Here is a 57,671-nt window from a genome sequence, read left to right as displayed (position 1 = left end):
GCGAGGATCACGGCGCGGGCGCGGTAGGTGCCCTCGGCCGTGACGACCTCCTTGATCTCACCGTCGAGCTGCGCGGACTCCACATCCTCCATGCGCAGATCGGCGCCGAACCGGATGGCCTGCTCGCGCATCTCGTCCATGAGCTGCGGACCCATGATGCCGCCCTGGAAACCGGGGTAGTTCTCGACCTCGGTGGTGGTCATCAGCGCACCGCCGAAGCTGGTGCCCTCGAAGAGGATGGTGCGCAGCTCGGCGCGGCCGGCGTAGATCCCCGCCGTGTATCCGGCCGGACCCGATCCGATGATGATCACGTCCGCGATATCGGTGCCAGCTGCAGTCATCTACCTACCCAACCTCGAAAGAAGTGCCCGGGCTCTCCCGGGCCGACATGTGTGGCAACGGCGCCGGGCCTGAAGATGTTCCCGTGCCGCCGACCTCCAGGTTACGGCAGGTCTAGCCGCGGCCCCGGCTCCCGGGCAGGGTGCGGTTCACCAGGACCGACGATGCCGTCCCCTCGGCGCAGGCCGGGGTGACGGCCAGCACGCGCAGGTCGCCCAGCGCGGCCCCGGGGAGCAGGAGGACGGTGGCGGGGTCGCCCCGTACATCGACGGGGCCCGCGCCCAGGAGCGTGCGCCGGTCCGCCGGCACGGCCGCCGCGTCGAGACAGCGGGTGAGCGCGGCACCGTCGGCGAAGGGCCCTCGTTGGCCGCCCGGCGTGGCGGCCGCGAGGAGGACATCGGTCTCGGGTTCGGCGGCCGGCTCCTCGACCGTGCTCAGCGCGACGGTGACCGCGACGACGGTGACCGCGGCCGCACCGGCGGTGAGCCCGTAGCGCAGGAGCCTGCGGGGCCGAGCGGGCGACGGGGCACCCCGGAGTGCGGCGGCGATGCGGCGGTCGGCCAGCGGCGAGACGTCGGTCTCCCCGCCCGGCGCGGACCACTCCGCGTACGTGCGGTCCCGGTACTCGGCCAGCGCGGCATCGAGCCTGGCCTTCTGGGCCCGGCTGAGCTCCGGCTCGCCGTCGCCACCCGCGCGGCCCGTCCGTCGTCCCATCGTCGCAACCTCCTCTCATCAATTGGACGCACCAGCGGCCCGATCGGTTCCCGATCCGTTCACTACCCGTTGTGCGGAACGCGAACACCCGGGCCGGAGCCGGGCGCGCTCAGGCCAGTAGGCGCTCGAGACGTGCGCGTGCGCGGGCGCGACGACTCTTGACGGTGCCCTCCGCGACACCGAGGGCTGCCGCGGCCTGCGAAATGGAGAGGCCGTGCATGTCGACGGCGATCACGGCCGCCCTCTGGTCCTCCGGCAGTAGTCGCAGCGCCGCGTCGACCGACAGCTTGCGGTCCAGGTCCTCGGCGGACTTGCCCTCGTCGGACCCGAGGCCGCTGAGGTCGTCCGGCATGGGAAGGCACGCGCGGATCTGATTGCGACGTGCCCGGTCCAGGCACGAGTTGATGACGATGCGATGCAGCCAACTGCCGACCCTGCAGTCGCCGCGGAATCCCGGCGACAGTTGGTACGCACGTAACATCGCGTCCTGCAGGCAGTCCTCCGCGTCCGCGTGGACGCGGATCGTGCGCAGCGCCGTCGCCAGGAGCTGCTTGCGGTGCCGCCGGAACAGCTGGGCGAAGGCCTCGTGATCGCCTCGCGCCGCGCGTTCGAGTAGCCGTTCGTCGGACGGTTCGCCGGGATCGCAGCGCGCTGCATCGACTGCGTGGGGGTGATCGGCGCTCTGGGTGTCGGTCGCCGGGCCCCCGACCCGGTCGACCGCGAGATGGTGTTCCCCGCTCGGTCATGCAGGGATGCTAGGGCGCAGGGACACATTCCGAGACCTGTTCTTTCCTATTCAGTGACCCGAATCCCGGAGAGCATCGGATTCGGGATTGCACATGTCCCTCGCGGTGTCGCAGTGTCTCGGATTACACTCGGGACCAGGCCAGGTGGCGCACCCGTCGCTGTGGATTCTCCATTTCACTGCGCGAGCTACTCAGGAGGCCTCTCATGGTCGAACGTTCCCCTTCTCCCCCGACCGTGCCCCGGTCGACGGTGCTCGTCCAGGCGGCGCATTCCCCGACGATGCGCGGGACGTGGTGGGCGGCACCGTCGCCCGCGCCCGGCGCTGGCTGACCGCGGCACGTGGCCGACGCCCCGCGGAGGTGGGGCGACGGGAGGCGGCTGCCACCACGAGTCTGGCGGCGCTGCTGCACGATCCGAGCGGAGTCGAGTTCACGATGGGTTTCGTGGACCGGGTCGCCCGGCCCGAGGACGACGTGGTGGCCGCGACCGCGCTGCGACGACTGGTCTCCGCCCCGCCGGGGGCGCCCCGCGATCGGGCTTCATGAGCCCCTCGATGCGGCGATGCTGCGGGCCGGGACCGTCGCCGCGGGCATCGCGCCATCCGTCGCCATGCCGGTCGCCCGACTGCGGCTGCGACAGCTGGTGGGGCACTTGGTGTTCGACGCCGACGGCGACAAGCTGCAGCGGCGGCTTCGGCGCGCCCGGGAGACAGGGGTCAGGCTGAACCTCAACCTGCTCGGCGAGGCCGTGCTGGGCCGTGGCGAGGCGGACGCCCGGCTCGCCCGGACACACGAGCTGCTCGCGAACCCCGCGGTCGACTACGTCTCGATCAAGGTCAGCTCGGTCGTGGCGCAACTCGTTCCGTGGGACCTCGAGGGGAACCGGGACCGCATCGTCGAGCGGCTGCGCCCGCTGTACCGCACCGCCCGCGACGGCGGCAAGTTCGTCAACCTCGATATGGAGGAGTACAAGGACCTCCACCTCACGATCGAGGTCTTCACCGCCCTGCTGGACGAGCCCGAGTTCCGCGGCCTCACAGCCGGGATCGTGCTCCAGGCCTACCTTCCGGACTCGATGGGCGCGCTGGCGAGGCTGACGGACTTCGCGCGCCGCCGGGTGGCGGACGGCGGTGCGCCCATCAAAGTGCGCCTGGTCAAGGGTGCCAATCTGGCCATGGAGCGGGTCGACGCGGAGGTGCACGACTGGCCGCTGGCGACGTACAGCAGCAAGGCCGATGTGGATGCCAACTACCTGCGGATGGTCGACACCGCGCTGCGACCCGAGAACGCCGACGCTCTCCGCATCGGCGTCGCATCGCAGAACCTGTTCTCCGTGGCGTTCGCGGTCGAGGTGGCGGACCGGCGGGATGTTCGGCGCCAGTTGGACATCGAGATGCTGCAGGGTATGGCGCCGATGGAGGCCGCCGCCGTCCGCGCCGACGTCGGCGCGCTGATCCTGTACACGCCGGTGGTGCACTCCGGCGACTTCGACGTGGCCGTCTCGTACCTCGTGCGGCGGCTGGAGGAGAACGCATCGAGCGACAACTTCCTGTACTCCATGTTCAGCCCGGACCCAGCGGCGATCAGGGTGGAGGAGAACAGGTTCCGCGACGCCTTCGACCGTCGTGACGCGGTTCACGACGGACCGAACCGGGTACAGGACCGGCGCACCACCGGGACGCCGTCCGCCCCCACTCGCGACGGCGCATTCCACGGAGAGCCGGACACGGACCCGTCGACGCCGGGCAACCGGGCATGGGCCCGCGCCGCGCTGGCGGCGGAGGTCACCGTCGAACCGCCTGCGACCGTGTCGGATCCGGAGGTGATCGACGTCGCGGTCGGGCGGGCGCTCGCGGCCCAGCGCGCGTGGGCGGCACGTTCGCCCGCCGAGCGCGCGGACCTGCTGCATCGCGTGGCCGACGAACTGGCCCGCCGCCGCGGCGAGCTTCTCACCGTCATGGCCCACGAGGCGGGTAAGACCGTCTCCGAGGCGGATCCGGAGATCTCGGAGGCCGTGGACTTCGCCCGGTACTACGCGCAAAGCGCCCTCGACCTGCAGGACGAGGAGGCCGCCTTCACCCCGCATCGCCTGGTCGTGGTGACGCCGCCGTGGAACTTCCCGGTCGCGATCCCGCTCGGTGGCGTGCTCGCCGCGCTCGCCGCCGGCGCGGCCGTGATCATCAAGCCCGCGCCGCAGGTGATCCGGTGCGGCACAGCGGCGGTGGCGGCCCTGCACGCCGCCGGCGTCCCGGCGGATCTGGTCCAGCTGGTGAACGCCGACGAGGCCGCCGCGGGGCGGCGCCTGGTGACGCACCCGGACGCCGACGCCGTGGTCCTCACCGGGGCCAGTGACACCGCCGCACTGTTCCGCGGGTGGCGCCCCGACTTGCAGGTGCTCGCCGAGACCTCGGGCAAGAACGCCATGGTCATCACTCCGGCCGCCGACCCGGACCTCGCGGTGAACGACCTGGTGCGCAGCGCCTTCGGCCACGCCGGCCAGAAATGCTCCGCCGCATCGCTGGCGATCCTGGTGGGTTCCGTCGGCACTTCCCGGCGGTTCCTCGGCCAGTTGCAGGACGCGGTCCGCACCCTGGTGGTGGGTGAGGGACCGGACGTGAGCACCACCGTGGGCCCCCTCATCGAGCCCGCAGCGGGCAAGCTGCTGCGCGGGCTCACCGCGCCCGGGCCGGGGAGCGCTGGCTGGTCGAGCCGCGCAGGCTCGACGATGCCGGGCGGCTCTGGTCCCCCGGCGTGCTCGACGGTGTGGCTGCGGGCAGCTGGTTCCACACGACGGAACTGTTCGGTCCGGTGCTCGGCCTCATGCGCGCCGAGACGCTCGACGACGCACTGCGCCTGCAGAACTCGACCGGGTACGGTCTGACCGCCGGGCTGCACAGCCTGGATCCGGTGGAGATCGCGCACTGGTGCGAGAAGGTCGAGGCCGGGAACCTGTACGTCAACCGGCACATGACCGGGGCCATCGTGCAGCGCCAGTCCTTCGGCGGCTGGAAGCGGTCCTCGATCGGGCCGGGCGCGAAGGCGGGTGGCCCGAACTACGTGGCGCAGTTCGGATTCTGGCGCGACCGGAACGAGCCCGACGCACCGGTGCAGGCGCCCACCCTCTTCAGTGAGCGCATCATCGGCCGAGCGTCGGATCTCACGGAGGCCGATGTGCATTGGCTGCGCGCCGCCGCCGCGTCGGACCAGCGGGCGTGGGACGCCGAGTTCGGCGTCGAACACGACCGCACCGGGCTCGCGAGCGAGTCCAACGTGTTCCGGTACCGGCCGCTCCCCCACCTCGAGGTGCGGGTGGGCCCCGGCGCCGCGCCCCGCGACCTGGTGCGTTTGCGCCTCGCGGCGGCGGTCACCGGCACCCGCCTGGACGTGACCCGCAGTTCGGAGCGCGACGCGGCGGACGGCGCCCCCGTGCGCTCCGCGGGCGACTACGCGGACGGCCTCGCCCACCGGGCAGAGCCCGCCCGGATCCGGGTGCTCGGTGCCCCGGAGCCGGAGCTGCTCGCCGCCGCGGCAGCGCACGGGCACAGCGTGCTCCGCGGGCCGGTGCTGCTGTCCGGGCGGAGGAGCTGCTCAGCGTGCTCCGCGAGCAGGCGGTGAGCACGACACGCCACCGGTACGGCCACGTCGCACCCCCGACGACTGCGCCCGGTAGGCGGGCGCACCGTCGCTGCCGGGCGCCGCTGCCCGCGGGTCCCGGCCGGTGGGGCCGGCGCACCGTCAGGCCCCCGCGGGCCACACCCCCGAGCTCCCGCGCCGGTGGCTGCCCACCAAGTGGTCGTCGACGATGCCGACGGCCTGCATCAGCGCGTACATCGTGGTGGGCCCCACGAACCGGAACCCGCGCCGGCGCAGCTCCTTCGACAGCGCCACGGACTCGGGCGAGGTGGTGGCCACCTCCGCCATCGTGCGGGGAGCGGGCGTGGCCGCCGGGCGGAACGACCACACGAGGTCGACCAGGCCGCCGTCGTCCCGCAGGGCGATCACGGCGCGAGCGTTGCCGATCGTGGCCGCGATCTTCTGCCGGTTCCGGATGATCCCGGCGTCGGCAATCAGGCGTTCGACGTCGGCCTCGCCGAACGCGGCGACCGCGTCCGGGGCGAAATCTGCGAACGCGGCCCGGAACGCGGGGCGTTTGCGCAGCACCGTCGCCCAGGACAGGCCCGCCTGGAAGCCCTCGAGGGCGATCCGCTCGAACAGGCCCTGCTCGTCCCGGATCGGCATGCCCCATTCGGTGTCGTAGTAGTCGCGCAGCAATCCATCGGTCGCCCACGCCGGCCGGGCCAGCCCGTCGTCCCCGATGACTACGCCGTCGTCGTCGATCCCGCTCATCTCGTCCCCCGAAGTCGAATCCGTCCGGGCCCGGTGCGGGCCCACCTCGCACGGTAGAACAGGTCACCGACGGGTTTCGCCAAGTGCGGGGCAAGCGGGGCTTCAGCGGCGCGGGCGACGATCGCGACATGTCCGACCGTGCCGAATCCCTCCGCGTGATCCGCGCCCGATGGAGCCTGCTGGCGGCGGCGGGGCCGGTGCTCGCCGCGGCGGGTGCGCCGCTCCCGTTTCGCGCCTCCGTCGACGGTGTCGCCCGCGGCGTCGCGCGATACGACTCATCGTCCAGCGCCGGCGCCACGTTGGCCTGGCTCGACGCCGACCGCGCCGTCCTTTCGTGCGGCGACGCGGGCTGGCGGGTCGCGGCCGCGCCGGGGCCCGCCGGGCTGTTGGAGGGCGGACCGTCGTGGGCGGATCACGTGACCCTGCTGGATCATCGGGTGAGCGCCGGGCACTACGGCTGGGCGGAGTTCTGGGACGAGGGGGTCCGCCTTTCGGCGGCCGAGCCCGTCGACGGGGCGCCGCTGCCACCCGTGTTCAGCACCGGGCGCACGGCGGCCGCGCTCGGTGCGCGCCTGGAGCACAACGGAACCCTCTTCCACCTGGTCCGCATGAGCGAGTACGAGTGGCTCGACGCGGCCTCGTGGCGGTCCGCGTTCGGCGGCCTCGTGCCGGACCGGCTCATCGACGAATCATGGGAGACCGTCGTGGGATTCGGGCTCACCCAGTGGACGGGCGGCGGACCGATCGAGGAGGGTGGCCGGTCGGACCCCGGCGGAGGCGAAGAGGCGGGCGGCGGAGCACGCCGGCGAACGGGGGCTGCAGATACCCGACGAAGTGCGGGTGGAATCGGCGCTGCGAACGCCGGACGGTTGGCAGGTGCGCTTCATGGACTATCGCGATGCGACGGTCGCGCGACCGTTGGTGATCTCGGTTCCCGACGCGGGACCGGTGTGGATCGACGGTGCGGAGGCGCTCGGGATCAGGAGCCCTGGAACGCGACCTGATTGATCGTGGTGTACCACTCGGTGCCGGACTCCTTGGTGAGCCCGGTGATCCAGACCAGCACGTACTTGGCGCGGGGCGCCACGGAGCTGACGGCGAAGTCGGTGGCGCCCTGCGGAGCGTGCCCGACCAGACGAGCGAGGTGTCCTCGAGCTCCTTCACGGAGTCCTTGGTGGAGGTGCGGACTTCGACGGTGCTGCCCTGGCTCGGCGAGGTGATCGTGCCCCGCGTCAGCGAGACCGGCTTGTCGAGGGTGACGAGGAAGCCGACACCCTTCTTGAGGTTGCCGAACATCGGTCCGGCACGGTAGGTGTCGGTCTTCCACGACGGCGTCTTCCCGGTGAGCACGTTGCGCAGGTTGGCCGACGGGTCCTGGCTGGTCGCGAAGTCCACCAGCGCGACGTCGACGCCCTTCACCGGGACGCCGACCCCGGCGCCGCGGGCGCCGCGGCGGGAGTCGAGGTCGAGGTGCTGGAGGTGTACAGCGAACCCACGCTCGACTGCGTGTCGCCGCCGCCGGTCAGTTTGCTGATCAGCAGGGTCAGCCCGATGATCAGCAACAGCGCGACCGCGCAGGCCGCGATCACCAGGAGCGGCACGTTCTTCTTGCCGCCCGCACCGCGGCTGAGCAACGACTGTTTCGACGGGATCCGTTTCGCCGCCGTCGGGCGCTCCGCGGCGGCCGCCGCCTCGGCCGCCCTCTTCGCAGCCGGCGCGGAGCCCGCGGCACCCGCCGCACTCGCGCCCGCAGCGGCGGCACCGTCGGAGCGCGGGGCCTCCCGCGGGACCTCGGCGCGCACCGGCGCGAGCAGATCGGTCTTCACGTCGACCACGGACGCCTGGTCGAGCAGTTGCTGCACGGTCGCGGCGGTGCGGATGCCCTGACCGCCCTCGAGTGTGCGCGTGGCCACGGCCGAGATCTCGAACGGGATGTCGCGCTTGGCGTCGCGCGGCTCCACCGGATTGCCGTTGGCGTCGGCATCGGCCTGGCGGATGCCGGCGACGGTGCCCGTCCCGGTGGTCACGACGCGACCCGTCGCGTCGTCGAGTGGCCACCGCTCGAGCAGCAGCGCGTAGAGCACCGCGCCGAGGCCGCGGACGTCCGAATCCTTCGAGGCGTCGGCGAGGGTGCCGGGGAAGGCGAGGAAGGCGTGCCCGTCTTGGGAGATGCGGACCCGGTCCGGGTGGTCGATCGAGAGCGCGGCCCCGGCCCGGTGCGCGCCCTCGGCCGCCCCGGCCAGCGCACGCACGGCCTTGGCCGCCCCGATGGCGGACGGGTGCGTGCCGGCCACGTCGGCCAGGGAACTGCTGGGGACCCACTCGGCGACCACGATGCCGCCCGAGCTGCCGCGCACGACGTCGAGCACGCGGGCGAGGCCGTTGGAGTGCACGCGACCCAGGCGCAGCGTGCGCGAGAGGATGGACTGCGGGCCCTCGCCGCGCATGCTGATCTGGGCGCCGCGCTCCGGCACCGGCGCGGTCTGCTCGGAATCGACGAACGTGAGTGCCACGTCGCGGTCCAGGTTGATGTCGCGCGCCTGCCAGAACTGCAGCCCGCGGATGCCCCCGTAGTGCTCGATGAGCCGGTATCGGCCGCCCGCGACCACCGCGCCGGGGATCAGCTCGGGCCCGCGCGGGGCATCGTCGATCGGTTCGATGGGTGCGGGGACGCCGCCCTGCGCCGGCTGCTGGGACGGCAGTCGCATCTGGCCCGTCCCCGGAGTCCGGTGCTCGGGGTTGGGTGCGGAGTCGTCCTCGGTCACTGCGAATGCTCCTCTTCTGCGGTACCTGAGGCCCGCGGTCGGGTGGGCGGGGTGCGGCTGCGACCGCCGGGGAACATGGCTTTGACCAGCATACGGGAGGCCGATGTCGTCGGCGATCCGCGGCAGCTGGGCCGTGATCTCCTCGCGGCGGAGGTTCGCGTACGCCTGGAGCTCGTCGAGTCGCATCTCGCGGGTGTCGGGGGCGCGACTCGTGCCGCCCGCCGTCTCCGACGGTGCCTCCGGCCGCAGGGCCGGAACGAACCGCGCCGCGATGCGCCGCAGCGGTGTCAGGATCGCCAGCACGTCCGGCACCCGCCAGAGGGCCAGCAGCGCGTAGATCAACGTCAGACACAGTGCGCCTGCGATGGCGAGGTAGAAGAGCGCCCCGGCGGGACCGCTGCGGTCAATCTCCTTCAGGACGTCGAGCTGCATGATGACGTACACCGTGACCGTGACCAGCACGGAGACCGTGGTGGTCTGCGCGAGTGTGCGGGTCACGTTGGTCAGGTGCAGCGGACCGAGGGTGCGACGCAGCAGGTACCAGCCCATGGCCGCGCCCGCCGTGTACGCGAGGCCGCGCGCGGTACCCACGAACTCGACGATCCGGTTGCCCTCGTCGACGAACACGGGGACCAGGTACGACAGCGCGATCTGCACGGCGACGATGACGATGACGATGCCGGTCGGGATCCAGGCGCGCTCCTGGGCGTAGAACACCCGCAGGTGGATGAGGACCATCGCGTACGGGATCAGCACGAACGCGGAGAACGACAGCGCGGTCCCGAGGAAGTTGGCGTCGGCCTGGGAGAACTGGCCGAAGTTGAACAGCGCGCGCCCGATCGAGGGGCCGAAGACCGTCGTGAACGCGACGATCGGGATGAGCGCGACCATGGTGATGCGGGTCGCGACGGAGAGGTCGTCGAGCACCGCGTTCCGGTTGCCCTCCGCGGCGTTGCGCGAGAGCCGTGGCATGACCGCGGTCAGGAGCGCCACGCCGATCACGCCGTACGGCAGTTGCAACACCATCCAGGCGTACTGGTAGATCGCGGGCCCGCCGTCGGACGCGTGCGAGAGGATCGGTGTGACCGCGTACCAGCCGGCCAGCGAGATGAACACGTAGGCGACGATCGCGATGCCCATCGACCCGAAGTGTTTGAGCCGGTCGTCCACCCCCAGCGCAGCCGCAGCTTGATCCCCGCGCGGCGCATGGCCGGCACCTGGATCATCGCCTGCAGGATGACGCCCAGGGTGCTGCCGATGCCCAGGACCAGCAGTTTCGGCTGTCCCATCTGCGTGGGATTCAGCGTGAGCTCGCCCGGCATCAGGTAGAAGGTCACGAGTGTCGCGATCTGCACGGTGTTGCACGCGACCGGGGCCCACGCGCCCGGCTTGAAGGCGTCGCGCGTGTTGAGCATGGCGGTGAACAGGGCCGACAGGCCGAAGAAGACCAGCTGCGGCAGGAACATGATCACCAGCGCCTGGGTGAGGCCCTCATCGACCTTGGAGTCCCCCACCAGGATCCCGACCAACACCGGTGACAGCGCGAGCGAGACGACGAGCGCGATGCCGAGGATGGTCAGCGACAGCGTGAACAGGCGCTCGAAGAAGGCCTGGCCCCGGTCCTTGTCCTCCATCTCCGCGCGGACCAGTACGGGGATCACCAGCGCGGTGAGCACCGGCCCAGAACCAGTTCCGACACCTGTTGGGGCATCTGGTTGGCGATGCTGAACGCCGAGGCGATGGCCGGGCCGAGGATCGCGGCCAACAGGATGGTGCGGAGGAACCCGGTGACGCGGGAGGTCAGGGTGGCGACCGCGACCGAGCCCGTGGACCGGAGGAGACTCGACGTACCGCCGCGGTCGCCGCCCGCGGGGGCGGGACTGCTCGGCGGGATGTGCCGGGGCTCGGCGCGGCTCATGTGTCCTTCGGTTCCGGGTTCTCGTTCGGTTGCTGGCCCGGCGAAGCGGGTCGATGTGCAGCGTAACTGTTCGCGATGCGCTTCTCGTGCTCGTCCGCGGGCGGACGGTCCGCGTCGGCGGGGTCGGGACGGCCCCGGAACCGGCGCCACAGGCGCCGGCCGGCCAGCAGGACCAGCAGGATCCCCACGCCGCAGGTGATCCAGAACAGCGACTTGCCGTAGGCGTTGGAATGGACCGAGATCGAGATCGGGTCGCCCAGCGGCATGTCGCTGCTCGTGCGCAACGACATCTGCACCGAGATCTGCCGCGAGTAGTCGACGGTGGTCGGGAGCTCGATCTGGCGCGTGCCGCGGGCCGGCAGCTCCTGCACCTCGGACGCGTCGATCGTCACGCCCTCGGGAGCCGACCAGTGGATCACCGTGCGGATCGGCAGCGGCAGGTCGTTGCGCGCCACGATCAGTAGCGGCGACTTGTCGGACGCCAGCGTGTACGCGCCGCCCGGGCTGACGAACCGCACCGAGCTCAACTGTGCGGTCAGCGACGACTGCGCCGCGGTCATGCGGATGGTGGCGTCACCGTCGACCGCGGTGCGCGAGGGTGCCCACCGGAGCGCGCGCACCGCGTCCTCGCGGAGCGGCGATGTGTAGACGGACGGGGTCAACGGCGTCTTGGGCAGGGGCAGCAGTGCGGCGCCCAGCCGGTCGACCTGCCGCACGTGCGCGGCGGCGGTCGCGACGATTCCGTCGGGGACCCGCGAGGCCACGGTGCCCGACGGTTGCTGCAGCTTCCACGGGTCCGCCGCGCGGGCGGGGTCGCGGCCCACGGATTGCGCCGACGCGACGACGTCGCGGAACGTGCGCGGAGCGGCCAACCCGGCCTCGAAGAGCGAGGTCGCGGCGTCGAGCACGGCGCGTGCGTCGTCGGGACCGGCTGCCCAGACCTGCGGCGGGACGATGAGCGACGTGCGGCCGGTGATCGCCGCGATCGGATCCGCTGCGGTCGTCGCCGCCCACCCGTCGGGCGGCGCGTACCGCTGCGTCGGATCCAGCGCGGACGCGGTCACCGACCCCACGGCGGCCTGCCGGCGCATCACCGCGGACTCCTCGGCGGGGTCGAAGGTGACCGCGGAGCGGACGGTCCCCGTCGGCCCCGGGGCAACGCCGTCCTCCACGCCGTCGGGGACGCCTCCCATCGAGGCGAGCGCCGCCGTCACGTTCGGATCGAAGACCGCCGCGCCGATCCCCTGCCCCACGGGAACGATGCCCGACGCCGTGGCCCGGCCGCGGACCGGAGCCCCGACGGCGGTCGCGGCGACCACGGCGGCCGAGGAGTCGGACGCGCAGCTGCCGCGCACCGTCGGACAACAGGACCCCGGACGTGGGGATGGTGACGCCTCGCACCGACTTCACCCCGAGGATCGAGTCGATGACATCGGCCGACGAGTCGAGGGCGGCGCGCTGGAGCGAGGGCGCTGCGGAGCGGCCGAGTGCCTCGAGATCGACCTGGCCGAACGGCAGCGCGACCACGCAGGTGTCGGCGGCGGCGCGGCGCAGCTTGTCGAGCCAGGCAGCGGCCGCGTCGGAGCCCTTCCCGGCGGTCGACGGGCCGCGCGGATCCGCCGGATCACGGGAGACGCGGTACGGGCCCGTCATCGCCTGGACGGTGACCAGCAGGTCGGGGTCGATGGCCAGGCAGACCGCGGCGCGGAGCGCGGAGCGGCGCGGGTCCGGACCGCTGGTGGCGGACTCGTAGGCCGACAGCAGCCCGTCCAGCCGGCCGCCGTCGGCAACCGACCGGGCGAGCGAGTCGTCCACGAGCCGCACGGCCGTGTCGCCGCCGCCCGGCACGCCGCCCGCGAGCTTGGGGTTGTCGGCCAGCGGCCACAGCACGGTGAGCTGGCTGGGCGACGTCGTGACCGGCCGGTCGACGGTGCCCGCTTCCTCCGTGCCGCCGCCTGGCAGCGCGAGCACGGGCAGCAGCGTGCGGGAGTCGTCGAGGCGCGCCACTCCCCGTACGCGGGCTTGCCGTTGAGGTTCAGCAGGATGGGGTAAACGCCGGGCCGATCGATGCCCAGGGTGGGGCCCGTCGAGGTGGGGGTGGGGCGCACCGGGATCGACACCGTGAAGGTGGTCCGCTCGCCCGGCCTCAGCACCTTCGCGACCGGTTCGAACCGCCCGAGTGTGTCGTAGACGTTGTTGTCGGCGACCATGTCGGAGCGCAACTGCGCCGAGGTCGCGACGGCCGGCGCCCGCTGGATCCGCAGGTCGAGGTCGCTCACGTCCCGGTCGCCGAAGTTGGTGACGCTGCCACGGACGACGACCTCGTTCGGCGAGGACTCGGTGACCTGCGAGGTGATCCGGTCGACGGTGATGCGCACGAACTGCGCGTCGGGCAGGCCGGCGCGGGAGGGCACGGCCCACCCGGTCAGCGCGACCAGAAGCGTCAGCACGCACAGCAGGCGGGCCGCACGGATCACGTCTGACCGCTCCCGCCGCCCCGGCGTCCTCGCGAGCGGCGCCCGCCGCGCCGCCGACGCGGTCTGGGCGGGTCGTTGCGGACGGCGTTGCGCTCGGCAGCCGCCCGCTCGTAGGCGGTGGGTTCGCTGCGCGGCGCGGCCGCGACCCGGGCGGCCAGCTCCTCGGGATCGGACGCCAGGTCGTCGATCACCGTGCGGGCGGCCGCGACGAGTTTGCGCTCGTCGGAGTACGTGAGCCGACTGGCGAGCTCGCCGATCGGCACCCATGCCACCTCGGACACCTCGTAATCCTCGGCCGAGAGGTCGCCGCTCTCCCACGACAGCAGGAAGTGGTGCACGGTCTTGTGCACGCGCCGGCCCTCGACCGCGAACCAGTAGTCGATCTTCCCGATCGGTGCGAGGACGTTGCCCGTCAGGCCCGTCTCCTCCGCGATTTCACGGATGGCCGTGAGCTCAGCCGTCTCGCCCTCTTCGATGTGGCCCTTGGGCAGCGACCACAGGGTGCGGCCGCGGCGGTCGACGCGCCCGATCAGCGCGGCCCGCAGCTCGGCGGCACCGTCGAGCCCCGCCACCACGAGGCCGCCCGCGGAGGTTTCGCGCACCGTCCGGATCCGGGGTCCTGCCGGCGGCCCGGCCCGGGCCGCTTCTGCTTCGGAGCGGACTCGCTCTGGGTGCGGCCGGACTTCACGGATCCCGCCGCGCCGTCCGACGGTGCGGTGCCCGACTCCGGCTTCTGGTCGGTGACCGCCGAGAGCTGCGCGCGCCCGCGCCCGCGACCACCGCGCCGCCGTCGCCGACGCGGCCGGGACGCACCGCCTCCCCGGCGCCGTCGCCGACGGGACCCGGGCGCTGGGGGCTGCCCGAGGAGTCGGCGGATTCGGCTGAGGTCACCCCCCGATGCTACTGGCCGGTCGGTGTCCGATACGCCACCGTCGCGTTTTCCGCCCCGCAGTAGACTCGCGTGTCGTGACCGAGACCGGATCAGTCGACCGCGCCGAGCGACGCACCCGCCTGCTGGCGGGCGCGCACATCTCGTTGCGCGGGCTGGCCGACGTGCTGGCGCCGTTGGGCGCGCGGTTCGCCGACGCCGGCCACGAGCTGTACCTCGTGGGCGGGTCCGTGCGCGATGCGCTGCTCGGCCGGCTCACCAGCGACCTGGACTTCACCACGGACGCCCGCCCCGAGCAGGTGCAGGAGCTGCTGCGCGGCTGGGCCGACGCGATGTGGGACACCGGGATCGAGTTCGGCACCGTCAGCGCCGCGTTCGCGGACCAGCGGATCGAGATCACCACCTACCGGGCCGAGGCTTACGACCGCGTCACCCGGAACCCCGTCGTTCGGTTCGGGACAAGCCTGCAGGACGACCTGGTGCGCCGCGATTTCACCATCAACGCGATGGCCGTGCGGATCGGCCGCGACGGCGCCGAGGACTTCCACGACCCGCTGAACGGGCTCGACGCCCTGCTCGCCGGGGTGATCGACACGCCCGCGACGCCCGAGGAATCGTTCTCGGACGATCCGCTGCGCATGCTGCGGGCGGCGCGGTTCGTCGCGCAACTGGGCTTCGGCGTCGCGCCGCGGGTGTCCGCGGCGATGACCGACATGGCGCCCGAGATCGACCGGATCACCGCCGAGCGGGTGCGGGCCGAGCTGGACAAGCTGATCCTGGGCCAGCACCCCGTGGACGGGATCGTGCTGCTCGTGGACACCGGGCTGGCGCAGCGCGTGATCCCCGAGATCCCCGGCATGAAGTTGGCCATCGACGAGCACCATCAGCACAAGGACGTGTTCTGGCATTCGATGACGGTGCTGCAGCAGGCGATCGACCTCGAGGAGTCGGACCCCGACCTGATCCTGCGCTGGGCCGCGCTGCTGCACGACATCGGCAAGCCCGACACCCGCCGGCACGAGCCGAACGGTGGAGTCTCCTTCCACCATCACGAGGTGGTGGGCGCGAAGATGGTGCGTAGGCGCATGCGGGCGCTGGCCTACCCGAAGGCGGTCACCGAGGACGTGGCGCAGCTGGTGTTCCTGCACCTGCGCTTCCACGGCTACGGCGACGGGCAGTGGACCGATTCGGCGGTCCGGCGCTACGTCACCGACGCCGGGCCGCTGCTCCCCGGTTGCACAAGCTGGTCCGCGCCGACTGCACCACCCGCAACAAGCGCCGCGCCGCGCGGCTGCAAGCCACCTACGACGGGCTCGAGAAACGCATCGCGGACCTCGCGGCCAAGGAGGATCTCGCGCGCGTGCGGCCGGATCTCGACGGCAACGCGATCATGGAGCTGCTGGGGTTGCCGCCCGGGCCGGAGGTCGGCGCGGCCTGGAAGTTCCTCAAGGAACTACGGCTCGACCGCGGCCCCCTCGACCGCGACGAAGCCGAGGCCGAGCTTCGGCGCTGGTGGGCCGAGCGTCAGGGCTGAGCGCGCGACGCCGGGGGCTTCACCGCGCCGTCGGCGGTGCCGTCACCGTCGGTGTCGAACAGCAGGACGTCGGGCGCACCGTCGGCATCGGTATCGATGACCGCCTGCCGGGGCGGTTGGCCGGGCTCCGCCGGCACCGCCGTGACCCGGGAATCCTGGCTCGGCGCGGCCGGTCTGGTCCCGGGCGCCGACGGTGCGCTGGTCGCGGGTGGCGCGTCCCGTGGCAGCGGGCAGGCCGACGGTGCGCCCGCCTCGGTGGGTGCGGGATCCGGATCGGGCAGTGACCACAGCCCGCTGCCGTCGTCGCGGCGCCGGGTCTCGGCGGTGCCGTCGTCATCCAGGTCGAGCGCCGCGATGTCGGCCCGTCCGTCGTGGTCCAGGTCGATCATCGCGTCGTCGGCGCGGCCGTCCCCGTCGAAGTCGAGCAGGACCGAGCCCTGCACCGAGGGTGACGTCCAGCGGGTGACGTGGCCGTCCCCGTCACCGAACCAGTACTCGACCGCCTGCATGTCCTCCCCCATATCAATTGGACGCACCAGCGCGCGCCACGGTTCCCGACGCGCCCGTCACGGGGACGCGTGGGCGGGGCGCGGGGATCCCGTGCGCCGGTACAGCGCGAGCACCGCGACGACGGACATCGCGTAGAGGACCGCGCCGGAGGCGGCGAGAGGGCGGGAAGCACCGTCGAACGGGACGACGGCGGCGGCGAACGCGACCGCGCCCACGAAGCTCACGTTGAACAGCGCGTCCTGGAAGGCGAACACCTGACCGCGACGCTCGTCGGGAACGTCCATCTGCATCGCGGCGTCGCCGGAGAGTTTGACCACCTGCCCGGCCAGGCCCAGGACCGCGGCCGCCGCGACGAGGACCGGGAAGTTCATGACGAGCACGGCGAGCTGTGTGCACGCGGCGACCACGAGCGCGCCGACCACGGTGTTGCGCCGGCCGGTCCGCGCCACCGCGAACGGGGTCACCACTGCGGCCACGAACATGCCCACGGCCGTCGCGCCCGCCACGGAGCCGAAGCCGGCGAGCCCCAGCGTGCCGTCGGTGAAGTGGTGCCGAGTGAGCAGGAGCAGCATCAAGGTGTTGAAGCCGAACACGATGCGATGCGCGCCCATGCCGGTGAGCGCGGCGGCCACCGACGGGGCGCGCCAGGCCGCGAGTGCGCCGTGGGCGAGCCCGGCGGCGACGTCGCTGATCGCCGGCGACGGCCTCTCGTGCCTACCGGACACGTCGTGGTCCGGCCCGAGGACGCCGGGCGGGAACCGGGTGGCGAGGGCCGCGCCGGCCAGCGCGGCCAGCGCCGCAGTCGCGAGGACCGCCCCGCTGCCGGCGTCGTCGGAGCCGAACAACATCCGCAGGCCGACCGCGGTGCTCGCGCCGACGGCCGTGGCCCCGGCGCCGAGCGTGGTGGTGACGGAGTTCATCGCGACGAGCTGCGGCCGGTCGACGACGTGCGGCAGCGCCGCCGACAGCCCGGACGCCACGAACCGGCCTGCGCCGCCCACCGCCAGTGCGACCACGAAGATCGCGGTCTCCCGCTCCGGCGGCCAGCACGGCCGCGCATCCGAGGATGAGCAGCGTCCGGACCAGGTTGGCGACGATGAACACCCGCCGCCGGTCCCACCGGTCGAGCAACGCGCCCGCGAACGGGCCGATCGCCGAGTACGGGAGCAGGAGCACCGCAAGCCCGGCGGCGATGTCGACGGGTGAGGCCTCGCGCTGCGGGTTGAACACGATCGCGGTGCCCAGCGCGGCCTGGAACAGACCCTCCGCGTATTGGCTGAGCAGCCGGACGCCGAGCAGGCGCAGCAGGTCCGGCAGGTCGCGGAAGGTCCGCCACGCGGGTTTCGGCGCGGCCGCAGGCGCTTCCGTGCCGCTGGATGTCACGCCTGACAGCCTAACGATGCGGCGCCCGCCACGTTGGCGGACGCCGGCGGCCGAATGCGTGTCATGATGGAGGCGTGGGTCCCGATCGCTCCAACGAATCCTCGTCCCGGGACGCGTCCTCGGGTGCGAGTTCGGGCGCGTCCGACGACGCGGGTCCCGAGGTGTCTTCCGGCACGTTGCTCGTGGCGTCCCCCGAGCTGATCGAGCCCACGTTCTCCCGCACCGTGATCTTCATGATCGAGCACAACGAGTCGGGAAGCCTCGGCGTGGTGCTCAACCGCCCCAGCGAGTCGGCGGTGCACGGGGTACTCCCCGCTGGCACGACCTGGCGGCCAAACCGAAGGCGGTTTTCGTCGGGGGTCCGGTGAACCAGACCGCGGCGCTCTGCCTGGGCGTGGTCAAGGCGGGCGTGGACGTGAACGGCATTCGCGGCCTCCAGCAGGTGTCCGGCCGGGTCGTCCTCGTCGACCTCGACTCCGACGTCGAGATGATGGACGAGTTGCTCGACGGTGTGCGGGTGTTCGCCGGGTACAGCGGCTGGGGCATGGGCCAACTCGACGAGGAGCTCGAGCGCGACGACTGGATCCCGTGCGGCTCGCTGCACACCGACGTGCTGGTGCCGCCTCGGGTGGACCTGTGGGGCAAGGTACTGCGCCGCCAGGGCTTCCCCACCTCGCTGTTGGCCACCCATCCGGTGGACGTTTCGGTCAACTGACGTCTTAGGTTAGTCTAGCCTTCTTGGTGTCTGAGGAGGCTTGATGAAGCGGTTCAAGGTCGGCGTGATCGCCGCCGTCTCTGTCGTCGGGTTCGTGGTGTCGGCGTGCGGGGACGCGAGTTCCGACGGCGCCGCTGCCGCCTCCAAGACGGTCACGATCACGCAGGTGAAGGGGGTGACCGAGTTCCCCGTCGGCCCCACCCGGATCGTCGCCAACGGCTACGGGATCGACAACCTGTTGGCGCTCGGGATCAAGCCGGTCGCGGTGGTCGAGGGCCAGGTCTCACTCCCGGCGCCCTGGCACGGCAACAAGCTCGACGGTGTCCCGATCATCAAGATGCCCGACAAGAGGACGATCCCCGTCGAGGAGGTCGCGAAGTACCGGCCGGAGCTGTTCGTGGGAGACAGCTTCGTCGTGGGCGCGAACTACGACAGTCTGACCCCGGTGTCCAAGGTGCTGGGCGGCATCGAGAAGGACGGCACCTCGTCGGCGTGGGATACCCAGCTCGAGGCGCTCGGCAGGATCCTGGGCAAGGAGGCCGAGGCCGCGAAGGTGCTCGCCGACGACAAGGCGAACGTCCAGGCGGTCCGCAAGCGCAACCCCGGCCTGGAGGGCAAGTCGGCCGTCGTGGCGCAGTACATCGCCGCGTCGAGCACGTTCAACCTGGTGGCGCAGCCCGCCGACGCCACCAACACGTTCTTCGCCGAGCTCGGCATGGCCCTGCCGAGGTCGGTCCGCGAGAACCCGGTGTTCTCCAAGAACCCGGACCTGCAGGGCGGCCGCACGCCGGTGTCGCTGGAGCAGTTGCCCACGATCGGGGCCAACTTCATGGCGATCTACCCGAACGGCGCGACCGAGGCGGACCTGGCGCGCCTACCCGGGTACTCCGGCCTGCCGCAGGTGGCGAACGGCACCACGCTGGTCTCGGACCTGCACACGATCGTGTCGATGAACCAGCCCACCTCGCTGAGCCGGGCCTGGATCCTGACCAAGATCGAGCCGCTGCTGGCGAAGGTCGCGCAGCAGGCCCCCGTCGCCTGACGATCGCTCACGATGTCGGGTTTCCGGGCCTCGGACGTGCGCAGGAGAACCTCCGAGGCACCGGCACCCACATCGTGAAGCGAACTAGGCAGCGACCGTGTCCGGCTCGAGCTCGCGGCCGTAGCGGGCGGCGAGCCACGCGCACATCATCAGCTGGATTTGATGGAAGATCATCAACGGCAGCACCAGCAGTCCCACGGGCTGGCCGGCGAAGAGCACCGCGGCCATCGGCAGGCCTGTGGCCATGGACTTCTTGGTCCCGCAGAACTGGACGGCCAGCATGTCGCCGCGGTCGAACCCGAACTGCTCCGCGGTGAACCGGGTGAGCCAGAGCATGAAGATCACCAGCACCACCGAGAGCACGATCAGCTGGACCACGCCCTCCCAGGAGACCTGGCTCCAGATGTGCTCGCGCATGCCGGCGGAGAAGGCCGCGTAGACCACCAGCACGATCGACCCGCGGTCCACGTACTTCAGCGCCGCGGCGTGCTTCGTGACGAACTCGGCGACCAGGGTCGGGCGAGCTGCCCGAGGAGGAACGGCAGCAGCAGCTGCAGGCACAGGTCCACGATCGAGCTGCTGTGGAACTGCACCTCCCCCGTGGTGGCCATGAGCGCCAGTACCAGCAGGGGTGTGATGAACACACCGAGCAGGTTGGACACCGACGCGCTGACGATCGCCCCCGGCACGTTGCCGCCCGCGATCGAGGTGAACGCGATCGACGACTGGACGGTGGACGGCAGCAGTGTCAGGAACAACAGGCCCGCGTACAGCTCGGGCCGCAGTAGCACCTCCGGCAGGAACCGCAACAACACCCCGATCACGGGGAACACCACGAACGTGAAGGTCAGGATCACCACGTGCAGGCGCCAGTGCTTGAGGCCGGCCAGTGCCTCGCGGGGGTGGATGCGCGCGCCGTACAGGAAGAACAGGACCGCGATCGCGACGGTGACGGCACCGTCGACCACGGGGACCGCGCGGCCCTGCGCCGGAAGCAGCGCCGCCACGCCGACGGCGGCGAAGATCGCGAGGATGAAGCCGTCGATGGAGAGCTTGTCGAGGAGTTTCCGCATCGGCGCTAGGCGGGGCGCGCCTCGTGGTCGCACATACCCTTGAGCGCACAGGCGCCGCAGCCCCCGGCGACGCCGCAATCCTCGGCCGGGTCGCCCGACGGTGCCCCGCCCGCCTCCGCCGAGTCATCGGCGCTGCAACACGTGGCGTCGGGCATCTGCAGCCGGGCCTGGATCGACGCGGCCCGAGCGCCCTGCAGTGCGCCGAAGCCGGCGAGGAACAGGCCCGCCACCACCGCGACCGTGACGGCGACGTAGGACCACGGCGCATCCATGGCGAGGGCGACGAGCGCTCCGCCGCCGAAGATCACGCCCGAGGCGACGATGCCCGGCCCGGCGACCCGGTTCGCGGTGCGCCAGAGCAGCGGATCCGACAGGGTCTGCTCGGTGCGGACCCCCACGAAACCGGTGTCGGGCAGGCGCCCGGCGAGGCCGGCGGCGCCCACGAGGACGGCCGCCACGGCGGCCACGGCGAGGATCAGAACCAGGACGAGCACTCGTTCAGTCTAGGTACCGGGGCAAATCGGCGCCCGCTCGGTCGATGGCATGCGACACGAGGGGGATCGGCGTTCTCGTCTTCGCGGGCCTCGCCGAGCGCGACTCGGTGGTGCGGCGGCCCGCGGAACCGGCCGGGGTGGCCGGGCCGGGCGACCTGCCGGGATTTAGGCTGGTGGGGTGACCCAGAACGTTGACCAGGCCGCCTCGACGACCCCGCCCACCGCTACACGGCGGCGCTCGCGGGCGCCATCGAGCAGCGGTGGCGTGAGCAGTGGCGCGCGGGCGGCGTGTTCCACGCGCCGAACCCCGTCGGGCCGCTGGCCGCGGCCGAGGGCACCCTGCCCGCCGAGAAGCTGTTCATCCTCGACATGTTCCCGTACCCGTCGGGCGCGGGCCTGCACGTGGGGCACCCCGGGCTTCATCGCGACGGACGTGTTCGGTCGCTACCACCGGATGAACGGCGCCAACGTGCTGCACACGATGGGCTTCGACGCGTTCGGCCTGCCGGCCGAGCAGTACGCGGTGCAGACGGGCACGCATCCGCGCGTGACCACGGAGAAGAACATCGCGCGGTACCTGGAGCAGATCGGCTCGCTGGGACTGGCCCACGACGAGCGCCGGCGCGTCTCCACGACCGACCCGGAGTTCTACCACTGGACGCAGTGGATCTTCCTGCAGATCTACAACTCCTGGTACGACGCAGCCCAGGACCGGGCCCGGCCCATCACGGAGCTGGAGGCCGAGTTCGCCTCCGGTGCGCGCGTTCTCGACGACGGCCGCGAGTGGTCGGGCCTGACGGTGCGCGAGCGCGGCGCCGTGCTCGACGGGTACCGGCTGGTGTACGAGAGCAACTCGCTGGTCAACTGGTGCCCCGGGCTGGGCACCGTGCTGGCGAACGAGGAGGTCACCGCCGACGGCCGCAGCGAGCGCGGCAACTTCCCCGTGTACCGCAAGCAGCTGCGGCAGTGGATGATGCGGATCACCGCGTACTCCGATCGTCTCATCGACGACCTGGACGTGCTGGACTGGCCGGAGAAGGTCAAGTCCATGCAGCGCAACTGGATCGGCCGCAGCCGCGGCGCGCGTGTCAGTTTCGCTCCGGCGGGCGTCGAGGTGGATCCGATCGAGGTGTTCACCACCCGGCCCGACACCCTGTTCGGCGCGACGTACATGGTCCTCTCGCCGGAGCACCCGCTGGTGGACGAGCTCACCGCCGACGCCTGGCGCGCGGGGGTGGACGAACGCTGGACGGACGGCGCCGACTCCCCCGCCGCGGCCGTCGCCGCGTACCGCCGCTCGATCGCCGCCAAGTCCGATCTGGAGCGCCAGGAGGGCAAGGAGAAGACGGGCGTCTTCACCGGCACGTTCGCGGTGAATCCGCTGAGCGGTGCCGAGATCCCCGTATTCATCGGCGATTACGTGCTCATGGGGTACGGCACCGGCGCCATCATGGCCGTCCCGGGCCACGACGTGCGCGACCACGAGTTCGCCACGAAGTTCGGTCTGCCGATCGTCGAGGTGATCGGCAGCGAGGCCGGCGTCGCCGAGGCGGCGTACACCGGTGACGGTCCCGTGGTGAACTCCGCCAATGCCGATCTCGACATCAACGGCCTGGGCGTCGCCGAGGCCAAGGCCGCGGTGATCGCGTACCTGGAGAAGACGGGCGCCGGACGCGGCACGGTGCAGTACAAGCTGCGCGACTGGCTGTTCGCGCGCCAGCGGTACTGGGGCGAGCCCTTCCCCATCGTCTTCGATGCCGACGGTGCGCCCCACGCCCTGCCCGAATCCGATCTGGCGGTGCTGCTTCCGGAGGTCGAGGACTACGCGCCCGTGGCGTTCGACCCCGAGGACGCGGATTCGGAGCCTTCTCCCCGCTGGCGAAGGCGGCCGACTGGCTGCACGTCGAACTGGACCTGGGCGACGGTCTCAAGGATTACACGCGCGACGCGAACGTGATGCCGCAGTGGGCCGGCAGCTCCTGGTACCAGCTGCGGTACGTGGACCCGACGAACGCGGAGGCGTTCTGCGCCAAGGAGAACGAGGCCTACTGGATGGGGCCGCGGCCCGAGGTGAACGGGCCGAAGGATCCAGGCGGCGTGGACCTGTACGTGGGCGGCGTGGAGCACGCGGTGCTGCACCTGCTGTACGCGCGGTTCTGGCACAAGGTGCTGTTCGACCTGGGGTACGTGACCTCCCGCGAGCCGTACCGGAAGCTGTTCAACCAGGGCATGATCCAGGCCTACGCCTACACCGACTCGCGCGGTGTGTACGTGCCCGCCGACGAGGTCGTGGAGCGGGACGGCAAGTACTTCCTGGGCGATCAGGAGGTCAACCGCGAGTACGGCAAGATGGGCAAGTCGCTGAAGAACTCGGTCGCGCCCGACGACATCGCGCGCGACTACGGCGCCGACACCCTGCGCGTCTACGAGATGTCCATGGGCCCACTGGATCAGGACCGGGCGTGGGCCACGAAGGACGTGGTCGGTGCGCAGCGATTCCTGCAGCGCGCCTGGCGCGCGGTGGTCGACGAGGAGACCGGCGCCGTGCGCGTCACCGACGAGACGCCGTCCGACGACTCGCTGCGCCTGCTGCACAAGACGATCGCGGGTGTCCGCGAGGATTACGCGGAGATGCGCGACAATACCGCGATCGCCAAGCTGATCGAGCTCACGAACCACCTCACGAAGGAGTACCCCGGTGGCGCGCCCCGCGCGCTGGCCGAGCCGCTCGCGCTGATGCTGGCGCCCGTCGCCCCGCACATCGCGGAGGAGCTGTGGAATCGTCTGGGGCACACCGAGTCCCTGGCGCACGGGCCGTTCCCGGTAGCCGAGGGGCAGTGGTTGGTGCAGGACACCGTCGAGATCCCGGTGCAGGTGAAGGGCAAGGTGCGCTCGCGCATCACCGTCGGCGCCGACGCGTCCGACGAGGCCCTCGAGTCCGCCGCCCTCGCCGACCCGAAGATCGCCGAACTACTCGACGGTGCTCCCCGCAAGGTGATCGTCGTGTCCGGCAAGCTCGTCAACATCGTTCCCTAGTAGGGAGGAGGCCCGAGCGTGATCGGATCGGTGGCGGGTCTGGCGACCGAGGAGCGGCGGAGCCTGCTCGAGCTGGTGGAGGGATTCACCGGCGAGCAGTGGAGCGCGGAGAGCCTGTGCGACGGGTGGAGCGTCCGGGACGTGGTGCTGCACCACATCGGCTACGACCTCCTGTCCGGGCGGGAGACGCTGCAGCGCATGGTGTCCGGCCGGGCGAACCCGGGCAGTTCCTCGAACGACGTGCGGCTCGCGGAGTTGTGGGCGATGACCACGGGGGACGTGGTCGCCGCCCTGCGCGAGCACGTCCGTCCCACGGGGCTCACCTCCGGTTTCGGCTGCCGGATCTCGCTGTTGGACGGCATGATCCACCAGCAGGACATCCGCCGGCCGCTGGGTCTGCCGCGCGCGATCCCTGCGGACCGCATCCGGCCGGCACTGAACTTCGCCCTCTGGGCTCCACCCGTGCGCGGAGCGATCCGGGGCAGGGGGTGCGCCTCGTCGCCGACGACATCGGCTGGTCGTTCGGCCGCGGTCCCGAGGTGCGCGGTACCGCGGAGGCGATCCTGCTGGCGATGGGCGGGCGCACCGTCGTCCTCGACGAACTGAGCGGACCCGGCCGGGACCGACTGGCGCGCAACCTGGGTGTGCAGGCGTAGCGCTTTCGTGGCTACGCCGCGTCGCGGTGCCCGGCGGCGTCCATCGGCCATGGGGGTTCGGTGCGCCAGTGGTTGTCGTCGTCGTGTTCGGAGAGAAGGGTTTCGAGGGTGGGTGGTCCGTTCGGGCCGTCGAGGATCGCCGCGATGTCGTCGTGGATGGTGCCGACGAGGTCGCGGTAGAGGGCGCGTTCGTCCTCGGCGCGCCAGGCGTCGGCGTAGGCCTGGTGCCGTTGCCGGTGGTGCTCTTGGGCCTGTTGATACAGCTCGTGCGTGTGATGGGTGTGGTTGACGCGGTAGTCGCCTGCGGGGTCGGCGGTGCGGCGCCATCCCGTCCGGCCCGGGTACTGGTTATGGTCGGGCAGGACCACTGTTTCGAAGCCGCGGCGGATCTGATCCTTTCCGGGGACGACTTTGCCGTGGTGCTTGTCGCAGGCCAGGGTGAGCGTCGTGATGTCGGTGCGGCCGCCGTCGGCCCATTCGGTGATGTGGTGCACTTGGCAGCGGGTGGCGGGGGCGTCGCAGCCGGGGGCGGTGCAGCCCTTCTCGGATCCGTAGAGGGCGATCCGCTGATCGGCGGTGGCGAGGCGTTTTTCCCGGCCGAGGAACAGCGGGCGCGCGGCGAGGTCGAGTAGCAGCACGTACTTGGGGTTGCCGCCCATCATCGCTAGGGCGTCGGGCACGGGCAGCCTGCCGCCGGTGGCGGTGGTGGCGATGCCGGTGTGGGATTCGAGTTGGTCGATGCCGAGGGTGATGATCGGTATGCACGGTAGGCCGCGGTGTTGGCCGAGGATCCCGGATGCGATGCCGGCGCGGAGCGCGGCGGCGAGCGCGTCGTGCCGGCGTTGCCCGGCGGTCCGTTTGTCGCGTTTGGCGGCGTTGGCGATCGCGTCGGGGTCATCGATGTCGACGGGGTTGTCGGCGTCGGCGGGGTTGTTCACTCCGGGGCGGGCGAGCTTGTCCATCACTGTGTCGACGAGCGCGCGGGCTTCGGGGGCCAGGCATCCTTCGAGCGTGCTCATGAGGTCGTCGTCGCGCTGTTTGCCCAGATGCAGGTCGCGTTGGCGGGCGATGTCCTCAGCGGAGGGCTCGGCACCGTCGGGGTCGATGGTCTCGTAGGCCTTGCGGCCGAGCGCGGCGATGTCGTCAGGGGTGACGGATTCGGCTGCGATGACCAGCATTTCCTCGAGGGGTTCGAGCTGGTGCGCGGGAAGCTTGCGGCCGCATTTGTCGACGGCCCTGTCGATCGCGATGGCGTGCCGTTCCGAGATCCGCCCATCGCGTTGTGCGGCTGCGACCAGCGGAAGACGCGGTCCGGGGGCGGATCCGCGCTCCTGGCGAGGTGCGCGGTTGCGGGCGCCGCGGACCCGGTCGGCCGCCTCGCCGCCGGCGAGGCGGAGCTGGTCGACCAGGAGTTCTTTGGTGCTGGTGTAACCGAGTTCGTTGTGCAGGCCCTGTTCGATCGAGACTTCGGTGAGCCAGTGCTGCGCGGCGGGGATCTTGCGGGCGGCGGTCTCCACGCGATGCAGGCAGCCGAGTACTTCCTGGCCGGAGAGCATCACAGGGTTGGTGGCAGCCAGCTGCTCCGCAGCGCGTTCGAAGGAGGCGACGGCGTCGAGATACTCGGCAACTGTACTGGTGGGAACCATGATCCGCCTCCTTCCCGCTAGTGCAAGTCTACGCCGTTGTTCGAGGACGTGCAATCTAATCGAAATAAGCATCGAGTCCGATCGGTGGGCTACTCGTGGTGCCCCGCCGCCCGGAAGTTCGGCGCCGCTGTCGGCCCCTCGGCATAGACTCGGGCGGTGCCACGGGATGGCCGCGTATACCCGCGGGCGCTGTGGCACGCGCTGGAGAGGAGCCCACGGTGAACGCGTTGCGGCTGATCGACGACGCCGAACGACGGGCCCGCCTCGCCCGGCGCCACGCCCTGGCGGCGCCGCACCGCGTCGACACGGTGGCCGAGGCGGTGGACGCCGTAGTGGCGCTGCACGCCACGGAGCCCGCGACGCCGTACCTGTCGCTGCACGCCCGCATGCACGAGTTCGCCCGCGGGGACTACGAGCGGGAGCTGTGGGACTCCAAGTCGCTGGTGAAGCAACTCGCCATGCGCCGCACCATGTTCGTGTTCCCCCGGAGCCTGCACCCGGCGGTGTTGGGCGCACCGTCGGAGCGCGTGGCCGGCACCGAGCACGCGAAGGTGGTCAAGGACGCCGAACGCGGTGGCGTGACGGCCGACGGTGCCGCCTGGCTCGCCGAGGCGCGCCGGGCGGTGCTGGCCGAGCTCGGCGGGAAGCAGCTGAGCGCCAAGGAGCTTCGCGAACGTCTGCCGGAGCTCGACGGCCGGGTGATGATGGCGGAGGGCAAGAAGTACGGCGGCGAAATGCATCTGGCGCCACGGGTTCTCACCTGGCTCGGCGCCTCGGGTGCGCTCGTGCGGGCCCGCAACGAGAGCCACTGGCGAGTCAACCGCAACCTCTGGGCACGCACCGACGACTGGTTCGGCGGTCCGGCGGACCGCACCGGCGCGGCCGAGGGCTACGCGATTCTGGTACGCGAGTACCTGCGGGCGTTCGGGCCGGCCACCGAGACCGACGTGGTGTGGTGGTTCGGCGCCACGAAGTCGGCGATCCGCGCAGCGCTCGCCGAGATCGGGGCCGCCACCGTGCGATTGGAGCGCGACCGCACCGGCTACGTGCTCCCGGACGATCTCGACCCGGTGGGCCCCGTCGAACCGTGGGCCGCACTGCTCCCCGCACTGGATCCCACGCCGATGGGGTGGAAGGAGCGCGAGTTCTATCTGGATCCCGCGTTCGCCGGGGCGATCTACGATACGGCCGGCAACGCCGGCACCACCGCGTGGTGGGACGGCGAGATCGTGGGCGCCTACACGCAGGACGAGGCCGGCACCGTCGGGCTCGTGGTGAAGCCGGACACGCCCCTACCGGCCCGCGAGGCGCTGCAGGCGCAGGCGGACCGGCTGGGGGAGTGGCTCGACGGGGAACGGGTTAATTCGCTCTACAAGTCGCCGATCACGAAGGCGTAGAGCGTCAGAGTTCGCGCACACACGGTCAGCGCACCTGTGCGACGGCGAGCCCGTCCCATCCCTTCACGCCCACGGTCTGCAGCGCCGTCGCGTCGAGCCGCGGATCGGTGCCGAATCGCTCCAGGGCGCTGCGGATCCCCTCCGCCTCCGGACTCGACTCGCCGAGCCGGCGTACGACGTTGTCCAGGACGATCACGGTGCCCGGCCGGGACAGTCGCACGGCCCAGTCGAGGTACACGCGGTTGTTGGCCTTATCCGCGTCGATGAACACCAGATCGAAGGGGCCGTCGAGGAAGGGCAGGGAGTCGACCGCGGGGCCGACGCGGATCTCCACCAGCGCACCGAACCCCGCCTCGTCGAGGCTCGCGCGCGCCACCTCGGCGTGCCGGGGGTCGTACTCGAGGGTGACCACGGCACCGTCGGGACCGACGGCCCGCGCCAGCCACGCCGTGCTGTACCCACCGAGCGTCCCGATCTCGAGGATCCGTCGCGCGCCGGCGATCCTCGCGAGCAGGTACAGGAACTTCCCCTGGGTGGGCGAGACCGCGATGTCGGGGAGTCCGCCGGCGGCCTGCGCGGCCCGGATCGGCTCCAGGTCGGCACCGTCCGGTGCGACGGTGGCCTCGAGGTACGTGTCCACTTCCGCCCACTTCTCGCTGCTCATGGTCCCGACGGTACGCCGCGCGCCGCGGGCCGGCAGGGCGTCGGCCGGCACAGGTCCGGCGTCAGCGGGGTCGCAGCACGATCTCGGTGGGGTGCGCGTCGCCGGGCATCCGCACGGCGTGCCCGACGGCGGCGGCGACCGTCGCGGGCGTCAGCAGCCCGTCGGTCGCGTACTCGCGGCCCTCGGCTGCGAAGATCCCCTGCTGCATGTCTGTGTCGATCCGCCCGGGGAACACGCTCGTCACGCGCAGCGCGGGTTCCTCGGCGCGGAGGGCTTCCGCGAACGAAGTGAGCCCGAACTTGCTGGCCGCGTACGCCGCCCAGCCGGGATTGGCGCGCTTGCCCGCGCCCGAATTGATCAGCACCACATGGCCGCCCGCCGCGCGCAGCGCGGGCAGCAGCGCCTTGGTCAGCTCAACGACGGCCAGCAGGTTGACCTCGAACATCTCCCGCCAGTCGGCGGCCGGGGTGTCCTCGATCCGCCCGATCCGACCGACGCCGGCGTTGTGCACCAGCACGTCCAGCTTCGTGATCGACGCCGCCTGCTCGGCGACCGCCGTGTGATCGGTGAGATCTGCCGGAAACGGTGCGGCACCGTCGAACCCGGACACGAGCGCGTCGAGGCCGGGGAGGGGCGGCCGCCGAGGAGCAGGCGGTGCGTGCCGGAGAGGTCCCGCGCGATGGCGGTACCGAGGCCGCGGGAGGCGCCGGTGACGAGGGCGAGGGGGCGATCGTCGGTCATGGTGCCCACCGTAGCGAAGGAGGGGCGACGTGCGAATCCGCGGCTGGGCGGCGACAGGAGGCCGTACTCGGTTTCCTGTGTTCGCTCAGCCGCGGATTCACCTGCGGGCCGGGATCAGAATTCCGCGTCGCCCACCAGCGCGGCCTCGGCCGGGACGTCGTGTGAGTCGGCCTTCGGGCCGCGCACCTGGGTCAGGATGACCGCAGCCACCAGGCAGGCGACGGCGCCGATGTAGAACGGGGCGGCGGGGCTGCCGAACCAGGTCGCGAAGTGCGCGACGAACGTGGCGGCGAGGGCGCCGCCCGCCCAGCGGAGGAAGTTGTAGCCGGCGCTGGCCACGGGTCGCGGCGCGTCGGCGATCGACATCGCCGTGCCGGTGAACAGGGTGTTCAGCACGCCCGACGGGATGCCGGAGAGCACCACGACGGTGACGACGACGGCGACGGATCCGTGCCCGAGGGCAGCGACCACCAGCAGGGCGCCGTAGACCAGTACGGCGGCGATCGAGCCGGTCCGCTCGCCGAGGGCTGCGGCGACCTTCGGCGCGAGCCAGACGCCGCTGATGGCGACCAGCAGGCCCCAGCCGACGAAGACGGCGCCCACGAAGTACGCGCTGCGGTGCAGCACGAACGGCGACCACGCGAGGACGGTGAAGAACGCGGCGGTGTAGAAGGCGGAGCCCAGGCCGGTGAGGAACAGTCCCCGCTGGCGCAGGGCGCGCAGGGGCGCCAGGGGCGAGACGGTGCCCTCCCGCTGCCGCTTCTCCTTCGCCTCGGCCGCATCGGGTTTCAGCATCGTCGCGCACAGGACGGCGCCGATGAGCATGAGCAGCGCGGTGCCGGCGAACGGGCCGCGCCACGAGACGCCGCCGAGCACGGCGCCCAGCAGCGGACCGACGGCCAGGCCCACGCCGAGTGCGGCCTCGTAGAGCAGGATCGCGCCCTGCTGGCCGCCGGTCGCAGCGGCGACGATGACGGCGAGCGCGGTGGCGATGAACAGCGCGTTGCCCAGACCCCAGATGGCACGCCAGGCCACGAGCGCCCCGATCGAGTCCGCGAGCGCGCAGGCGCCGGAGGCGATCACGATGAGCAGCAGCCCGGCGATCACGGTTCGCTTGGCGCCGAACATCGACGTGAACCAGCCGATGAACAGCATCGCCACGACCTGCACGCCCAGGTAGGAGGAGAACAACAGCGTGGTCTGGCTCGGTGTCGCGTGCAGCGACTCCGCGATCGACACCAGGATCGGATCCACCAGGCCGATACCCATGAACGCGATGACCGCGGCGAACGCCGTGACCCACACCGCTTTCGGCTGATGGGAGAGCGTCTCACGCAGGCTGGGGTGCCCGTGGTCGGTCTCGGTACGTTCGGCGGTGGTCGTCATCGCAGCTCCTCTCTAATACTACGAAACTCTAACTATTAGATGGACGAAGAGCAAGCCGGTGTGACCTATCGCTCAGGGCGCGGTCAGTCGTCCTCGCGGTAGCGGTCGATCAGCTTGTTCAGCGCGGGGACGGCCGCGTCCAGATTGCGCAGGTCCTCGGCGGTGAGCTGGCGCAGGTGTCCGGCCAGGACGGCGTTGCGCGCGGCGATCAGTTCGGAGGTCAGCTCGTGTCCCTGCTCCGACAGCTGCACCACGACGGCGCGACCGTCATCGGGATCGGGCGTGCGCTGCGCCAGGCCGAGCCGCTCCAGCCCGTCGACCGCGCTGGTCGCCGAGGGCAGGCGGATCCGCAGGAAGTGGGCCAGTTCGCCCATCCGGACGGGGCCGAGTCGGAGCAGGCTCTGCACCGCCGCCTGCTGCGCGGGCGTCAGGTCCGGCCCGGGTGTGTTGCGCTTCATCAGGAAGTGCAGCTGCAGCAGCGGGGAGCGCAGGCGCGCGGAGAGATCGTCAACCTCGGCGTCGGAGTGCCTGGTCGACGGTGCGTCGGGCGCGGTAGTCATACGTCGATAGTAGGCACAAGCGCGACGGTGCCGGGCCGCACGGAGGCTGCCCCGGCACCGTCGGACCTGGAAAGGGAGGCTACGTGCCGATGTTTCCCGACTTCTTCCACACCGCGACGACTGACGGTCGGGGCTGCGACGCGCCGCCGTCGGGCCAGTGCGACGAGGGCTTGTCGGCGTTGGCGTCGTCGGTCTCGCCGGGGTGCTGCACGGCGACGAGCACGCGGTTGTCCCGCACGACGGGGCCGCAGGTCTCGGCGCCGAAGGGCACGGTGAGGAACTGCTTGGTCAGGCCGCGGTCCTTGCCCTCGAGAACCACGCCGAACAGGCCGTCGTTGCTGTCGAAGGTGTCGTTGGTGCCGTCCGTCGAGATCCACAGGTTGCCGTGGGAGTCGAAGGTGACGTTGTCGGGGCAGCTGATCCGCGAGACCTTGGTCTTGTCGAACCCGCCGTAATAGGTGTCGGCGGCGGCGGGATCGCCGCACACCAGCAGCAGGTCCCAGGAGAAGTCGGTGCCGGTGTGGTTGTCGGTGATCTCGAGCAGCTGGCCGCTCTTGTTCTTCACGCGCGGATTCGGCGTGTCGATGCCCGCCTTGCCGTCGGTGCCGCGGTCGCTGTTGTTGGTCAGCGCGCAGTAGATCTTGCCGGTCTTGGGATTCGGCTCGATGTCCTCGGGTCGGTCCATCTTGGTGGCGCCCACCTTGTCGCCCGCCACCCGGGTCCACAGCGCCACGTTCTCGGCCGGCATGCCGTCGACGTGCGACTCGGCGCTGCCGTCGGCCTTGGTGGTCAGCAACGGGATCCACGTGCCGGTGCCCTTGTAGCCGCCCTCGGGGACCTCACCGTTCGCGACCTTCTGGCCCTCGAACTTCGCGACGTACAGCGTGCCCTCGTCGAGGATCCGCATGTTCGCCTCCATGGCCGCGGCGCCCTTGCCGGGCTGGATCTTCCGCGAGCTGACGAACTTGTAGATGTACTCGAACTTCGAGTCGTCGCCGCAGTAGGTCACGACCTCGCCCGTGGGCGTGACGTAGATGTTGCCGCCCTCGCGCTTCATTCGGCCCAGGGCCGAGTGCTTGATCGGAGTGGACTTCGGGTCGTGCGGGTTGACCTCGACCAGGTAACCGAACCGGTGGATCTCGTTGCTCTCCTTGGCCAGGTCGAAGCGGTCCTCGTACTTGCCCCAGTGGTGGTAGTCCTCGTCCTTGCCCACGCCGTAGCGCTTCCAGCCCTCGGCGAGGCCGGGCAGTGGCGGTTTGTCGGCACCCGAGAAGTAGTTGGTGTAGTTCTCCTCGCCGGAGATCATGGTGCCCCACGGCGTGATGCCGCCCGAGCAGTTGGCGATGGTGCCGAGCACGCGGGTGCCGGTGGGGTCCGCGGTGGTCTTCGTGAAGAAGGTGCCGGCGGCCGGGCCGCGCAGCTCGAACTCCGTCGAGGCGGTGATGCGCCGGTTGCACTCTCCCAGAACGGGAGTCAGCTTGCCCGAGCCGGGCTCGCCCTTCACCTCGACCACGGTGATGCCGTGCGCGGCCATCTCGACCCGGACCTGGTTCTCGGTGGGGTCGCCCTCCTCGTACCCCTTGAACATGTGCTCACCGGTCGTGTACTCCTGGTTGCACACCATGATAAAGGTGTCCGGCTTACCGTCCACCGCAATGAGATCCGTGAAATCGTTGTTGTAGCCGAACTGCTGCGCCTGCGCCTCGGGCGTCTGGTTGTCGAAGTCGAACTGCGGCGCCCCGGGGACCACCGGGTCGCCCCAGCGGATCACGACGGCCTGCTCGTAACCCTCCGGCACGGTAACGGCGTCGGCCTTGTTCGGGGTGATGGCGTTGAAGTTCAGGCCGGGTGCGTTCACGTTCTGGGCCGGGGCGCCGTTACCCGCGCCGCCCGCGGCCGCGCTCGACGAGGCGCCCGCGCCGGTGCTGCCCGAGTCGCCACAAGCGGCGAGGACGGTGACCGCACCCGCGCCCAGGGCGGCAACGCCGGCGCCGCGGAGCACGGTGCGACGCGTGATGTCGCCGAAGTACTCGTTGTCCGACTGGTTGTCGTGCTCACGGAAGCACTGGTTGCCGCACTTGTACTTGCAGGTGGTGTGCGACCTTGCGGACTTGCCGTCGTGATCGGTGAGCAGGCGCAGGTTGGGCAGGCGCATGGTTCTCCCTGGGGCTGGCTGGCTGGCTGAACTTGATTGGCTGTGCTGAATCCCCGCAACAGTAAAAGTGGGACATGATCAGACGGCAAAGTCCCGGTGAACGACGAGCACCGCCTCGCGCTTCGCTCCGCCCGGCCGCCGGCCGCGGGCGGACGACACTCGGATTCCGTCCGACATGGACAGCGTGTCCGGGGTGGACGGATTCCGAGTGTGCGCCGGCAATCGCATACCCCCGTACCCGCACCGGGAGGGCAGGGACGTCAGCGGCGCGGTAGGTGCCGCTCGGCGAAGGCGTCGAGGGCCTCCTCGGTGCCCGCGTAGGGTTCGCCGGTGCGGGGCCAGTGCAGGATCACATCGGTGAAGCCGAGCTCCGCGGCGCGGCCCACGGCGTCGTCGGCGGCGCCTGGTGAGCTCAGGGAGTACGTCCCGCCCGAGTCGATCGACAGGTACCGGTCGACGGTGCCGCGCTCCCGGCCGGCAGTGTCGAGCGCGTCATCGAGGCGCTGCGAGAGCTCGGCGACGCGGGACCACCAGGGGTCACCACCGTCACCGTCGGGCCCGGTCGTGACCCAGCCCTGCCCCTGCTCGGCCACGAGACGCAGGCCCTTCGGGCCGTTCGCCGCGAGCACGAACGGCATGCGCGGCGACTGCGCGGGCGCGCCGACCATGCGCGCGTCCACGGCGCGGTACCGCGGACCGTCGAAGCTGATCCCGCCGGAGCCGTCCTCGAAACGCAACAACACGTCCAGGTCGCGGGTGAACTCGACGAACCGTTCGTGCCGCTCGCGCGGCGTGAGCTCGGGTTGCCCCAGCACGAACGCGTCGAAACCGGTTCCGCCCGAGCCGATCCCCAGCACCAGCCGACCGCCGGAGATCTCGTCGACGCCGGCCAGGTCCTTGGCGAACGGCACGGGGTGACGGAAGTTGGGGGACGTGACGAAGGTGCCGAGGCTGATTCGTTCCGTGGCGGTCGCGGCGGCGGTGAGCAGGGGGATCGTCGCGCCCCACGGTTGATCGGCGAGTGTGCGCCAGGACAGGTGGTCATAGGTCCAGGCGTGGTCGAAGCCCAGGTCTTCCGCCTTGCGCCAGCGGCGCCGGGCCTCGGGCCAGGGGTACTGGGGCAGGATCACCACTCCGAATCGCACATCGCCAGCGTACGACTCGTGACCTCGCCGCACTACCTGACCCGTTCCCGTCGTACGATCGCCTGCCTGGACTTAGGGTTTGCACATTCGGTCCAACCCGGGCCATCGTCCTCCGGAGGGATACCCCCATGTCAGTATCGATTTCGAAGACGCCGCAATCCGGTGTCCGAGAATTCACCACTCGCGCCGTGATCCTCGGCGGCGTCATCACGCTCGTCTTCACCGCCGCGAACGCCTACCTCGGGCTCAAGGTCGGCCTCACCTTCGCCACCTCGATTCCCGCGGCCGTGATCTCGATGGCGCTGCTGCGCTACTTCGCGAACCACTCCATCATCGAGAACAACATCGTGCAGACGATCGCGTCCGCCGCGGGAACCCTGTCGGCGATCGTGTTCATCCTGCCCGGCCTGGTGATGATCGGCTGGTGGCAGGGCTTCCCCTACTGGACCACCATGCTGGTGTGCCTGATCGGCGGCGTGCTCGGCGTCATGTACTCGATCCCCCTGCGACGGGCGTTGGTCACCGGCTCGGACCTGCCCTTCCCCGAGGGCGTCGCGGCGGCCGAGGTGCTCAAGGTCGGCGACACCGCCGAGGGCGCGAGTGAGAACAAGCGCGGCCTGCACCTGATCATCCTCGGCTCCGTCGCCGCGGCGGGCTACGCGCTGCTCGCGAAGATGAAGTTCGTGGCGGAGGGTCTCTCCACCACCCTGCGGATCGGCAACGGCGGCAGCCTGTTCGTGCCCGGACTATCGTTCGCCCTCATCGGCGTCGGGCACCTCGTGGGCGTGACGGTCGGCGTCGCGATGATCGTCGGCCTCGTCATCTCCTACTTCGTGCTCCTCCCGATCTGGACCGCGGGCGATCTGCCCGAGACCGGCAGCATCACCAAGGTCATCTCGACGGCGTTCAGCACCGAGGTCCGCCTCATCGGCGCCGGCGCGATCGCCATCGCCGCCGTGTGGACGCTGGTGAAGATCCTGGGCCCCGTCCTGCGCGGTATCGCCGATTCCATAGCCAGTTCGCGCAAGCGCCGGGAGGGCCAGCTCGTGGACATCACCGAGCGGGACATGCCCTTCCCGTACGTGGCCGGCATCGTGCTGGTGTCACTGGTGCCGATCGGCGTGCTGCTGTGGCTGTTCACGTCCAATCCGAAGTACGACGCCGCCGGCAACCCGCTCGACGGCGAGGCGGGCGGTATCATCCTGCTGAGCATCCTGTTCATCCTGGTGCTCGGCCTCGTCGTGGCGTCTGTGTGCGGCTACATGGCCGGCCTGATCGGAGCGTCCAACAGTCCCGTTTCGGGCGTCGGCATCCTCGTCGTGTTGGCTGCCGCGCTGCTGATCCGGGCGGTCTGGGGACCGTCGGAGGGCGACACCGCCACCGCGCTGGTGGCCTACACGCTGTTCACCGCCGCGATCATCTTCAGCATCGCCACCATCTCCAACGACAACCTGCAGGACCTGAAGACCGGCCAGTTGGTCGGCGCGACGCCGTGGAAGCAGCAGGTGGCGCTCGTGGTCGGCGTGGCCTTCGGCTCCGCCATCATCCCGCCGGTGCTCGACCTGCTGCAGAACGGCTTCGGCTTCGTCGGCGCGCCCGGCGCGGGCGAGAACGCCCTCGCGGCGCCGCAGGCCTCCCTGCTCGCCAGCCTGTCGCAGGGCGTCTTCGGCGGCGACCTCGACTGGGGTCTCATCGGGCTCGGCGCTCTCATCGGCGCCGGTGTCATCGTGATCGACGAGGTGCTCTCCCGGATGTCGAAGTTCCGGCTGCCGCCGCTCGCCGTGGGTATGGGCATGTACCTGCCCATGAGCGTCACGCTCATGATCCCCGTCGGCGCAGTGCTCGGCTTCTTCTACAACCGGTGGGCGGACCGCTCCGCCACCGGAGAGGTGGCCGAGGGCCGCAAGCGCCTCGGCACGCTGCTGGCCACCGGCCTCATCGTGGGCGAGTCGCTGTTCGGCGTGATCTACGCGGGCATCGTCGTCGCGACCGACAAGGACGAGCCGCTGGCGCTGCCGTTCATCGGCGAGGGCTGGCTCCACTGGGGCGAGGCGCTCGGCGTGGCCGTGTTCGCCGGGATCTGCGCCGTGCTGTATCTGCGCACGAAGAAGATCGCCGCCACCTAGCCGGCTCGCATCCCGGCCTGTGCGGGATAGTGCCCGCTGAGCGAACACTATCCCGCACACGCCGTCAGGCGAGGAAGGGCGCGAGCTGCGGGATCGCGTCGCGCGGCGTCTTGGCGTTGATGCAGTCGCCGATCGCCTGCAGCTTCCACTCCGCGCCCTGGCGGGTGATCGTGCACATCACGATCCCCGTGTAGGGCATGCCGCCCGCGAGGGCGAACCGCGCCAGCTCGGCGCCGGTGGTGGAGTCCACGAGCCGGCAGTACGCGTTGTCCACCTGGTCGAAGCGCTGTCCCCGGTACGAGCTCACGATGAACACCAGCGTCGTGACCTGCGACGAGACCGCGGGCAGGTTCACGTCGACCACCTCGTCGTCGCCGTCGCCCGCGCCGGTCAGGTTGTCGCCCTGGTGCTGGATCGACCCGTCCTTCGACCGGAGCTGACCGAAGTAGACGGTGTCCACGTGCCGCTGCCCGGCGTACAGGAGCACCGAGGCGTCCAGGTCGATGTCCTTGCTCTGGCCGCCGAACAGGCCCTGCTTGCGCACGGGGTCCCAACCGAGGCCCATCGCGATCTGGGTGAGCTGCACGCCGCCGTCCTTGCGCAGCACCACCTTCTGGCCCTTGGTGAGGTCCACGCGCTTGCTCTTGGTGAGGCTGATCTCCGGCGCACCCGCTGGTTGCTGCCCGGCGAGCTGCGCCGTCGGGGTGAACGGCAGCTGTGCGGGCGCAGCGGGCGGTACGGAGTGGGAGGGCGGTGCGGCGCGGCCCGGCGCGGGGGCGTTGAAGTAGTCGATCGGGGCGCTGCCCGCGGTGGCCGACGACGGCGTCCCGCTCGCGAAGTAGTCGATCGGCTGTCCGGACGGTCCGGGTGCTGCCGGGGGCGCGGTCGCCGGGGGCGCGGCAGACGGTGCCGCGGCCGGAGCCGCCGCCGGTGCTGCGGCGGGCGGAGTGGCGGGCGCGTCGTCCACGCTCACGCCGTGGTCGCGCACCAGGTCGGCGAAGCCGCCCGCGTAGCCCTGCCCGATGGCGCGGACCTTCCAGTCGGCACCACGGCGGTACACCTCCACGGCGATCACCACCGATTCGCTGGTCAGGCCCTCGATCGGGTACTCGTACAGCGGCGCGCCGGTGGCGTCGGCGACGCGGGCGACGGGCGCGCCGAACCGCCCGAACGAAGCGGTGGCATCGTCGAGGGTGATCGCGATGCGGACCTGGGCGATGTCCGCCGGGACCTGCGCGCCGTCGATGCGCAGCGCGCCGTTCAGCAGGCTCACGCCGGGCCCGTTCGGCTGGTTGAAGAAGACGAAATCCGCGTCCGAGCGGACCTTTCCCGTATCGGTGACCAGCAGGGCGGACACGTCCGCGGGAGCCGGCAGGTCGACGGTGACGGTGACGGACCCGGCGGGAAGCGGCCCGTTCTGGCCCTTGGCGAGTGCGCTCATCGGAGCTCCTTGATCGAATCGGCTTCGGGTGCTGGCGTTCCGGCGGCGGCGAACCAGTCCACGATCTCGGTGCCCGCCGCGATGCCCGACGATGTGGTGAGCGTGAGGTGCGGCAGGGTGAAGGCGTTCTCCTCGAGCTCGCCGTGCCGGGGGCGGATCGCGCGATCGGCAGCGCCGAGCAGGTCGGCGTCGAGGGCGCCGTCGCCCGCCGCGAGCCAGGTCGCTCCCTCCTCGATCACACCGGCCTCCACGAGGCGGCGGCGTACCTCACGGGCCGCACGTGACTTCGTCACCGGCTCGGGGATCGTGTACAGCTTGCGGCCCTGCTGCGACACGATCCAGCCGCGCGGCTCGCAGTACGTGCGCCACTGTTCGACCGCATCCGCTGGGATCCGGGTCTCCGAGACGACGTAGGCGAACAGGCCGGGCACGAGGCGCAGCCGCGGCCCCCACTCCGGCGCGAGGCGTCGTTCGAGTTCGGCGGTGATCTGCTCCAGGCTCGCGGGGAGCGCGGCGAGGAGACCGAGGATGTGCTCCTGCCACCGAGGGTCCGGCGCGTCCTCCACGAGGATCTCGCCGCCGTTGGAGCAGATCGCGAAGGCGTACGGCCGCGGGGCGTGCGGCGAGCGGAATCCGTCGCCGGCGGCGCCCGGCAGACGCACGCGGCGGTACTGCTCCGGGGTGCGTGTGGTCGTGGGCACCAGCGACCCCGACGCGGCCAGCGACGCGAGGCCGGCGTGCGAGGCGGGGGACATGTACGACAACGGTGCGTCGCGGTAGGTCTCCACGCAGACGGGTTCTGCGGTCGCGAAGGCGGGCCCGGCGGAGGCCTGCGAGTAGATCAGGGTGCGGTCGAGATCGCTGGTGAGGAACGCGGTCACGAGTCCTCCTTGATCAGTCCGATGCAGGCGTACGCGAGGTCCGGGACGATCTCCACGGGCACACCGCGTTCGGTGGCGAGCCGCCGGATGTGCAGGTGATCGGGATCGTCCGGGTCGCGCAGCAGCACCCGCCACGGGACGCGGCGCAGCAGGACCCGCGTGGTCTCGCCGATCCCGGGTTTGACGAGGTTCGCCGTCGACACGCCGTACTCCTCGCGGACCCGCTCCACCGACGCCCACCCGGACCAGTCCGGCTCCCGCGCCGGGGAATCCGCGGCGAGCGCGGCCGCGGCGTCCCGGGCGGCGGGGGCGGCACCGTCGAACCGGGCTGCGACGGTGTCGAGCAGGACCGCGGACACGTCGTGCGGGGCGAGCTCGGCGTAGAACTTGGCGCCGTGGAACTCCTCCGGCCCGATCAGGTCGGCGTTGAGAACGGTGCGCGAAACCAGGCCGGACACGGTGGAATTGAGGCACGCCGAGGCGATGAGGAAGTCGTCCCGGGTGCCGTACGTGCGCACGCAGTGACCCGGGTCTGCGAGCACCGCGAGGTCGGGGTTCAGGCGGACGCCGTAGGTCGCGTGGTACTCGTCGAGCGCCTCGGCGAGCTCGCGGGTGATGGCGCCCTTGCCGGTCCAGCCGTCGACGAACACGATCGCCGCCGGATCGTGGTGGGCCACCAGATGATCGAGGGCCACGTGATCGATGCCGCGGCCGCGCACGATCGACACCGCGTAGTGCGGCAGGTCCAGGCCGTGCACGCGCTGCGCCCAGCGGCGCATGAGGATCCCGACCGGCGTTCCCGCGCGCGCCAGCGAGACCAGCACCACGTCCCGGCCGCGCTCGGCCAGCAGCAGCTCGGTGACCGTGCCGACGGCCCGGGCGAGCCGCGGCGCCGAGGCGGCGAGAGCGGCGTCGAACAGCGCCCGGTACTCGGCACTGGGCTGGTACTCGATGGGTAGCGACTCGGCGTAATGCGCCGCACCCGACTGGATCCGGCGCTCGCGGTCGGCGATGTCGGCCTCCAGCGCCACGTGCGAGAGATCCTTGAGCAGCCAGGTCACCTCGTCGGCGGCGTAGGAGCCGAAGGTGGGTCCGCAGAGCGGCGGGGTGGTCGCGGTCATCGGGCGGCCACCGCCGCCCGCGCGGCGGCGAGCACCGCTTGGTCCGACGCCGGAACCACGAGCACCAGGACGTCGTGACCGGCCGCCGTGAGCACGTCCAGGAGGCCGCCGGGCGCGCGCAGGCGCTCGGTGTCGGCGGGGGAGTCCGCGACGAACACCAGCCGGGCGTCCGCTCCGTCCCAGACGGCGTTGTACAGGTAGCGCAGCGGCGCGTCCGGATCGTCCTCGGGCGCACCGAACTCGAACCCGCGGCGCAGCGGGTAGCCCGGCTCGTCGCGCACGAGCGCGGGTGACCGCGTGGTGGTCTGGAAGCGGACCGCTGCGCCGCGCCGGACGAGCGCCTCCGCGACGCACAGCGGCAGGTACATGAGTTCCTCGTGCCCGATCACGATCACGGGGCGGTCGTCGAGGTGCGGCGCAGCGGCCGCCGCGACCGCGTCGGCGGCCGCCGCGTACCGCGGCTGGTCGGCGGCGAGTGCGCCGTGCCGGCCACCGTCGGGCAGGTCCTGGGGCCACGGCGCGTGCAGCACCTCGACGGTGCCGCGCGCGGAGCCGTGCGGGTTGAACCCGGTGGCGGGGAGCTCCGCCACTCGGGCCGGAAGGCCTTCCGGCAGTTCGACGGTGCCCGACGCCAGGGCCACGAACTCGATCTCCAGGCCCGCCTCGGTCGCGCGCCGCCCGATCTCCGCGCGGTGCGCTTGCGGGCGGACGTCCACCAGGGAGGCCACCACGTAACGCCGGTGCGGCGCCAGGGCGTGCAGGGCGCGGATCGAGTCGAGAGCAGTGGCGCCGGTGGAGATCTCGTCGTCCACGAGGACCAGGGTGTCGGCAGCGGCGAGCAGGTCCGGCGAACTGGGTTGCAGCAGGTGCGAGGTGGCGTGCGAGTGCCCCTCGGTGAACTCGCCGTACACCACCGCGCCGGGCCGGCGGGTGGATTGCAGGTAGACGGCGGCGCCGAGCCGCGCGGCCACGCAGTGCCCCAATCCCGTGGCGGTCTCGGCGAATCCGAAGACCACGCACGGCCCGTCGACCACCTCCGCCACGCGATCGGCCAGACGGTCCGCCGCGGCCCGCACCTCGGCCGGGTCGGCGGGGAGGTGTTTGCCCAGCACCGTCGACACCAGCAGGTGCGCCCGGCGGGGATTGCGCCGCAGCCCGGGACGGACCAGCGTCGTCAAGTGCGCGTCGCCGCGCAGGCGCATGCCCAGGTTCTCGCACAGGGTGGCCGGCACCGTCATCTATCGTCCCTCCACGAGCGCGGTCAACAGGTCCACGAATCCGATCTCCGGTCTGGTCACGCCGAACAGATCCGCTCGGATCAATGTGTGTCGGGCCCAATTGCGGTGTGGCTTCATCTCGTTCATCTTGTTGCGGTAGCTCGAGGCCAGGACTCCGCCGGCTTCGCGGCCCGCGATGTCCAGCGCGTCCTGGTGTTCCTCGTGCGTCACCGACGAGAGTGCGTGCACTGCTGCGACGTGTGACGGATGGATCACCGTCTTGCCGTGCAGTCCGTTGGCCCGGTCCAGGGCGGTCTCGCGGAGCAGACCGTCCAGGTCACGTCCCACGAGCTGCTCGCGGAAGCGCGCCGCGTGGTTGCGTTCGAACGGCGTGGCGCGCAGCAGGGGACGGAACATGCGCTCGTGATCGGCGAAGTACTCCCACACCGGGCCGGTGACCACGAAACCCGTTCCGTCGGAACGGCCCAGACGACCCACGATGGCGGAGATGGTCTCGGCCACCACGTGCACGTCGTAGATCGTGAGGTCGCGGTCGCGCCGGATGCCGAACAGCGCCGACATGTCCGTCGCACCGATCCGCACCGCCAGGATCGACTCGCGGTACTCGCCCAGCACCGTGGCGATCCCGCCGAGCGCCTCGTCGCGGGTCTCGCGGTACACGATCGCGGCGGTCTCCAGCACGGGCATCGCGTACAGCCCGCGAGCGCGGGCCGCCGCGAGCGCCTCGCGCCCCGGACCAGCGGCGAACTTCGGCAGCACCACGCCGGTGAGTGCGCGGATACCTGTACCGAGCTCTGCGAGTAGGTGGGCGGTGTCGGCGGTGGTGCGCGGGCGCACGAACAGCAGGGGGAGCGCCCCGGGGTCGGCCGCGAGCTCCGTGAGCGCTGCAACGGTCCGTTCCACCGCGAGCTGGGCGGCATCGTCGGCGACGGCGTCCTCCAGATCGATGACCATGGAGAGCACCCCGGCCGCGTGCCGGCGGCGGATCGTGTCCGCAAGCTGGTCCCGGGTGGCGGGGACGTAGAGCGTGGCCCCCAGCGCGTGCGCGAGGAGCGCGCGCGGCGCCGTGCGGTCGAAGGGCTGGGGCCGGTGGTGGAAGAGCCGGCTGAGCGTGGCCTCGGACAACTGGGGGAAGTGGCGCAGCGCGGGGCTCACCGGCGGCCCCGCATCCGGTCCACCGCGTCGTCGATCATGCGGTCGATGTCGGCGAGGGTCTGCAGGTACTTCCAGTAGTCGGGATGTACGCGATCGAGCTCGTCCAACGCGCGCACGATGCGGTCGTGCTGCGCGTCGAGGACGGACCCCCACTGGTGGACCTGCTTCTTCTGCACTGTGAGGAGCTGCGCGTCGCGCAGGGCGAAGCGCGTGCGGTCGGCCGCGGCCTGCGGGTTCGCGCGGGTGTCGCGGAGCAGCCGCAGCCGCGCGGTGACGGCGTCGACGGCGTTGTCGGCCGTCTCGAGGTGATCGCGGGCCGCGCTCACCTGCTCGAGGGCGAGGTCCGGCACCTCCCGCAGGCGCGCGTCGGCGGCCGCAAGTGCGTGCTCGGCGGCGGCGGCCTCGCGGTCGGCGATCTGGTCGTTGTCCACCAGGTCGGCCGAGCACGCACTGCTGAACTCGCGCAGCAGCGCCGAGCGGGTGTCGCGCAGGTCCTCCGCGCGGTTGCGCACGGCCTGCAGCCGGGTGCCGGCGGCAGCGATCGCCCGCTGGGCGTCCTGGCCGATGGTCGGGGCACCGTCGAGCGCGGCGCCGAGGGCCGCGGCCGCCTCCCGGACCCTGACGGATGCCGTGTCGCGGGACGGCACGTCCTGCGCGCCGTCGAGCAGCCGGACGGCCTCGGCGAGCTCGTCGGTCGCAGCGATGACGGGGCGCAGCATCAGGTACGGGGCGCTGGCCGGGGAGGCCAGACGGTCCGTGGCGCGCTCGGCGGCGACCCGCGCCGCCTGCTCCTGGGCGGCGGAACTCGCCCGTGCACCCCGGGCCGCGGCGAGCGTGCGCTCGTGATCGGAGTGGAAGCGGTCGAGGACCGCCACCAGATCCGTCAGCTCACGGGCCGTGGCGGCCTGATCCTGAGGGGTGGGCGGGCGGGTCCCCGACTGGCTCCCGCTGACCCACAGGTAGCGCTCGGTGGCACCCCCGAACCGGTCTCGGATCGTGGGCCACTGGCGTACCGCGGGCGCGGTGGGGTCCTGGGCCGAGAGTGTGCGTACGTCCTCGTCCAGGGAGCTGAACCGACGGTCCGCGTCCAGGTACGCGGCCGTGAGGCCCGTGTCCCCGGCGGGGGCGTTCGGTGGGGAGCGGTCGGGATCCCCACCGAACATCCGACGGAACATGTTCGCGGCCATGGTTCTTCGGATCAGGCGTCGACCCGCTGCGGGATCGCGACGATCGCGTCCCCGTCACCCTCGCGGCGGTTGCGGAAGATGCTCGAAGCGAGCGCCGCCAGGATGAGCACCACGCCGACGAGCCCGGTGACCACCTCGGGGACCGGGGTGTGGATCGAGAACAGCAGGATGCCGGCCAGGGCGCCGATGGCCCAGTGCGCGCCGTGCTCGAGGTACACGTACTCGGCGAGCGTGCCCTTCTCCACCAGGTACACCGTGAGCGAGCGGACGAACATCGCGCCGATGAAGCCGAGGCCCAGGGCGATGATGATCGGGTCCGCGGTGATGGCGAACGCGCCGATCACGCCGTCGAACGAGAACGACGCATCGAGCACCTCGAGGTACAGGAACAGGAAGAAGCCGGCCTTGCCGGTGGCCTTCGCCAGCTCCGACGGGCCGGAGCGCGCGGCCTCGGCCTCCTCCTCCATCTCCTCGACGTGGAAGAACTCGCCGAGGCCGTTGACCACGATGTACGTGACCAGGCCGAGCAGCCCCGCGATGAACACCGTCTTCGACTCGTCGACGGTGTGCGCGGCCCAGACTCCGGTGGCGAGCAGCGCGACCAGGGCCACGATGATCGAGAAGCGGTCGAGCTGGCCGATGCGCTGCAGAGGCTTCTCGATCCAGCTGAGCCAGGTGATCTCGCGCTCCGGGTCGAAGATGAAGTCGAGGAAGAGCATCAGCAGGAACATGCCGCCGAAGGCGGCGATCTGCGGGTGCGCCGCGGTGATCAGGGTCTCGTAACTCGCGCTGCCGTCCGGGAAGTACTTGGCACCGTCGGCCGGCGGGTTGAGCGCGAGGTCCATCGCCTGCACCGGGTTCAGGCCCGCCGTGATCCACACGATCGCGAGCGGGAACACCAGGCGCATGCCGAAGACGGCGATCAGGATTCCCACGGTGAGGAACATGCGCACCCAGAACTTGCTCATGCGCTGCAACACGGTGGCGTTGATGACCGCGTTGTCGAACGAGAGGCTGACCTCGAGGATGCCGAGGATCAGGGTGAGGAGCAGGGCCTCGGGCCCGCCGTAGAAGAACGCCGCCACGAGCGCGGCGATCGTGATGAAGAAGGACAGTCCGAAAATGCGGAACACGTCGGCCTTTCGAAAGAGGGATGCCCGGGCCGGCCCGGGAGCGGGAACCCGGCGAGCGTGTCCGCTCGCCGGGTCCGTGCGCTGTGGAGGCTGGTCGCTAGACGTTGACGCCGAAGTCGCGCGCGATCCCGGCGAGGCCCGAGGCGTAGCCCTGGCCGACGGCGCGGAACTTCCACTCGGCCCCGTTGCGGTACAGCTCGCCGAACACCATCGCGGTCTCGGTCGAGGCGTCCTCGGACAGGTCGTAGCGGGCGATCTCCTGGCCGTTGGCCTGGTTCACCACGCGGATGAACGCGTTGCGCACCTGGCCGAACGACTGGCCGCGGTTGTCGGCGTCGTAGATCGAGACGGGGAAGACGACGCCCTCGACGTTCGGCGGGACGGCGGCGAGGTTCACCTTGATGATCTCGTCGTCGCCCTCGCCCTCGCCCGTGAGGTTGTCGCCGGTGTGCTCGATCGAGCCGTCCGGCGAGCGCAGGTTGTTGAAGAAGACGAAATGACCGTCGGACGCGACCTTCTTGTTCGCGTCGATGCCGATGGCGCTGGCATCGAGATCGAAATCGGTGCCGGTGGTGGTCCGCAGGTCCCAGCCGAGACCGACGGCGACGGCGGTGAGGCCGGGGGCCTCCTTGGTGAGCGAAACGTTGCCGCCCTTGGTCAGGCTGACACCCATGTGAAGTTCCTCCCTGTACGCGGCGACGTCTTCTCTCGCCCCCGCCTGTGGATTCGAATATACCGATGGAACCGGAACGGCTCCGGCGGTTGCGACGGCGATCGTCAGACGTTCACGCCGTAGTCGCGCGCGATGCCGGCGAGGCCCGAGGCGTAGCCCTGGCCGATGGCGCGGAACTTCCACTCGGCCCCGTGCCGGTAGAGCTCGCCGAAGATCATCGCGGTCTCGGTCGAGGCGTCCTCGGACAGGTCGTAGCGCGCGATCTCCTGGCCGTTGGCCTGGTTCACCACGCGGATGTAGGCGTTGCGCACCTGGCCGAACGACTGGCCGCGCGCGTCGGCGTCGTGGATCGACACCGGGAACACGATGCCGTCGATGTTCGGGGGCACGCCCGCCAGGTTGACGTTGATGACCTCGTCGTCGCCGTCGCCCTCGCCCGTGAGGTTGTCGCCGGTGTGCTCGATCGAGCCGTCCGGCGAGCGCAGGTTGTTGTAGAAGACGAAGTGCTGATCGGAGAGCACCCGCTTCGCGGTGTCCACCGCCGGGCGCTGGCGTCGAGGTCGAAGTCCGCGCCGGTGGTGCTCCGCGCGTCCCAACCGAGACCGACGGCCACGGCGGTGAGGCCCGGGGCCTCCTTGGACAGCGAGACGTTGCCGCCCTTGGCAAGGCTGACACTCATGTGAATTCCTCCCGAGATTCCGACGGGCCGCGCTCGCGCCGCCCGAACTGTCTGATGACCCGGAATTCACGATACGGGAAACGGCCGTCGCGGCGAGGGCTTCATCCACCGTTCATCTGATTAGGCGACTCGCGTGTCATCGACGACCAATCCGCCCGGGATGCCGGGATTGCTGGCACACTCACGGTGTGACTTCACTTGCGCGCGGCCAGAACACGCCTCTGCCAGGATCTCCCCTCGCGGTGTCTATCGCCGGCGTCGCGCCGGGCTCGGTCGACCTGTTCGCCATCCAGGTGACCGACGCCGGCCGCGTCCGTTCCGACGACGATCTCGTCTTCTTCAACAGCCCGACCTCGCCCGAAGGCGCGGTGCGACTCACGGGGCCGGGCGCGATCTCGATCGATCCCGCCGCCCTGCCGCCCCAGGTGACCACGGTGCGGCTCGCCGTCGCGCTCGACGACAACGTGCCCGGCTCGCTCGCGTCGATCCCCGGGCTCAGCGCCCGGATCGGCGACGCCGACTGCCCGGCCGTCGGGCTCACCACCGAACGCGCCGCCGTCCTCGCCGAGATCTACCGCCGCGACGGCGGGTGGAAGGTCCGCAACGTGAGCGCGGGGTGGGACACGGGCCTGGTCGCGCTGCTCACCGAGCACGGGATCACCGTCGACGGTCCGCCGCCCGCCGCGGCCGTCCCGCCCCCGGCCGCGCCGTCGTTCCAGCCCCCGGCCCCGACCCCACCCGCGTACCAGCCGCCGCCCGCCCAGCCCGGGTATCAGCAGCCCCCGGCCTACCAGCAGCCCCCGGCGCCGCCCGCGTACCAGCCGCCGCCGGCGGCACCGTCGTACCCGCCGGCGCAACCCACCTACCAGCAGCAACCCCCGGCCCCCGCCGGGCCGCCGGTGAACCTGACCAAGATCACGCTCACCAAGAACACGCCCACGGTGTCGCTCGCGAAGTCGTCGGAGCGGCCCAGCGGCACGATGCGGGTCAACCTGAACTGGACCCAGGGCCGTAAGGGCCTGTTCGGCGGCGGCAACGCGGTGGACCTGGACCTCGCGTGCTTCTACGAACTGCGCAACGGCGACCGCGGCGGCGTGCAGGCGCTGGGCAACGCATTCGGCAGCATCGACCGGCCGCCGTTCATCCAGCTCGACGCCGACGACCGCTCGGGACGGTCGCAGGGCGGCGAGAACCTGCACATCAACCTGGCGCACCTCGACGACTTCGTGCGGATCCTGATCTTCGCGTACATCTACGAGGGCTCGCCCAACTGGGCCTCGGCGAACGGCGTGGTCACGCTCTACCCGCCGGGGCGGCCCGAGGTCGAGGTGCACCTGGACAACCCGGACCGCCGGGCGATCTCGTGCGCCATCGCGCAGCTGCACGTGGTGAACGGCGAACTCACGGTGACGCGCGAGGTGCAATACATCCACGGCTCGCAGCGCGCGGTCGCGGAGGCCTACAACTGGGGGCTGAACTTCACTCCCGGCCGCAAGTAGGCCTTAGAAGCCGCCGAAGTCGCCGCCCCCGAAGTCGCCGAATCCGCCGCTGTCGAACCCACCTCCGTCGAAGCCGCCGTCGCCGCCGAGGTCGGCGGCACCGTCGACCCCCGGATCGGCGAGGACCGCCGGGCCGACCCCGGCCATCCCGGCGAACAGGGAGCTGAAGATCAGGTAGCTGCCGACGCCCCACGCGCCGGCCACGAGCGCGGGTTTCCACCAGGGTTCGCTGTACCAGCCGGCCGGCACGGGCCTGCCCGCCACGACGCCGCCGGGGAAGTAGTTCGGCGTGCGGTCCGACGGTGCGGGTGATGTCTCGAGCGCGCGGCCGTCCACGTCGACGGACCGGGCTTCGGTGACCGACCCCGCCGACCGCTGACCGTCGAGCTCGTCGATGGGCGGCCCGGGATCCATGTCCATCGCCACCCGCGCGGCCCGCGCGTAGTACAGGCCCTCGAGCGCGGTCTGCTTGGCGAACCGCGCCTGCGTGGGCGTGTTCGCCCCGCCCACCTGGGCGGCGGCGGCCGTGTACCGCTCGCCCGCGTCGGCGAGCGCCTGGCGTGCGGCGTCGTTGGACCCGACGAGGTTGTTGACCTGACCCGCGAGCCGGTCGATGGCGGCGCGGGCGTCGGCCTGCGCATCGCCGAGCGCGGTGGTCCGGGTGCGATGGCCCCGCACGACGCTCATCACGATCAGCGCGACGGCGGCGATGGCGACGATGACGAGCACGATTTCCATACTGTCGACGGTACGCGCAGCGCAGGAAGTCGCTACGCTCGTGATCGACGGCCGCCGGGGGCGCCGCGCTCGGAACCAGGCGAAAGGCGGTACCAGTCCATGCAACTCGTTTCGAAGACGAAGCGGGTCGTCGAGGCGCACCTGAACAACAGCTCGATCCGGGCCCTGAGCGGCTCGATGATCGCGTTCGAGGGTCAGGTGTCGTTCAAGTCGGCCGGGTTCGGCGGCGGCGACGGTCTCGTGGCCGGGATGAAGCGCCGCGCCACCGGCGAGAGCCTGTCGCTGATGGAGTGCACCGGCACCGGCGTGGTGTACCTCGCGCAGGACGCGGCCACGGTCACCGTCGTCGACCTGAACGGCGAGACGATGCAGGTCGAGTCCCAGCAGCTCCTGGCACTGACGCCCACCCTGTCCACGAACATCACGTTCGCGGGGGTGCGGGGCGGGATGTCGGGCCAGGGCCTGTTCACCACGACGGTGAGCGGTCACGGCCAGGTCGCGCTGCTCAGCAACGGCGGGCCGCTGATCCACCTCGAGGTTTCGCCGCAGAACCCGCTGGTGGTCGACCCGGACGCGTTCGTCAGTGCGCGGGGCCAGTTGTCCCAGTCGTTCGTCACCGACGTGTCCTGGCGCTCGGTGATCGGGCAGGACGCGGGCGAGGCCTTCTCCCTGCGCTGGGACGGCAACGGCGTCGTGTCGATCCAACCGGCCGAGCGATAGGGGGCGCAGATGTTCACCAAGGTCAACGGCAAGGCTGTCTCGGTCGACCTGAGCAGGTCCGGCCCGATCATCGCGCGTCGCGGCGCGATGCTGTTCTACACCGGTCAGGTGTTGTTCCAGCCGCACCAGATCCCCGGCATGGGCGGCGGCATGATGGGCGGCCTCGCCGGCATGGCGGGCCGGATGATGCAAGGCGAGCACGAGGCCACGATGGTGGCGCAGGGCAACGGCACCGTGCACTACGGCTTCCGCGGTCTGGAGGTAGAGGTCATCGATCTCAGCGGCGGCGGGGAGCTGCGCGTGGAGGCGTCGCGGCTGCTCGCGTACACGCAGGGCCTGCAGGCCTCGATCGTCTCGACGGGCGCACAGGGCGGGGCGCCGGGCGGGGGCGGTCGCGGGTTGATGGGCGCGCTGCGGTCCGCGGCGAGCGGCGTCGCGACGGGCCAGGGGATGTTCACCACGCAGCTCACGGGCGCCGGCGCGGCCGTGATCCTGGGTCACGGCGGGTTCATCCGCCTGGAGGTGAACCCGAACCGCCCGGTCACCGTCGACCCGCAGGCGTTCGCGGCCTCGGTGGGGCAGGTCCAGACCAGCCTCCGGTCGACGGTGAGCCTGCGCAACATGGGCCGCACCGGCGGCGAGGCCTTCCAACTCGATTGCACCGGCCACGGCGCGGTGTACGTCCAGGCATCGGAGCAGCGACTATGAGCCAACTGAACACGGTGTGGAACCCGCACACCCTGCCGTCCGACGACAACGTCCCCGACAACCAGTACGCGTTCTCGATCGACCTGAACCGGCCGTGGTTCCTGTCCAAGGGCGCGATGATCGCCTACTACGGCCAGATGCGCTTCACCTCGCTGCGGCAGGGCCTGCAGGGGCAGCTGCTGCAGATGGTGGCGCAGCAGTTCTCCGCGCCGCTCTACCTGGGCGACTACGTGGTGGCCGAGGGGCAGGGGAAGCTGATCATCGGCGACCGCGGCAACGACATCAACTCGTTCACCCTCGAGGACAACGGCAACCTCACGATCCGCGCCGCCAACCTGCTCGCGTTCGAACCGGGGCTCGCGCTCAAGCAGTCGATCGTGCCCGGTTTCGTGACCCTGATCGGGACGGGCGTCTTCCTGGCCTCGTCGAACGGGCAGGTGATGTTCGTCGAGCCGCCGGTGCGGGTCGATCCCGAGGCGCTCGTGGGCTGGGCCGACTGCCCGTCGCCGAGCCATCACTACGACCAGAACTGGGTGACGGGCTTCGTCTCCGCCGCCGGGTACGCGCTCGGCGTGCAGTCCGGCGAGGAGCGCCAGTTCGACTTCACCGGGTCGGGCACGGTCCTGGTCCAGTCGAGCGAGAAGGTGCTCAGCGACCAGCACGTGGTGCGCAGCATCACCGGCCAGCTGCCGGGGCTGTCGCAGAACGGTTTGCACCAGATCAACGCCCAGATCCAGCAGCAGCTGGGCCAGCAGCAGTAGTCCGCGTGTTCGCGGGCACGACCAGTGGGGGACGCATGAACACGGTGAGTAAGGGGTCCAGGCACTCGCTCGTCGGGACGAGGTTCCGTGTTTCGATTTCCGCAGCTCAGCCGGACGCGATCGATCTGATCGCGGTGCTGTTGACCTCGTCTGGGACGGTCAGGTCCGACGACGATCTGGTCTTCTTCAACAACCCGCGCGTCTCCGGAGTGGAGTTGCTCCCCGACGGAACGTTCGGGATCGACCTGTCATCAGTACCGAGCGACGCGGATCGGGTGGTGGTCGCGGCCAGCACCGAGGCGCAGAGCACGGACTTTGGGCACGTTAGCAAGCTATCCGTGTTCGTCTCGGGCCAGCGTGGTGATATCTGCTTCGAGCCGGCTGGTCTTGCGTCGGAGACGCTGGTGCAACTCGTGGCGTTCTACCGGCGCGGCGGAGAGTGGAAGCTCGATGTGATCGGTCAGGGCTATGACGCCGGTCTCGCAGCGTTTGCCACCGAGTGCGGGATCACCGTGGACGACGGTCCCGCACCCGCGACACCGCGAGCGCAGATGGCACCGCCGCCCACTGCGCCTCCTCCGCGGACCACACCGGCGGGAGATCCACCGAAGGCATCCCCTGTGGCAGCGTCGCCGATAAGCATGCAGAAAGTGCGAATTTCGATCACCAAGGACTCAGCCTCGAAGACCGCGACGATCGACCTCCGCAAGGCGCAGGGCGATCCGTCATGGGTCTTGACCGTGGGCCTCGAGTGGGACGGGCGCGGCGCTGTGTACGCGTCGGACGGCTCCGTCAAGAAGTTCGGGGACGGTGATCTCGATGTCTACTTCTTCTGCCGTAACGAGCAGACGGACGAATTCGTCGTGTTGAGCGGAGAGAAGGGCGCGCGGGCGGCCTCGACAGGTGGCCGTTCATCCTCCATCACGGCGACAGCAAGGGGCCCGGTCGTGGCAAGCGGCCGGCTGTCGAACAGGTCACAGTGCGTCCACAGGAGAACGGAGACCTCCTGGTCAATGTGTACCAGTCGGTTGACAACGGCACGGGGGCGATCAATAAGTTCGGCAGGCCGCGCGCGGTGATCCGGTACGGGCGCGCCGGGCGGGACGGGCTGCCGGGTCCTGATGCCGATGAGATCGTCGTCCATGTCGGTAACAACCGGAACTCCTACTGGGCGACCATCGCGCACATCGATGTCCAGGACGGGATCCTGAAGGTCGACGGACAGACTCGGTACAGCCGGGCGATGAGTGAGACCATGCCGACCCTGGATCGAAACGGGAAGTGGGTCAGGTCCGCGCCGGGTGCACCGACTGGACGAAGCAAGAAGCGTCATGGTGAAGGACTGGACTCGTACCGAGGAAGGCTCTGAGCTTTGCTCCGAAACGGACGGTGCCCGTCCCCTGTGACTGGGGACGGGCACCGTCAGGCTGGGAGCGGAGGATTAGTCCGCGCCGATGATGAACTCCTCGAGCTGCGCACGCGCGACGTCGTCGGCGATCTGCTCGGGCGGGGACTTCATCAGGTACGCCGAGGCGGGGATCACGGGGCCGCCGATGCCGCGGTCCTTGGCGATCTTCGCGGCGCGCACGGCGTCGATGATGATGCCGGCCGAGTTGGGCGAGTCCCAGACCTCGAGCTTGTACTCCAGGTTCAGCGGCACGTCGCCGAAGGCGCGGCCCTCGAGACGCACGTACGCCCACTTGCGGTCGTCGAGCCACTCGACGTAGTCCGACGGGCCGATGTGCACGTTCTTGTCGTGCACCTTGCCCGACAGCGGGCCGTTGAGGTTGCTCGTGACGGCCTGCGTCTTGGAGACCTTCTTCGACTCGAGGCGGTCGCGCTCGAGCATGTTCTTGAAGTCCATGTTGCCGCCGACGTTGAGCTGGTACGTGCGGTCCAGCGTGACGCCGCGGTCCTCGAACAGCTTCGCCATCACACGGTGCGTGATGGTGGCGCCGACCTGGCTCTTGATGTCGTCGCCCACGATCGGGACGCCCGCGTCGCGGAACTTCGCGGCCCACTCCGGATCGGAGGCGATGAACACGGGCAGCGCGTTGACGAAGGCGACGCCCGCGTCGATGGCGCACTGCGCGTAGAACTTGTCGGCCTCCTCGGAGCCCACGGGCAGGTAGGACACGAGGACGTCGACGTCGTTGTCCTTGAGCGCCTGCACCACGTCGACACCCTCGCCCGGGGCCTCCTCGATGGTCAGGCGGTAGTACTTGCCCAGGCCGTCGAGGGTGTGGCCGCGCTGCACGGTGACGCCGGTCGGCGGCACGTCGGCGATCTTGATGGTGTTGTTCTCGGAGGCGTTGATCGCGTCGGAGAGGTCGAAGCCGACCTTCTTGCCGTCCACGTCGAACGCGGCGACGAACTCGACGTCGCGCACGTGGTACGGGCCGAACTTCACGTGCATGAGGCCCGGCACGGAGGCGTCGTCGGCCACGTCCTTGTAGTAGTGGACGCCCTGCACGAGCGAGCTGGCGCAGTTGCCCACGCCGACGATCGCAACGCGCACCTTGGTGGAGTTGTCAGTCACCGTTCTTCCCTTCAGTCGGTGTCGTCATCTCGTCGGAGCGGGACTCGGCGGAGATCAACTCGTTGAGCCACCGCACCTCACGCTCCGTCGTTTCCAGTCCCAGCTCGTGCAACTGCTGCGTGTACGTCTCGCTGCTGCCGCCGGCCGCGAGGGCCCGACGGAGCTCCTCCCGCCGCTCCTCGACCTGCCGGCGGCGACCCTCGAGGATGCGCAGCCGGGCCTGTGCCGGAGTGGCGGTGAAGAACGCGAGATGCACGCCGAACCCGTCGTCGGTGTAGTTCTGCGGCCCCGTGTCGGCGACCAGGGCGGAGAACCGCTCCCGGCCGGCGGGGGTCAGTCCGTACACCCGACGCGCGCGGCGCTTCCGAGGCGTTGCAGTCGGGCCGGGCGCCTCTTCTTCGGCGATGTAGCCGGCGTCCTGCGCGCGGCGCAGGGCGGGGTACAGCGAACCGTAGGAGAAGGCGCGGAACGGACCCAGCAGTTCCGTCAGCCGCTTACGGATCTCGTAGCCGTGCATCGGGGACTCGTGCAGTAGTCCGAGTACTGCGAGTTCGAGCACTGCACCTCCCTTCCGCCGCGGCGCCGGGGCCGCAGGGCGACTGACGCGAGTGGATCTATCTCTTCAATGGGATCGGCAGTTGTATCGCGCCGATATATAGGAAGATACCCCACCGGTGAATCCCGGATGAACACCAGACTGCGCCCGGCGCTGGCCGCGGCGAGGCCGTGAGGATGGCGAAGGGCGGTATGCCCTTGTCGCGGCACGTGCGGGCCGGGCCACGTACATTGGATCCGTGCGGACGCAGAGGCAAACGGTGGACTACGCGCTGCAGCGGCGATCGCTGCTGGCGTCGGTCAACGCCGGGCGCACTGCGGTGAAGTCGGTGTGCGACGCCGATCCGTACCTCCTGCGGGCCGCCAAGTTCCACGGCCGCCCGTCCGAGGTGCTCTGCCCGATCTGCCGGAAGGAGCAGCTCACCCTGGTGTCCTGGGTGTTCGGCGAGTCCCTCGGCGATGCGTCCGGGTCGGCGCGGTCGGACGCGGAGCTGAGCGAGATGGAATCCACACGGGTGGAGTTCTCCGTGCATGTCGTGGAGGTCTGCAGGTCGTGCAACTGGAATCATCTGGTTCAGTCGTACGTCGCGGGGCTTCCGCCGCGACCTCGGCGCAAGCGCCGCGCCGCACCCGGCTAGCGGGCCGAACCGCGTCAGCGGGTGAGGACGGAAACCGGCGCGGGACGTACGGACACGAAGACGATCGATGAGCGGAGAACCAGCGGTGACGAACCCGGGTGGCAACGACGAACGGAACGGGAGGGGCGGCGGACCGTCGCGCCCCGGCGGGAACCCGCCCCCGCAATCCGCTCCGACCACGCAGTTCCCCGTGGTGCCGCCCCAGCCCGGCGCGAACCGGCCCCCGGCGCCCTCCGTGCCGCCCCAGGCAGCGTCGGGCCCGGGCGTGCCGCCCTCGGGCACCGCGCGCCGCCTACCAGCCGCTCTCGGGCCGGCCCGTCGACGACGCGGAGCTCGAGGCGGAAGCGAACCGGGGTGGCTCGCGCCCGCAGGAACCGGCCGAGGAACCGGTGGTCATCCGCAAGGCGGCGCCCCCGGTCCCGGCGCCCGACGGTGCCGGCGACCGCCCCGGTGGGAACGGCCCGGGTGGCGACGGTCCCGGTGGTGACGGTCCCGGTGGCGGCGGCCCGGACGATCCCCACGACGATGACGATTCCGAGAAGAAGGGCTTGCGAGAGCTTGTGAGCGGTTCACTCTTCCGCCGTGTGGTGACGGGCGGCATAGCCGGCATCGCGTTGATCATGGTGGTGGCCGTGCTCGCGTTCCTCGTCGGATACTGGCGCACCGACGTGCCCCAGCCCGGCGAGATCCCCACCAACCAGGTGGCCACCATCGTGATGAAGGACGGCAACACCCCGCTCGCGCGGGTCGTGCCACCTGAGGGCAACCGCGAGATCATTCCCACCGAGGACATCCCCGAGGTGATGAAGAACGCGATCATGGCCGCCGAGGATCGCGACTTCGCGACCAACCCGGGCTTCTCGCTCAAGGGCTTCGCACGCGCCGTGTGGAAGCGCGTGCCCGGCGTGGCCGGCGACGGCGAGGACGCCGGCGGTGGGTCCACGATCACCCAGCAGTACGTGAAGAACGCGCTGGTCGGGGACGAGTCGTCGCTCATGCGCAAGTGGAAGGAACTGATCGTCTCGACCAAGATGTCCAACAGTTGGTCGAAGGACGAGATCATGGCCGCGTACCTGAACACCATCTACTTCGGTCGGGGTGCGTACGGGCTGCAGGCGGCGTCGAAGGCGTACTTCAACGTCAACGCCAAGGACCTCAAGGTGGAGCAGGCGGCGCTGCTCGCGGGACTCGTCCGCGGACCGTCGCTGTACGAGCCCGCGACCCACCTCGCCGACGCGACCGGCCGCTGGAACTACGTGCTCGACGGCATGGTCGAGATGAAGACGCTCGACCCGGCCCAGCGGCAGAAGTTGGTCTTCCCGCGGACCGTCGCGCAGAGCCGGGCCAACAGCGACGACCTGTCGCTCGGACCCAACGGCCTCATCAAGACCCAGGTGCTGCGCGAACTCAAGGACGCCGGGATCGACGAGTCGACGCTCAGCACACAGGGCCTCAAGATCACCACCACGATCGACCCGCAGGCGCAGTCCGCCGCGGTCAAGGCCGCCAAGAACATGGCCGACGACCAGCCTGACGACCTGCGCACCGCGATCGTCTCGGTCGATCCGAAGACCGGCGGCGTACTCGCCTACTACGGCGGCAGCGACGGCAACGGCTACGACCGCGTCCAGGCCGGACTGCAGACGGGTTCGTCGTTCAAGGTGTTCGCGCTGGTGGCGGCGCTGGAGCAGGGCATCCCGCTCTCGCGCACCTACTCATCGTCGCCGTTCAAGGCCCAGGGCGTCACGGTGACCAACTCCGAGGGCGAGTCCTGCGGAACCTGCAACCTGGCGACCGCGATGAAGATGTCGCTGAACACCGTGTTCTACCGCCTCATGATGGACCTGAACAACCAGGCCCAGGACGTCGCGGATGCGGCGCATCAGGCCGGCGTCGCCGAGAGCTTCGGCAACATCAGCAAGACGCTGCAGCAGGCGGACGGCAGCGGCGTCGAGGGCGGCGTCGTCCTCGGCCAGTACCAGAGCCGGCCGATCGACATGGCCTCGGCGTACGCGACGCTCGCCGCGGAGGGCGTCTACCGCGCGCCGCACCTGATCAGCAAGGTGACCACCGCGGACGGCCGCACCCTGCTCGACCGGCAGTCCGACCCGGGCGAGCGCCGTTTCAGCAAGGACGTCGCCAACAACGTGACCGCCGCGCTGCAACCGATCGCCGCGTACTCCAACGGGCACGCGCTGGCAGGTGGCCGCTACTCCGCCGCGAAGACCGGCACTGCGCAGTACCAGGACACCGGCCAGAACAAGGACGCCTGGATGGTGGGCTACACCCCGTCGATCTCGACGGCCGTGTGGGTCGGCAACGACAAGGGCGGCCCGATCACCAACGCATGGGGTGGCAGCATCTACGGCTCGGGCGTGCCCTCGGACGTCTGGAAGGACACGATGGACGGTGCGCTCTCCGGCACCGACTACGAGTCGTTCCCGACGCCCGGCGCCATCGGCGGCCAGGCGGGTGTGCCCGTCGAGACCCGCGTCCGGCCCAGCTACTCGGGGTCGGGCAGCGCGACCGCCTCGGGTGATGCGAGCGGAACGTCCGCGACGCGCACCGTCCCGGGCTTGCCCGGCGTGCCGATGCCCACGTTCCCGTGGGACCCGACCACCACGCAGCCGGGTAACGGGAACCCGAACTACCCGGGCCGCACCACGACCCGCCCGCGGACGGGTGGCACGGGCGCCGGTAACGGCGGCCAGACGGTGCCTCCTCGGGTGACGAACCCGGTGCCGTGACGGATTCCGCCGAGACGGAGCCAGCGGGCGAGCAGGACGACGACCGACTGCACGTGAGCCCGGGCCGGTTCGACCCGGCGACGGCGATCGAGCCGGACCGGGACGTGCCGAGCCACACCGACGCGGTCGCGCGGGACTTCTCGACGGCGCTCGGCGGTCCCGTCGGGAAGCACGCCCTGCTGGGCTTCCAGCGGTTCTTCACGCCGCTCCGGTTGATCCTGCTGGTCGCGGTGCTGTTCCTGGCGTTGGGCTGGACCACCAAGGCGGGCTGCCTGCAGCAGAAGTCGGAGGACGGCCAGCTCGTCCTCGACTGGTCGGGCAACCGCCCGTACGCGGCGATGTGCTACTCGGACACCGTCCCGCTCTACGGGGCCGAGCGCCTGAGCGAGGGCCTCCTGCCGTACCAGACGCAGTTCTTCGACACCGATCCCACGGGCGCCAGCCAGGAGCGGTACATGGAGTACCCGGTGCTCACGGGCATGTACCAGTACGCGGCCATGAAGGTGGCCAAGGCGTGGACGGTGTTGCACGAGCGCTACGGGGTCCCCGCCGCCATCGAGGTGGTCCTGTTCTTCACCGTGGTCGCGGTGGGCCTCGCGCTGTTCTGGCTGATCGCGGTCTGGGCGACGACACGCTTATCCGGCGCCGGCCGGCGGCCGTGGGACGCGATGCTCATGGCGGCCTCGCCGCTGGTCATCGCGCACGCGTTCACCAACTTCGACGCGATCGCCGTGGCCGCGACGGCCGTGGGCATGCTGCTGTGGGCGCGGGGCCGGCCCGCCTGGGCCGGAGTGATCCTG

At 71.0% G+C, this 57,671-nt stretch carries 41 protein-coding genes and 11 pseudogenes (2 of these 52 only partly in view); 19 read left to right on the top strand and 33 right to left on the bottom strand.

Annotated elements, in window-relative coordinates:
• The 3 genes and pseudogenes from trxB to sigM form a co-directional block, all read right to left on the bottom strand.
• A protein-coding gene (trxB, locus tag MTP03_RS22425) for a thioredoxin-disulfide reductase (RefSeq protein WP_248490031.1) crosses the window boundary here: on the bottom strand, positions 1-341 show its beginning. The gene continues 616 nt to the left of window position 1, outside the view; only the first 341 of its 957 coding nucleotides appear in the window; its start codon is at positions 339-341; its stop codon lies beyond the left edge, outside the window.
• 112 nt (positions 342-453) lie between these two features.
• The gene (locus MTP03_RS22420; RefSeq protein ID WP_248490030.1) at positions 454-1,053 is read right to left on the bottom strand and encodes a hypothetical protein; all 600 of its coding nucleotides are present in this window, start codon (positions 1,051-1,053) and stop codon (positions 454-456) included.
• Positions 1,054-1,162: 109 nt separating this feature from the next.
• A pseudogene (gene sigM, locus MTP03_RS22415) lies at positions 1,163-1,633 on the bottom strand (RNA polymerase sigma factor SigM); the annotation flags it as partial.
• Between the two features lie 457 nt (positions 1,634-2,090).
• Between sigM and MTP03_RS22410 the strand changes: the two are divergent.
• The 3 genes and pseudogenes from MTP03_RS22410 (at position 2,091) to MTP03_RS23035 (ending at position 5,414) form a co-directional block, all read left to right on the top strand.
• Positions 2,091-2,345: a hypothetical protein gene (locus MTP03_RS22410; protein WP_248490029.1), complete on the top strand. Its 255-nt coding sequence runs from the start codon at positions 2,091-2,093 to the stop codon at positions 2,343-2,345.
• Between the two features lie 16 nt (positions 2,346-2,361).
• Positions 2,362-4,398: pseudogene (locus MTP03_RS22405) on the top strand (proline dehydrogenase family protein); the annotation flags it as partial.
• 152 nt (positions 4,399-4,550) lie between these two features.
• A complete protein-coding gene (locus MTP03_RS23035) occupies positions 4,551-5,414 on the top strand; it encodes an aldehyde dehydrogenase family protein (protein WP_371820832.1) in 864 nt (287 codons plus the stop codon).
• Positions 5,415-5,534: 120 nt separating this feature from the next.
• Here MTP03_RS23035 and MTP03_RS22400 read toward each other — a convergent pair whose 3' ends face one another.
• Positions 5,535-6,146, bottom strand: coding sequence for a DNA-3-methyladenine glycosylase I (locus MTP03_RS22400; protein ID WP_248490028.1), 612 nt, complete (start codon positions 6,144-6,146; stop codon positions 5,535-5,537).
• A gap of 128 nt (positions 6,147-6,274) precedes the next feature.
• Here MTP03_RS22400 and MTP03_RS22395 point away from each other — a divergent pair, with 128 nt between their 5' ends.
• Positions 6,275-7,150, top strand: coding sequence for a hypothetical protein (locus tag MTP03_RS22395; protein WP_248490027.1), 876 nt, complete (start codon positions 6,275-6,277; stop codon positions 7,148-7,150).
• 411 nt (positions 7,151-7,561) lie between these two features.
• Here the strand turns inward: MTP03_RS22395 and MTP03_RS22390 are convergent.
• From MTP03_RS22390 to MTP03_RS22365, 6 genes and pseudogenes are all read right to left on the bottom strand, one after another.
• Positions 7,562-10,545, bottom strand: a pseudogene (locus MTP03_RS22390) (murein biosynthesis integral membrane protein MurJ).
• A 23-nt stretch (positions 10,546-10,568) separates the two neighbouring features.
• Entirely contained in the window at positions 10,569-10,829 is a 261-nt protein-coding gene (locus tag MTP03_RS22385) for a hypothetical protein (RefSeq protein ID WP_248490026.1), read from the bottom strand.
• Entirely contained in the window at positions 10,826-12,184 is a 1,359-nt protein-coding gene (locus MTP03_RS22380; protein WP_248490025.1) for a hypothetical protein, read from the bottom strand. The genes MTP03_RS22385 and MTP03_RS22380 overlap by 4 nt, the downstream gene beginning before the upstream one ends.
• A gap of 294 nt (positions 12,185-12,478) precedes the next feature.
• A complete protein-coding gene (locus tag MTP03_RS22375; RefSeq protein WP_248490024.1) occupies positions 12,479-13,306 on the bottom strand; it encodes a hypothetical protein in 828 nt (275 codons plus the stop codon).
• Complete coding sequence (locus MTP03_RS22370; protein WP_371820831.1) at positions 13,303-13,908, bottom strand: NUDIX hydrolase; 606 nt, start codon at positions 13,906-13,908, stop codon at positions 13,303-13,305. The genes MTP03_RS22375 and MTP03_RS22370 overlap by 4 nt, the downstream gene beginning before the upstream one ends.
• A gap of 82 nt (positions 13,909-13,990) precedes the next feature.
• Positions 13,991-14,197, bottom strand: a complete 207-nt coding sequence (locus tag MTP03_RS22365; RefSeq protein WP_248490023.1) for a hypothetical protein — start codon at positions 14,195-14,197, stop codon at positions 13,991-13,993.
• Positions 14,198-14,272: 75 nt separating this feature from the next.
• Here MTP03_RS22365 and MTP03_RS22360 point away from each other — a divergent pair.
• Positions 14,273-15,729, top strand: a pseudogene (locus tag MTP03_RS22360) (CCA tRNA nucleotidyltransferase).
• Here MTP03_RS22360 and MTP03_RS22355 read toward each other — a convergent pair.
• Positions 15,720-16,238 carry a hypothetical protein gene (locus tag MTP03_RS22355; RefSeq protein WP_248490022.1) on the bottom strand — a complete coding sequence of 173 codons (519 nt, stop codon included), beginning with the start codon at positions 16,236-16,238 and terminating at the stop codon, positions 15,720-15,722. The pseudogene MTP03_RS22360 and the gene MTP03_RS22355 overlap by 10 nt on opposite strands.
• Before the next feature lie 57 nt (positions 16,239-16,295).
• Positions 16,296-17,622 (bottom strand): annotated as a pseudogene (locus tag MTP03_RS22350) (MFS transporter).
• A gap of 161 nt (positions 17,623-17,783) precedes the next feature.
• Here MTP03_RS22350 and MTP03_RS22345 point away from each other — a divergent pair.
• Positions 17,784-18,337, top strand: a pseudogene (locus MTP03_RS22345) (YqgE/AlgH family protein).
• 43 nt (positions 18,338-18,380) lie between these two features.
• Positions 18,381-19,379 (top strand): ABC transporter substrate-binding protein, encoded by a 999-nt coding sequence (locus MTP03_RS22340; RefSeq protein ID WP_248490020.1) that lies wholly within the window; start codon positions 18,381-18,383, stop codon positions 19,377-19,379.
• An 84-nt stretch (positions 19,380-19,463) separates the two neighbouring features.
• Here MTP03_RS22340 and MTP03_RS22335 read toward each other — a convergent pair.
• Positions 19,464-20,452, bottom strand: a pseudogene (locus tag MTP03_RS22335) (bile acid:sodium symporter family protein).
• A gap of 5 nt (positions 20,453-20,457) precedes the next feature.
• The gene (locus tag MTP03_RS22330) at positions 20,458-20,946 is read right to left on the bottom strand and encodes an SdpI family protein (protein WP_248490019.1); all 489 of its coding nucleotides are present in this window, start codon (positions 20,944-20,946) and stop codon (positions 20,458-20,460) included.
• A 249-nt stretch (positions 20,947-21,195) separates the two neighbouring features.
• Here MTP03_RS22330 and leuS point away from each other — a divergent pair.
• Positions 21,196-23,982: pseudogene (leuS, locus tag MTP03_RS22325) on the top strand (leucine--tRNA ligase).
• A gap of 18 nt (positions 23,983-24,000) precedes the next feature.
• A complete protein-coding gene (locus MTP03_RS22320) occupies positions 24,001-24,588 on the top strand; it encodes a maleylpyruvate isomerase family mycothiol-dependent enzyme (protein WP_248490018.1) in 588 nt (195 codons plus the stop codon).
• 61 nt (positions 24,589-24,649) lie between these two features.
• On the opposite strand, the gene MTP03_RS22315 is transcribed toward MTP03_RS22320, so the two are convergent.
• Complete coding sequence (locus MTP03_RS22315) at positions 24,650-26,338, bottom strand: HNH endonuclease signature motif containing protein (protein ID WP_248490017.1); 1,689 nt, start codon at positions 26,336-26,338, stop codon at positions 24,650-24,652.
• Positions 26,339-26,502: 164 nt separating this feature from the next.
• On the opposite strand from MTP03_RS22315, the gene MTP03_RS22310 reads away from it, so the two are divergent.
• Positions 26,503-27,681, top strand: coding sequence for a winged helix DNA-binding domain-containing protein (locus tag MTP03_RS22310; RefSeq protein WP_248490016.1), 1,179 nt, complete (start codon positions 26,503-26,505; stop codon positions 27,679-27,681).
• Positions 27,682-27,706: 25 nt separating this feature from the next.
• Here MTP03_RS22310 and MTP03_RS22305 read toward each other — a convergent pair whose 3' ends face one another.
• The 6 genes and pseudogenes from MTP03_RS22305 to MTP03_RS22280 all read right to left on the bottom strand — a co-directional run bounded on the left by MTP03_RS22305 (position 27,707) and on the right by MTP03_RS22280 (position 34,332).
• Entirely contained in the window at positions 27,707-28,345 is a 639-nt protein-coding gene (locus MTP03_RS22305) for an O-methyltransferase (RefSeq protein ID WP_248490015.1), read from the bottom strand.
• A gap of 61 nt (positions 28,346-28,406) precedes the next feature.
• A pseudogene (locus tag MTP03_RS22300) lies at positions 28,407-29,086 on the bottom strand (SDR family oxidoreductase).
• A gap of 114 nt (positions 29,087-29,200) precedes the next feature.
• Positions 29,201-30,472 carry an MFS transporter gene (locus MTP03_RS22295; protein ID WP_248490014.1) on the bottom strand — a complete coding sequence of 424 codons (1,272 nt, stop codon included), beginning with the start codon at positions 30,470-30,472 and terminating at the stop codon, positions 29,201-29,203.
• An 83-nt stretch (positions 30,473-30,555) separates the two neighbouring features.
• Positions 30,556-31,032, bottom strand: coding sequence for a MarR family winged helix-turn-helix transcriptional regulator (locus MTP03_RS22290; protein WP_248490013.1), 477 nt, complete (start codon positions 31,030-31,032; stop codon positions 30,556-30,558).
• A gap of 79 nt (positions 31,033-31,111) precedes the next feature.
• A complete protein-coding gene (locus tag MTP03_RS22285; protein ID WP_248490012.1) occupies positions 31,112-33,187 on the bottom strand; it encodes a PhoX family phosphatase in 2,076 nt (691 codons plus the stop codon).
• 260 nt (positions 33,188-33,447) lie between these two features.
• Positions 33,448-34,332, bottom strand: a complete 885-nt coding sequence (locus MTP03_RS22280) for an LLM class flavin-dependent oxidoreductase (RefSeq protein WP_248490011.1) — start codon at positions 34,330-34,332, stop codon at positions 33,448-33,450.
• Between the two features lie 128 nt (positions 34,333-34,460).
• Between MTP03_RS22280 and MTP03_RS22275 the strand changes: the two genes are divergently transcribed.
• Positions 34,461-36,458, top strand: a complete 1,998-nt coding sequence (locus MTP03_RS22275) for an OPT family oligopeptide transporter (protein WP_248490010.1) — start codon at positions 34,461-34,463, stop codon at positions 36,456-36,458.
• 64 nt (positions 36,459-36,522) lie between these two features.
• Here MTP03_RS22275 and MTP03_RS22270 read toward each other — a convergent pair whose 3' ends face one another.
• The 9 genes and pseudogenes from MTP03_RS22270 to MTP03_RS22230 form a co-directional block, all read right to left on the bottom strand.
• On the bottom strand, positions 36,523-37,899 hold the full coding sequence (locus MTP03_RS22270; RefSeq protein ID WP_248490009.1) for a TerD family protein: 1,377 nt from the start codon (positions 37,897-37,899) through the stop codon (positions 36,523-36,525).
• Positions 37,896-38,780, bottom strand: a complete 885-nt coding sequence (locus MTP03_RS22265; protein ID WP_248490008.1) for an HAD family hydrolase — start codon at positions 38,778-38,780, stop codon at positions 37,896-37,898. The genes MTP03_RS22270 and MTP03_RS22265 overlap by 4 nt, the downstream gene beginning before the upstream one ends.
• Positions 38,777-39,901 (bottom strand): cysteine protease StiP family protein, encoded by a 1,125-nt coding sequence (locus MTP03_RS22260; RefSeq protein WP_248490007.1) that lies wholly within the window; start codon positions 39,899-39,901, stop codon positions 38,777-38,779. Before MTP03_RS22260 ends, MTP03_RS22265 begins: the two co-directional genes overlap by 4 nt.
• Positions 39,898-41,139 carry a phosphoribosyltransferase family protein gene (locus tag MTP03_RS22255; protein ID WP_371820829.1) on the bottom strand — a complete coding sequence of 414 codons (1,242 nt, stop codon included), beginning with the start codon at positions 41,137-41,139 and terminating at the stop codon, positions 39,898-39,900. The genes MTP03_RS22260 and MTP03_RS22255 overlap by 4 nt, the downstream gene beginning before the upstream one ends.
• Positions 41,140-42,282 (bottom strand): HpcH/HpaI aldolase/citrate lyase family protein, encoded by a 1,143-nt coding sequence (locus MTP03_RS22250; protein ID WP_248492335.1) that lies wholly within the window; start codon positions 42,280-42,282, stop codon positions 41,140-41,142.
• An 8-nt stretch (positions 42,283-42,290) separates the two neighbouring features.
• Positions 42,291-43,481, bottom strand: coding sequence for a hypothetical protein (locus MTP03_RS22245; RefSeq protein ID WP_248490006.1), 1,191 nt, complete (start codon positions 43,479-43,481; stop codon positions 42,291-42,293).
• Positions 43,482-43,492: 11 nt separating this feature from the next.
• On the bottom strand, positions 43,493-44,614 hold the full coding sequence (locus MTP03_RS22240; RefSeq protein WP_248490005.1) for a DUF475 domain-containing protein: 1,122 nt from the start codon (positions 44,612-44,614) through the stop codon (positions 43,493-43,495).
• Positions 44,615-44,711: 97 nt separating this feature from the next.
• Positions 44,712-45,287, bottom strand: a complete 576-nt coding sequence (locus tag MTP03_RS22235) for a TerD family protein (protein WP_248490004.1) — start codon at positions 45,285-45,287, stop codon at positions 44,712-44,714.
• 104 nt (positions 45,288-45,391) lie between these two features.
• A pseudogene (locus MTP03_RS22230) lies at positions 45,392-45,966 on the bottom strand (TerD family protein).
• A 242-nt stretch (positions 45,967-46,208) separates the two neighbouring features.
• On the opposite strand from MTP03_RS22230, the gene MTP03_RS22225 reads away from it, so the two are divergent.
• Positions 46,209-47,465 (top strand): TerD family protein, encoded by a 1,257-nt coding sequence (locus MTP03_RS22225; protein ID WP_248490003.1) that lies wholly within the window; start codon positions 46,209-46,211, stop codon positions 47,463-47,465.
• A 3-nt stretch (positions 47,466-47,468) separates the two neighbouring features.
• Here MTP03_RS22225 and MTP03_RS22220 read toward each other — a convergent pair whose 3' ends face one another.
• A complete protein-coding gene (locus MTP03_RS22220) occupies positions 47,469-48,203 on the bottom strand; it encodes a DUF1542 domain-containing protein (protein ID WP_248490002.1) in 735 nt (244 codons plus the stop codon).
• A 99-nt stretch (positions 48,204-48,302) separates the two neighbouring features.
• Between MTP03_RS22220 and MTP03_RS22215 the strand changes: the two genes are divergently transcribed.
• From MTP03_RS22215 to MTP03_RS22200, 4 genes are read left to right on the top strand one after another with little or no spacing between them, the layout of a single operon-like run.
• Positions 48,303-48,923 (top strand): AIM24 family protein, encoded by a 621-nt coding sequence (locus MTP03_RS22215; RefSeq protein WP_248490001.1) that lies wholly within the window; start codon positions 48,303-48,305, stop codon positions 48,921-48,923.
• A 9-nt stretch (positions 48,924-48,932) separates the two neighbouring features.
• Positions 48,933-49,631, top strand: a complete 699-nt coding sequence (locus MTP03_RS22210; protein ID WP_248490000.1) for an AIM24 family protein — start codon at positions 48,933-48,935, stop codon at positions 49,629-49,631.
• Positions 49,628-50,392: an AIM24 family protein gene (locus tag MTP03_RS22205; RefSeq protein ID WP_248489999.1), complete on the top strand. Its 765-nt coding sequence runs from the start codon at positions 49,628-49,630 to the stop codon at positions 50,390-50,392. The genes MTP03_RS22210 and MTP03_RS22205 overlap by 4 nt, the downstream gene beginning before the upstream one ends.
• Positions 50,393-50,427: 35 nt before the next feature.
• On the top strand, positions 50,428-51,471 hold the full coding sequence (locus MTP03_RS22200) for a TerD family protein (RefSeq protein WP_248489998.1): 1,044 nt from the start codon (positions 50,428-50,430) through the stop codon (positions 51,469-51,471).
• Between the two features lie 362 nt (positions 51,472-51,833).
• Here the strand turns inward: MTP03_RS22200 and MTP03_RS22195 are convergent, their stop codons facing one another.
• A complete protein-coding gene (locus MTP03_RS22195) occupies positions 51,834-52,931 on the bottom strand; it encodes an inositol-3-phosphate synthase (RefSeq protein ID WP_248489997.1) in 1,098 nt (365 codons plus the stop codon).
• Positions 52,924-53,490 carry a PadR family transcriptional regulator gene (locus tag MTP03_RS22190; RefSeq protein ID WP_248489996.1) on the bottom strand — a complete coding sequence of 189 codons (567 nt, stop codon included), beginning with the start codon at positions 53,488-53,490 and terminating at the stop codon, positions 52,924-52,926. Before MTP03_RS22190 ends, MTP03_RS22195 begins: the two co-directional genes overlap by 8 nt.
• 235 nt (positions 53,491-53,725) lie before the next feature.
• Between MTP03_RS22190 and MTP03_RS22185 the strand changes: the two genes are divergently transcribed.
• From MTP03_RS22185 to MTP03_RS22175, 3 genes and pseudogenes are all read left to right on the top strand, one after another.
• Positions 53,726-54,124, top strand: a complete 399-nt coding sequence (locus MTP03_RS22185; protein WP_248489995.1) for a DUF5318 family protein — start codon at positions 53,726-53,728, stop codon at positions 54,122-54,124.
• A 389-nt stretch (positions 54,125-54,513) separates the two neighbouring features.
• Positions 54,514-56,871, top strand: a complete 2,358-nt coding sequence (locus tag MTP03_RS22180; protein WP_248489994.1) for a transglycosylase domain-containing protein — start codon at positions 54,514-54,516, stop codon at positions 56,869-56,871.
• A gap of 47 nt (positions 56,872-56,918) precedes the next feature.
• A pseudogene (locus tag MTP03_RS22175) lies at positions 56,919-57,671 on the top strand (glycosyltransferase family 87 protein) (it continues 860 nt past the right edge of the window).

Origin of the sequence: Tsukamurella sp. PLM1 (genome assembly GCF_023168325.1) — a bacterium.
Classification (GTDB): domain Bacteria; phylum Actinomycetota; class Actinomycetes; order Mycobacteriales; family Mycobacteriaceae; genus Tsukamurella.
This window is presented reverse-complemented; position numbering and strand designations above follow the sequence as displayed.

What these genes read in the sequence shown, in the direction of transcription:
- MTP03_RS22420 (WP_248490030.1), bottom strand. Translation starts at nt 1,053, where the DNA reads ATGGGACGACGGACGGGCCGCGCGGGTGGCGACGGCGAGCCGGAGCTC.
- MTP03_RS22400 (WP_248490028.1), bottom strand. Translation starts at nt 6,146, where the DNA reads ATGAGCGGGATCGACGACGACGGCGTAGTCATCGGGGACGACGGGCTG.
- MTP03_RS22395 (WP_248490027.1), top strand. Translation starts at nt 6,275, where the DNA reads ATGTCCGACCGTGCCGAATCCCTCCGCGTGATCCGCGCCCGATGGAGC.
- MTP03_RS22385 (WP_248490026.1), bottom strand. Translation starts at nt 10,829, where the DNA reads ATGAGCCGCGCCGAGCCCCGGCACATCCCGCCGAGCAGTCCCGCCCCC.
- MTP03_RS22355 (WP_248490022.1), bottom strand. Translation starts at nt 16,238, where the DNA reads ATGCAGGCGGTCGAGTACTGGTTCGGTGACGGGGACGGCCACGTCACC.
- MTP03_RS22340 (WP_248490020.1), top strand. Translation starts at nt 18,381, where the DNA reads ATGAAGCGGTTCAAGGTCGGCGTGATCGCCGCCGTCTCTGTCGTCGGG.
- MTP03_RS22305 (WP_248490015.1), bottom strand. Translation starts at nt 28,345, where the DNA reads ATGAGCAGCGAGAAGTGGGCGGAAGTGGACACGTACCTCGAGGCCACC.
- MTP03_RS22295 (WP_248490014.1), bottom strand. Translation starts at nt 30,472, where the DNA reads ATGACGACCACCGCCGAACGTACCGAGACCGACCACGGGCACCCCAGC.
- MTP03_RS22290 (WP_248490013.1), bottom strand. Translation starts at nt 31,032, where the DNA reads ATGACTACCGCGCCCGACGCACCGTCGACCAGGCACTCCGACGCCGAG.
- MTP03_RS22285 (WP_248490012.1), bottom strand. Translation starts at nt 33,187, where the DNA reads ATGCGCCTGCCCAACCTGCGCCTGCTCACCGATCACGACGGCAAGTCC.
- MTP03_RS22275 (WP_248490010.1), top strand. Translation starts at nt 34,461, where the DNA reads ATGTCAGTATCGATTTCGAAGACGCCGCAATCCGGTGTCCGAGAATTC.
- MTP03_RS22270 (WP_248490009.1), bottom strand. Translation starts at nt 37,899, where the DNA reads ATGAGCGCACTCGCCAAGGGCCAGAACGGGCCGCTTCCCGCCGGGTCC.
- MTP03_RS22260 (WP_248490007.1), bottom strand. Translation starts at nt 39,901, where the DNA reads ATGACCGCGACCACCCCGCCGCTCTGCGGACCCACCTTCGGCTCCTAC.
- MTP03_RS22255 (WP_371820829.1), bottom strand. Translation starts at nt 41,139, where the DNA reads ATGACGGTGCCGGCCACCCTGTGCGAGAACCTGGGCATGCGCCTGCGC.
- MTP03_RS22245 (WP_248490006.1), bottom strand. Translation starts at nt 43,481, where the DNA reads ATGGCCGCGAACATGTTCCGTCGGATGTTCGGTGGGGATCCCGACCGC.
- MTP03_RS22235 (WP_248490004.1), bottom strand. Translation starts at nt 45,287, where the DNA reads ATGGGTGTCAGCCTGACCAAGGGCGGCAACGTTTCGCTCACCAAGGAG.
- MTP03_RS22220 (WP_248490002.1), bottom strand. Translation starts at nt 48,203, where the DNA reads ATGGAAATCGTGCTCGTCATCGTCGCCATCGCCGCCGTCGCGCTGATC.
- MTP03_RS22215 (WP_248490001.1), top strand. Translation starts at nt 48,303, where the DNA reads ATGCAACTCGTTTCGAAGACGAAGCGGGTCGTCGAGGCGCACCTGAAC.
- MTP03_RS22210 (WP_248490000.1), top strand. Translation starts at nt 48,933, where the DNA reads ATGTTCACCAAGGTCAACGGCAAGGCTGTCTCGGTCGACCTGAGCAGG.
- MTP03_RS22205 (WP_248489999.1), top strand. Translation starts at nt 49,628, where the DNA reads ATGAGCCAACTGAACACGGTGTGGAACCCGCACACCCTGCCGTCCGAC.
- MTP03_RS22200 (WP_248489998.1), top strand. Translation starts at nt 50,428, where the DNA reads ATGAACACGGTGAGTAAGGGGTCCAGGCACTCGCTCGTCGGGACGAGG.